Genomic DNA, 40,951 nt, shown 5'->3' on the forward strand with positions numbered 1-40,951 from the left:
TACCGTTGCCTAATTTCTTGGGTTTCATGGGAACGCTCCTTTCTATGGGTGATTTCTTATCCCCCTTTCACAGCATATATCTTCTGTAAAGGATTTTGGTGGACTGGTAAAGTGTACAGATTTCTTAGCCGGAACTTTTTCAAATGTCATTCCTTTTTCTATATCCGGAAGTTGTGATTCATCCTGTCCTTGTTCTGATTTATCAGAATTTTCTATTTTCGCATCAATAGATTTCCAACCCATTTCTACAATTGTTCGTCCTGATGCTGTGAATATATTGCCCTCACATGTAACAATGATTTTTACCGATTCATATTTGTGTGGTTCAGATACAGCACACAACAATCTCAATGAAATCAGGGATAAAATATTTTTTTCTCCTGTTGGTAAATCATCAATTTTTTCTGATTTAATGCGAGAAGTCGGAATAATAGCGTGATGTCCGGTCACTTTTTTGTTATTGATACTTCTGGACAGGTTGGGCATATCAACAACGCCGAACGGCATAACCTCACCAATACATTGAATCACTTCTAATGTACTTTGTTCCATATCTTCCGTTAGATATTGACTGTCTGTACGGGGATAAGTAGCAAGCTTTTTTTCATACAGAGATTGCAGATAAGTAAGCGTTTGCTGTGCTGTGTATCCATACTTTTTGTTGGCTTCTCTTTGTAATGAAGTAAGGTCAAAGAGCTTCGGGGGATTAACAGTCTTTAAGTCTTTCTTTACATCAGAAACAACAGCAGTCATACCGTAGCACTTTGATATGATTGTATCTGCTTGTTTTTCATCATCTATACGTTCTGAAGCAGCTGTAAAGCTTCCGCAATCAAGGTCAACAGTAAAATACTTTTGCTTTACAAAATTTTTGACAGCATCGTCACGTTCCACAATCATGGAGAGAGTAGGCGTTTTCACTCGACCAATATTCAATGATTTTTGATTGGAAAAGCGTACTGTAAACAATCTGGAAAGATTCATTCCTATTAGCCAATCGGCTCTTACACGGCAATAACCAGCAGCATATAACGAATCATAAGCACTCATCGGTTTCATATGCTGTAGACCACTTTGAATCGCAGATTCTTCCAAAGAAGAAACCCACAGTCTTTTTACAGCTTTCTTACAACCGATAATGTTATAAACATATCGGAAAATACATTCGCCTTCACGGTCGGCATCTGTTGCACAAATTATTTCGTTTACACGGTCATCGAGCATTAAGCCTTTTACTATGTCAAATTGTGATTTGTTTTTCTTTTGAACAGCAAACTTCCACTTTTCAGGGAACATAGGGAGCTGCGAAAAGCTCCATGTTCCTGACCAGTCTTCATGCTCTTTATATTCATTTGGAAAACGCAATCCAACCATATGACCGACAAACCACGATACAATATAGCCGTTGCCCTCAATATATCCATCCTTTTTAGACTTTGCTCCAACTACCGGACAAATCGCTTTTGCTACTGAGGACTTTTCGCCAATAATCAATATCACGATTCTTCGTCCTCACTCTCTGTTGTAATATCGTCAAAATCATCTTCAAATCCATCAAAATCATCTGAATTTGATTTCTTTTTAGACTTTCCATTCTTCATCTTATAGAAAATGAATCCAGCAGCTGCAAGTACAGCAACACCTACACCAGTAATCATAAGCGTTTTTGAACCATTTGACTGATTCTTAGAGGATGTCTGCTGTGCAGCAGAATCCGTGGTAGTTGTTGCTTCATTTACAACATTATTGTTATTCTTTCCTTTGTTGGCATTGCTTGCTGCTTCCGCAGCAGCGGAATCCGGATTAGTATTCTGACTGTCTTCATCGTCCTGATAAAGTAATGCATATAAATCATAGTCATCAACCTTATTCAGGAAATAAACATTGTCCTCATTGCCCTCAGCTGAGTAGTTAATCAGCACATAAAACACGCTGCCGTCCTTAGTCGTTACAGCAATAAACTGCATTTCTTCGCTGTCATAAATGATTTTTTCCTGTTTGATAAGGGTTGCATTTCCGTCAGTATCGTAATAATCATCACCGTAGTAGTCAATTTCGCTAACATCTGTTGTGGTAGTTTCGCTGGTCTTGTTTCGGAAAAAGTTAGCAATATCTACAGTATGCTCTGTCGTTTGTTCTGAATTATCATCCTGTACCGCTGGCAATGTTTCCTGTTCAACTGCTGGCTCTACAGCTTCCTGAACATTCTGGTTAGCTGCATTATCTTCAAAACCCAGCCCATCTTCTGCGGATGCCGTAACAGACATTGCACCACCCAGAATCATGCTTCCTGCCATCAAAGTTCCTATGATTTTTTTCCATTTAAATCCATTTAAACATGGTGATTACCCTCCGTCTTCATTGTGCTTTCCTTGGTTTCAGCTGATACAGCGTCTTCTGATAAAGCAAAAAAATCTGCAATGTCTTGTTCTGTTGTTTTGCTTGCCATGATTTTTTTCGCTAAGCTCAGCTGCTTTTTGAAATTTTCATCAAAAGAAATGCCTTCCTTTGTCATGTATTCCGACATGACAGCCGTTTCAAGCTGTTCCAACTTCTTTTTGTCGTTCTTCAGCTTCTCGCTTTCACTTTTAATCAAAGTTTCACGTTTGGCAATCTGTTTTTTGAGTGTTTCCAATCTGGTTTCATTTGATACCATAGTAACCTCCTGATTTTAATAGAATAATAGAATAGGGTCAACATAATTCCACCCATAACCATCTGTGTCAATATATGCAGCTACATGAACATAATCGTAAGGCAAACCACTTTGTATTGTATCTCTTATACCATGTTCCACACCTCGCATACACTTTCTATCACCTGTTGTTGTAGCAAAAGCTTCTCCAGCTTTTAAAACACTACCTTCTGAGTACCCACTCTTCAAAGTGACATTTGTGATATAGATTTTTGTATCTCGATTTTTACCATTTCCTGCTTTTCCATCATACCAATAATTCAGACTTTTTTTCAACAGAATGACGACATGTTCACTTGAATTGTAGGAATCAATTTTACAGCCCTCTATTGGAGAATAAATATCTGCATTTGACGGATAAGACACATCTATTCCTCGATGAATACCTTTATATGTTGGTGGAATACCTCCTTCTGAATGGTCAGTATATTCATATTTAGCAATCTCACAATGCTGAACAAACCATCCTTGCATATCATAGCCATACCAGTTTAGAATGTTACCATCATGCATATAAGACTTGAAAGTTTCACCGTTAAAGATGTTCTTGTAGGTTTGGTGATTTCCGTATAGTGGCTCTGTATCGGTATCCTTGCCAACAAGGAGATTATAGTATTGCAATCGCTGGTCACTATAGCTCAAACTTCCCAATCTATCAAGAAGAATCTGCTCAAATGATTTTTTCTGCTTAATATTGAAATATAATCTGCAATCTGTTACCCATTCGTACTTTTGATAGAATGTATACAAACCTTCTTGGCTCATATTAAATCCCATTTTTGTACCATCTGTCGGTGCAATACTAGCAATTGGTGTGTTTTTTAATTCAACACCTGTTCCGGGCATGTACCAACTAAACCAGCCTTCATCACGATTTTGCCATGTGCCTGTTACATCATAGTAACCCCAGCCTTTATAGTTATTCCATTCGTACATACCGTCATATCTGTTCCCACAAGGAGCAACTACCGTTGCACCCTCATCCATGACATACCAGCCTGTTGCAGAATACTCATCATTTGCATTAAGGATTTCAAGATTAGATAAACTGTAACATATCAAGTAAGTCACTCTTCCTGTCGAGGAATCAACTTTTTTACGAACAAATTTCGACAAATCTCCACTTGCAGAACCGACTTCTATTGTTCCTATTACATTATGCTTATCATCCCATCCAAGGTTGTTTTGGATACATCTGAATCTTGAACCACTTGATGTAGCAAAGGCATAGTCCCAGCGTTCTTCCCAGCGAGAGCCATTATCATAACTGTATACAAATTCGTACTCCTCTTCAAATATCTCATCAAGCAAGTCTTCCATTTTGCCATTGAATTTCCAGAACTTAATGTCATTACTTCCGTTAGAATCAGTGGAAAAATCATAATTATAAGCACAAAGGAAACTCCATAATTGCCACGGGTCAAAATCCCATACTGGGTCATAATCAAATTCGGGACTTTTTCCCCACGTCCACTCTGTAGGGTCATCTTTCAAATTTCTAATGTTAAGGAGGCTTTCACCGCTTAACGAAAGTAGGATATTTCGCCAATTCCACGGAAGCTCTGACTGTGCCAATTTACACGCTTCTCTGTTTAAGTCAGAAGCCAACTTCGTATAGTATTCTTCTGCATCTGATAACGTCTGGTCTTGTGCTGTATAAGTGCCAAGGGTAAAACCACTCTGCGTAAAAATCGAAGTAAAGATAGTGAGAATCAGCGTAATCGTCAGAACAATTACCATAAGGGGGAATAGAAGTGAAGCGAGAAACCATTTGGCTTCTTTTTCATAAACATTCTTTACAAATTGTTTCAGCTTTTTTCCTATGGACTGCTTTGCTTTTTTCCCTTGTTTTTTAGTGGTGCTAGACCTCTGTTTGTTTTTTAACCGACTCTCTTGTTTTTTCAGCTTACTTTTTTTCTTTGTACGCTTTTCCTGCAATTTGCTGTTCTTTTTTTGCTTTTTGTCAATCAACTTAGAGGGTTTTAGCTGCTTAACAGCTTTATCCACAAGTCCCTTTTTTCCAGCATCTACGACTTTAATAAAATCGTTGGCAGAATCAGCGTTAATTGCTTTTTGATACGCAGAAGCACCGATACGTCGCATGGTATATCGTTCTGGTCGAAGTATCAATGCCATTGGTGTAGAAAGTCTTGAAATTGATTTGAGATTTTTCAGCTTTTTCTTTGAAAATTTCAATTCAAGTTTTTCTTGCTTTCTACGATTTTTCAGAACTTTTCCTTCGAGCTTATACTTTTGTTTTTGCTCTTTGTATTGGATTTTTTTCCGCTTTTGGATACGTTGAATTGCTTCATTGCTTTTGCTACCCTTGTATATAACAGCTTGTCCTTTCAATTTTTTCATTTTTTGCTGATAGGACAACTTGTTTATTTTTTGGAGAGCTTTTTCGCCTTTATATCACGCTTGTTTTGCTTCAAAACAGGCTGCTTTTGTAATTTTAATTCAATTGCACTATGCTTTTGTAAACGGTATCTTGCTTTGTGTAGTTTGTGTTGCTTCTTTTCCTTGAAATGATTTCGCAAGCCCAATCCAGCATCAATAGCAATTTTTGAAGCTGCAAAAGCACCTCTATGAACATCATCTCGTGCTTCATTGCGGTATTTATATGCATTTTGCTTAGCTGCAAGCAACGCTTTATTTTTAGCAGCATCACCAAGAGCAAGAATCCCAGATTCTGCGGTCAATCCGGTCTTTACAACTGCACTTCCAGTTTTTTGAACAGTAACCTTTCCAATCTTCACAAGACTTTTAGCTGTCATGCCCTTCATGGTTTTAGGCTGCCACTTATCTAAGGAAGTATTGATTTTTTTATTCCAAGATGGAACATCTCCGGTGAAACGATACCGCTGATTTACTAAGCGATGCAATACACCCTTGTTTTTCAGCTTATACTGCTTTTCACCACGAACAATGTTGACTTTCGTATGAAATTTCCCATCATCACCTTGCTGACGTGTCATTCGGAACTGAAATTGCTCATTTCCACCAGTAAGTTTTGTTTCTGCGGAAAGTCCAACATAAAATGCAGCTTTCGCCAGCTTGTAACCTGTCAACGCAGCTACTTTTGCGGTTTTTCCCTTAATAGATTCCGGCTGATAGTGGCGTAATGATGCACCTACAGAAACATCATTACCCACTTTGCGATGTACAAAATTTATACTTCTGTGTAAAACACCACTATTTTCATACCGATTATCTTTACCCAGAATATGTTCTTGTTTTTCAAGGTCTTTTCTGCGGTAACTTTCCGATAATTTCATACCAGCAGATTCTAGGGATACTGCTGCTGTAAGTGTACCTTTTAGAACAGCCGAACCAGCAATAGCAGCTGCCTTTATTGTTTTACCCTGAAAACTAACAGGGTGTATGTTATGCAGCTTTGGAACATCTCCAGTAAAGCGATACTTTTGACTAGCAATGCGGTGCATAATGCCCTTGTTCTCGTACTTTTCGCTCTTATCGCCCCATGTAATGCTTGCTGTTGTATGTAATCGTCCTTCTGGATTCTCTTGTCTTGTAAAATTCAATTGTAGCTGTTTCTCTTTGCCACTATATCTTTGCAGTTTCAGTTGCTGCTTGTCTAGTTTTCCTGCAATAGAATGTGAATATAGATTACGATAACCGTTATTTTCATCTCTTGTACTTTGATGTGAAACAGCTTTTGAATCATAGCTAGATGAAGTGCTGGCTGAAAAAGAAGATGCAGGCGTAGACCTTGTATTACTGCTTGAACTATGCTGTTGCCCCACGGTTGGACGAGTAGTAAAGCTGGTTTGATTTCTTCTTGGCATCGTATAACGCCCCATGTACCCAGCTCGTGATTGCTCAGTATGTGCAGGAGTAACTTTGGTTTCAGAGAAGTGCTTTGCATTTTGAAAACCAGATTGCTCAGTGACAGGTTTACTCTCAAATCTTGTACTTTCATCATGATTTCTCAGCGATGATGCAAACTGCTCTTGTCGAAAATATTTTGAATCAGTTGTATCTGTACTAGCTGATGTATCATGTTTGGATGTAGAATGATAGGAATGTTCATTTACAGAATTAGTAGAATCTACTGGTTCATCATAGGTGCGATGAAAACTTCTATCTTCTGGCTCAAATTTTTGTGATTCTGAATGCTGCTCAATTGATTGATTTTCCATTTGAGAAGATTCAGACACATCTGATGAAGGGGATTCCGGCATGATTTCGCTTTCTGATTCAGTAGATTCAGTAGGTTTCTTCTTTGGAGGAGTAAATACAGGTTCAAAAGGCTTCTCTTCCTTGATTTGAGAATTAGTTTGCAACTTTTCACTAGGTGCTTGTTCTCTGGAATGTGCTTCTTTTGCCTGAACTTCTTTCTTACTGAATTGTTCCAATCCAGATTGCTGTTCACTAAGAGCTTTTAAACTTTTATCTTGAAATTTGGAACGATTCTCTTTTGAATCCAATTATGCCACCTCCAATTACTGAGAGGAGTGGTTATTTTCCGCTTCCTCTGCCAGAATACAATGATACAAGAGAACATCTACAGCAGTAAACCCATTTATTGTTTTTCCACTGTCTACACTGCTCAGAAACGTTTTTTTCTGTTCATCGGACATACTGCTGTATTTTCTCTGCATAAGCTGATGAACATCTTCATTATTATCCGAATTTGAGAGCTGCTGTTCTTCTGGTTTCGTAGTCATCAAACGATACATGGTTGTATTTGTAGGGAATGTATCTGTAAATGGCAATACGATACCGCCATACTTAATCAATCCTTCGCCTTGTCCGCTATTTGTAACACATTCCATTTGCTGTGCAGAAATGTGCAGCTTTTCAGAAAGTATATCCCTGTCACCAGCAGCTTGATTCAGCATATACACGAAGTCGGAGTTGTCAAAGATATTTTCTACTTCACTAGAAGAAAGCAAATCCTTGACATTTTGCGTGATTCCTGTTGGAACACCGCCCCATTTACGGAATCTTTTCCAGATTTCTGCGGAATACTGTGCTGTCTGCTGTTCTTTTAGCAGCAAGTGAAATTCGTCAATGTAGTATCGGGTAACTTTTCGCTCTGCACGGTTTTGTGTTACTCTATTCCATACCGTATCTTGTACAATCAGCATTCCAACTTTCTTCAACTGATTGCCAAGCTCCTTAATATCAAAACAAACAATTCGATTGTTAAGGTCGATGTTTGTGCGATGGTTAAACAAATTTTGAGAACCGTTTACATACATCATCAATGAGTTAGAAATACGCAATGCAATATCGCCACGGCTCTTTAACTCTTTGTATAAATCACTTAAAATAGGCATAGTTTCTTTGGAAGGATTATTATCAAAGAAATCAGTATAGATTTTACGAACACAATCATCAATGATAGAGCGTTCTTCGGCAGAAATGCCATATCTACCACCTACAATGATTTCACAAAGAGAAATAATAAAGTTTGATTTTGTTGCAATCGGATTATCGTCATCAGCACTGTCTAAATTGATGTCCATTGGATTGATAAAATCTTCACTCTTTGAGGAGATTTTCACTAGCTGTCCGTGCAAATGCTGTACCAAAGGGAAATATTCTCCTTCTGGGTCACAAATGATAATGTCATCTGTCGTTTTCAAAAAGCTATCCAGAATCTCTCGCTTTACAGAGAATGATTTACCAGAACCCGGTGTACCCAGAATCAAACCGTTGGGATTTTTCAAGTGAGAACGATTTGCCATAATCATATTTCCGGATACGGTATTTAATCCGTAATATGTACCATCTGTCTGAAACAGCTCTTGTGTGTTAAATGGTACAAAGACTGCAATACCAGTAGTGTGCATTGCTCTCGACGTTTGAAGCACATTGTATCCCAACGGAAGAGAACAATTTAAGTAATCTTCTTGCAGATAATCGCTGCTGCGAAGCATGCAGTTATTCTTTTGACACAAACGTTTTAGAAGTTCCAACTGTAACTTCAATTCTTTTTTTGTTTTTGCATAATTCCTTATCAAAATTGTGATATGAAACAGTCTTTCGTTCTTACTGTTCAGGTCATCCAGAAGTGTTTCCAACTCCTCGATATACATCTTGATGGACGGAGGAAGAATATTTGGGTCATAACCAGACTGAGAAGCTTTTTTCTGTTCGTCAATCTTCATTTTTTCAACGTCTGAAAGTTTAAGTTTAACGAATTTTAACGCATCAATCTGGTCAAGCGGTGTTACATGGATATTCACACAGAACAAATGCTGCATTTCCAAAAAATCATTCAGAATTGTATCTGGTAATTCTCCGGCAAGAATGTCCATAGTCGAAATCGCACCGTAGGCACTTCCAATCTCAAAATTCATCTTGTTGAACTTGAATGAAGATGGAGCGATAAAATCTTTAGTGTCCATTCCATATCGAAGCATTTCTTTCCAGTCAAAAATAAATGGACTATTTTTAAACGGATTCAAAGAATAATACAAGGTTTCTAGTCTTTCTGTTCCGTTTAGAGCTTTGGCATCCACACCAATATTTTTGAACATTTTAATGACTTCTATCTGGATATTCATAAGCTTACTTTTAGCTACACGATAAGATGGTGCTTCAATCGTAAACGTAAGAAATTTCCTTGTAGATTGACCATTATTTCCGGATTTAAGTTTGCTAACAATCATCTGAGAGTATTCTTCTCGAATGTCATTAAAATCATCGTCCTGCTTTTCAATCTGGATTTCACTGACAAGTTTATCTTGACTGCGATTTTGATTTTCAAATGTCAACTGAAATTTGATTGTGTTATCAAAAAAATTGATAAGGTCGCAGTATTTTGAAAAAATATTGTTCTGTTCTTCAAATTCTGCTAGACGATAGCTTACATCGTAAAACTGGATGGTTTTTGAGAACGTGTTTTCCGTCACCTGACAAACACCATCTTCATACATTCTATTGTATGCAATCGAATTTTGCACAGTAGAACTGTCTTTGTTGAATTTATGAATTTCTGTGATACGCTGCTGCATCACATCTTTATCTTCTTTTGTCAGCTGAGAGATTGGCTTTTGAGATGCGATGGTTGCAGCGGTTTTTGTGCTGTTTTTTACTTTCTTTTTCTTATCAGTTTTCTTTCCAAACAAGCTATTTACCTCCGTTCGCTTTTTTCAAAATCCGTTTCAGCCTAGTTGATTCCAATTGTAGTTCGATACAAGATAAGACATCCGTACTACGATAAATACGTTTGTGCTTTTTTTTGAAGTATCGTATCATGTTCTTAAAAATCGCATCAAAAAACAGTCCGTTCTTCTTGTAGATTCCGCAGACAATTGCAGGGGCTGCAACGCAACCCATAGCAATAATTCCGCCAGTAAGACCAAGCACACCTCGTGTCAGGAAAAACACAGGAAATCCAAGAGCTATTCCTATTCCAAAGCATACACACTGCCTTTTGGTTAAGCCAAACATGAATTTTTGCTTTATATCATTTAAGTCCTTTGGTACTTTGACAAAATGTGAAGACTTTGCTCCCATTGTATACCTCCCATTAGTGTGCGTTAAACGCAGATTTAGAAATTGCTCCTGTACGAAGAACTGTAAATACCAACGCACAAGTATAACCTAATAGAAATACCATCTGCATAGTAACGCTTCCAGAGCCACTATTTATTGTAGAAATCGCATTGTTAAATAACGTTTTAAAAATGCCAATCGCTACAATAATGAAAAAGCCCTGAAATGAAAGAGCTATCAATTGCTTAATCCAGTTCTTGCCGACAGAACCAAATTCACCGCCGTCTACCAATGTTGCAACTGGAATCGGAGAAATACCTAAGTACATAAAAACTTCGATTATTCTAGAAGCCAGTACGATAACAATAGCCACTATCATAATTATGACACCAAGGTACACTATGATGGAGATAAGCCATGTAGAAATCAATTCTCCTATGCTAAGACCGTCCAATGCATTCTTATTCAGTGACACATCTGTCACACTGGTATTAAATAAAGTTGTCATTGCTGCTGAGGTTGCCGAAACGCCGAACCCGAATAGGGCAGAAGCAATGTAATAGACATTCGATATTAAAATCGTGCCACATAGCGTTTTTATAATCCATTTGACGAATATTGAATCATCAAAGTCCTTGAAGTTATTCCCTCGAAGCACCATTTGTATGAGGTCATTTATCATTAAAATGGCAAAAATGATACCTGCTATGGGAACTACTGCATTATTACAGAGCGTTTCAATGGTTTGCCATATTGTCGTACCGCTGCTTCCGCTTGCACCTGTAAAATTTGCAGGATGCGTGGTCAAGAAGTTTGAAACCAAACCGGAAACGCCTGTATCAGAGTTGTTGGGGTCAAAGGATGTCTTTATCAAATCACCAATGCTGGAAAATTGAGATTTGATACCGTCTTTAAACAAGTTTTCAATCCACGTTTGCAGACCATCCACAAAGTCTTGTATAACGCCCATTACTTCACCGTCCTTTCTGTATACTATAGGAATGACCTGCGGACAAACTGTCCACAAGTCATCCGTAGTAAAAAATATAGGAGATTGTTACCGTAACAGACGATTAAACAGCACTCTGCATCATGCTGATAAGTACCGGAACGAGGATAATGCCCAGCAGAATCAAACCAAGCCCAGCCATCAGCTGTTTTATCCCCAATTAGGTGTAAAACTCTGCTCGATGGCGGGCGGCGGCGTACAAAAATCTATATGGTGTTGTTAAGAGAACCGTCCCGGCGGGACAGGTCAGGCAGTGACCTGTTCCACCTCCGGGATGGGTTTGAGATTAAAATGAATTTCGATAGAAATGTGTCTTGTTTTATCTTCGTCAATGCGCTCATGCACGACGATTTCTTTGATTAAGCGGTTGAGGGTGGCTGCGTCCAGCTCTGTGATGTTGGCGTATTCCTGAATGGCTTCCACCCATTGTTTTGCGTCATTGGCAAGCTGGACTTCATCGGACAGCCGCTTTCTGCCCTCGGACACTTTTGCTTTAAGCTCCGTCTGCTCGGTCTGTGTCTTTTCCAGCATGGTGTTGAAATTCTGCTCACTGATACGCCCTGCAATCATATCCTCATAAAGCCGCATGACCATTTTGTCCAGAACCTCAATCCGTTCCTCGTCCCTTGTAAGGGAGCGTTCCATTGCTTCCCTCTGTTCCCGCTGCTCGGCTTCACAGGTATTGGTCAGGCGGTCAGCAACCGCTTCCCCGTCCATCAGGGCAGCTCTGGCACATTCCCGGATTTTCCGCAGCACATGGCTGTAAAGGGTGTCATAGTCAATCCGGTGCTGGGTGCAGTGGTTCTTTCCAAAGGCATTGTAGGTCTTGCAGGAATAAATCTGCTGGGGATGTTTTGCGTTTGTGTAGCGTACCGTCAGCGACTTCCCACACTCGCCGCATTTTAACAGTCCGGCAAACAGGCTGATTTCATTAGTCTGCCCCGGACGCTGGCGGGATTTCAGCTTGTTCTGCACAATGTCAAAGCTCATGCGATCAATCAGCGGTTCATGCTGCCCCTCCACCACAATCCAGTCCTCCGGCTTCTTTTCCCCAATCGTGCCGATTTTGAAACGGTAGTCCTTTTTCTGGGAAGCAATCGCCCCGGTGTAGACGGGATTCATCAAAAGGTCTTTGATAACGGAGAAGTCCCACATATACCGCCCGTTTTCCGGGTCTTTCTTTTCCCATTTGGTGCGGGTATTGCGAAGCCCCCGTTCCCGGTTCCACCATGTGGGGCAGGGGATTTTTTCTTCCTCCAGCCGTCTGCGGATATAGTTCGGACCATGACCGTTCAGGGCATATCCGAAAATCAGCCGCACAATCGGGGCGGTTTCCTCGTCAATGAGCAGATGGTTTTTGTCCTCTGGGTCTTTCCGATATCCAAACGGGGCAAGACACCCGGTAAACTGTCCTTTCTGCGCTTTCAGAAGATAAGAGGAATGGACTTTCTTGGAAATATCCTTGCTGTACATCTCGTTCAGGATATTCTTGAACGGGGCGATGTCGTTGTTATCCCGCAGGGTGTCGATACCGTCATTCATGGCGATATAGCGGACACCGTTTCTTGGGAAAAAGTCCTCAATCAAATGCCCTGTTTGCAAATAGTTACGCCCCAGTCGGCTGAGGTCTTTCGTGATGACAAGGTTGATTTGCCTGCGCTCAATGGCTCTCAACATTCTCTGTAAATCAGGACGCTCCATATTAAGACCTGTGAAGCCATCGTCCTGATAGACTGCCACAACCTCCCATCCCTGCTTTTCGCAGTATTTTTCCAGCATATCACGCTGGTTTGCGATACTGGCACTTTCGCCTTGCAGGTCATCGTCCTTTGACAGCCTGCAATAGACCGCCGCACGATAGCCCCCGGCAAGTGCCTTTCCGATTGTTCTGTATTCCATTTCGTTCATCATAGCCATTTACCCACACAATCCAGACGGTATCTGGCTCTTTTGAACCTCATCTTCATTATAGCCCATATCTTTCTTTTTAGCAAGATATTCTTTTGCATTTGTCTTTCCGTATTTCTGGGAAATCAGGCTGACGAACACATCGGTTGCGTCCAGCTCCCCGTCAAACACAGTAGTCACATGAATCTCTGTTTTGTTTTTTGCCATAGGCAGTTATCCTCCATACATGAAAACAGCCAGACAGAGGGTGTCGGCAACGAAGTCCGGCAACGGGCTTCAAAAGACCTTGCAAACAATCTCAATCTGGCGATGGTTACTATTTATACTTTTCTTTTATTTTTCTGTTGTTTTGGTTGTTATAAAGGAGAAAAGCCCAGAAATAAGGGTTTTTTTCCGGCAACCGGCTCGGCAACGGGATAGCAACAGGGGATGCAACGGGCTGTCATTTTCAGAATGGAAGCTCCATCTGTTCTGTGACCTCCACAAAACCGTCCATCGTTTTTTCAGACGGGTTGCATAAGTCCGTTGCCGGGTTTTCACGCTCCCAGCCCTTTTGTCTGCCATATTCGGGAAACATTCTTGGGTTCGGGAAGTACCGCCAGCCGGTAATGCACTGGTTCATAATCTCGTTGATTTCCCGGATTTCCCATTGCTTCGGCTCGTCAAAGACATGGTTCAAGGCTTCCTTGTAGAGTTGCTTGGAGCAGACCATGCTCCCGGTGTACTTATCAAGATACGCCTGTATCATCCCGGCTTTGGTGTCCTCCGGCATAAAATCCCGCTGGTGTTCTTTGAGATACCGCTGCATGGCAGGGCTGAAAGCCAGCTTGAACCTGCCGCTTCGGTAAATCTCCATCGCTTCCGCCCACATCTGCTCGATATAGGCTCTGGAAGCAGCTTCGTCCTCCAAAATGTGAACCTCGGCTTGCTCCGGGTACACCATGACCGGGATAAAGCGGCGGTTGCCGGAACGGTCAAGGGGCAGGAAGTCAAGGGCATTGGAAGTGCCGCCAAACACGCATTGTCTGGAGCGGTCTGCCGGATGGGTTTCATAGGGTATCTTGTAAACCTCTTTCTGCCGACTTAAAAATGACTTGATTTCCTCAATGCTCTTGGCGTTGGCGGTTGCCATCATTTCCGACATTTCGATAATCCAGTGACCTTGCAGCTTGCGGTACACATTGTCATCGTCCAGCTTCCGCAAATCATCGGAGAACCACTCGTCCCGGACTGCCAGCAGCCGGAAGAAGGTGGACTTGCCAGCCCCCTGACCGCCTACCAGACAGAGCATGATTTCAAACTTGCACCCCGGCTGAAAGGCTCGTGAGATTGCACCCAGCAGGAACAGCTTCAACGCTTCATAGGTGTAATCGTCTGCGTCAGCCCCCAGAAAGTGCCGCAGGCAGAAGCGGATTCGCTCTGTCCCGTCCCACACAAGGGTATTGAGATAGTCCCGGATGGGATGGTACTTGTTTTCATTCGCCACAATCCCGATGGCGTTATCAATCTTTTTCTCATTGGTAAGCCCGTAGGTTTCTTCCAGATAAAGAAGCAGATACTTCATGTCCGTATCGTTTAAGGCGGTGCTTTCCCTGTGGAAGCCGATGGGCTTTATGATGTCCTTGCGGTCGGTCAGGATGTTGTAGGCGATAGCCCCGGAAAGCAGCGGGTCACGCTGGAATACGGTCAGGCAGTTCCGTATGCTCTGACGGACACCGCCTTTCTCGGTGGTTTCCAGCCCAGCCTTGATTTTCTCAATGCTCTGGGGCGGCTGCATGGCGTTCATGGTGTTTTTTAGTTCTTGCTGCGTCTGCGGCTGCAAGCTCTGCCATTCGCTGTTCAAGCTGTATCACATCCTTTCCGTAGTCCGTAATCAAAGCCGCTTTTTCCTCTGTCTCCCCGAACAGCAGCACATCCAGCAGATATTCCACTTGGGCTTGCTTCTGTAAGGCTTCCACAAACCGGGGATGAAAGGCTTCCTCCGGGGAGTGTGGGGCGTAGTCCGTTCTCCATGCCATAAGCAAGTGGAGATAATCGGCAAGAATACGGAAGCAGCGGTTCTTTGCTTCCTGAAACTGTTCCTCCGGGGATTTCTGCCGGGGCTTGGGCTTTTTTGCCTTTCCCGGCGGTTTCCAGTCCTCATAGGAAAGCCCGAAGTCCTGTGCCAGTTGTACGGCGGCTTCTTTCTTTCCCAGCCCATACAGGGCGGCGGCAAAATCAATCACATCCCCATCCGCACCGCAGCCGAAGCAGTGGTAACGCCGATCCAGCTTCATGCTTGGGGTTTTATCGTGATGAAACGGGCAGCAAGCCATCCCGTTCCGACCTACATGGATTCCATAATGCTCCGCAGCCTGTCTTGTTGTGACGGACTGCTTCACAGCTTCAAATACATTCAAATCTATCCCTCCTAAAAAAGAAAAAAGCACCTGACATTCTCTGATTGAAAATGGCAAGTGCCTGTTAAAGTTCCATATCCTGTTGTCTGTGTTTCGTCTGTGCCGGGGTGGTTCTTTGTGCTTTTTTCTCGTCAGCCTTATCCTGCAAGACTTCTTTGATGGGCTGTTTCTTGGGCGGCTCTTTGCTTTCCTCTGTGCCGGGTGTGGCTTTCCGTACCCAGTAGCGGATGTCCCGCAGCTTCTTCAAATCCTCCTGTACCTCGGTCAGCGGTACTTTCAGGTCTGCGATTTCGCCCACAAGCTTCGCCTGTTCCTGCAAAAGCTCCTTTTTCGTGCTGTCCTTATCATCCGGGTGCTTGGCAAGGTAGGCACTGGCTTTCTCAAACCGGGCAACCTCCGGGTGTTCCAGCTTGAATTTTTCCTTAGTTTTCTTGAAAAATATCTTCTGGTATTTCTCATAAACGGGCTTACATTCCTTACAGTCCGTCCGGGCGGCAAGGATAGCGTCAATCACGTTGCTGCGGGTTTCCTTTGGCTTCATCTGCTTTCGGTAGTCGGCGGCAGATTTCCCGGACGTTTCTATAAAGTTTTCCAAATCCTCCACGGTGGAAAGTCCCTTTCTCTGGAGATAGGACAGGGCTTCGCTGACTGCCTTTAAGTCCTGTGAAGTCCCCCGGTTCTGTCCAGCCCTTGTCCAGTCCTTCCGTTCTTCCTTTCGTATCTCCATATACTTCATCAGCAGATTGGGAAGAAGTGTCGCTTCCTCCGCCGCCTTTTGTGCAAGCAGTTCTTTTCGTTTTTCTCCCAGCTCGGTAATCCAGCCTTTGAGGTTTTGAATGAGCTGCCGGATAGACTTCATCAGGCGGTTGGCGGCTCTGATGTCCCGGTTCAGGTTGCCGATGTTCGTCTGGATACCCCGCTTTTCCATCTGCCGGACAGCAGCTCCCTCATGGACAGTAGGGATAATATCAAGCCCCTGTCTGGCATAAGAACGCAAGTCCACACGCTCTGGGCGGTCATTGGCTTCCAGATAGCGGTTCTGGATGACCTCCCATTCATGCCGCCAGATTTCGCAATACTTCTGGTCGTTCCAATCCACCGTATCCTCCTTGTGGCTTTTCCATCTGCCGGACGGAAGTTTTATCCGTTCCCCGTTTTCGTCAAGGTCATAAACCTTGCGGCTCTTGGGAAGCCATTTTCCATGTTCGTCCATTGCCCTCATAGTGAGCAAGACATGGGCGTGGGGATTGTGTCCCGGCGGATAGGGGTCATGGATGGCAAAGTCAGCAATCATGCCTTTGGAAACAAACTGCTGTTCACAAAACTCCCGGACAAGGACAGCGTACTGGTCAAGTGGTATTTCTCTTGGGATGGTAAGCACCCACCGCCTTGCAAGCTGGGAGTTCCATTGCTTCTCAACCGCTTCGGCTGCGTTCCATAAAGTATTGCGGTCGGCATATTCCTGTGGGGCATTTGCCGGGAGCAGGATTTCATTGTGGACGATACCACGCTTTTCCGGGTAGTGCTTCACTTGCTGGTCGTATTCACAGAACAGCTTTTCGCCGCTCTGGTAAGCAGCGGCGGCAACAGCAGACTGCCGCTGGCTGCGCTGCACAATCGTGATTTCGTTGTGTGGACAGGGCATTTCGTGTTCCTCCTTTCGCTAATTGGTGGATGGGGTGGCGTTTTACCACCTCATTTTGGGCAGAAAAAAAGCAGGAGACCTTTTTTCAGATTTCCTGCTCGATGTGCCGCTGTGTGGGCGGCGGGTATTTAGTTGTAAAAGTTCGGGACAAGTTGACCCGATGAGTGAATGATAAATAGAAAATTTGCAAAGACTATTGACATTTTTCCAAAATATCTTTCAGTTGAGCAGTCAACACATCTTCTTGACCGAGAAGCACATCTTTTTCATATACAATGGTATTCCACAGATTGCTGAGTTCTGCGGAAATTTCAGGGCTATCACAAAATTCGTGTGCCACCCAAATATTGCTGGCTATCGCTTCTGGGGCGCCATCAATGGACAGACCTTTATCTTTGATTGTATCAATCGCACGAGAAATATATTTATCAAATTGTGCTGCTCGACTTTCTGTATGTGACTTGTCGCTCACATAGTGTCCAATAAAAAAGGAAATTGCAAATCCAGCGATGATGAACACGATAGTCAATGCTGTACCTATTCTTTTCATACTTCCAACTCCTTTGTCAAATTCAAGAACTATTTTTATTGCTTCCTATCCAGTAACATCCTGCTCCGATTACCGCTGATAAAAATTCAATTCCTTTCAAATACATATCGTAGTTTGTATATCCGATAATTGGACCAGATAAAACATAAATTATAACAAACACAATAACTGTAACTATTGCTCTCTTAGCAGTGTCCTTCACTTTTATTCCCTCCATAACTTCGACATTGTTGCTATGAAATTTTCTTTTCATCATCTCTCGGTGGTCGGACATAACATAACATTTCTTTTTCACAAGCACCAAATTTTGAGAAATTGGATTTCGCTTCTTTTAGTGTTATTCCATGATTAGAGTCGCTTGGTTCGTTATCAGAAGCAATGAACGGGTCATTCTCCCAAAAACAAACGGGACAGATATACCCACAATCTTCATTTGCCGGAACATTATAGGTAAAATATCCGCAGCAAGGACATTGGTATTTTTTCATATAAACCTCCCGTTTAAGCCTTGACCTCAAATTCCTGATTTATTTCTGACTTTATTATACTTCATCGATTATCGAAAAGATAGCATATTTTATGAAATTTGTGATAGCATATTTTATGAAATTTGTCGGCTGGGAACAGCTTGCAACGCAAGGTGTCCCCAGATGGCAAGTCCACAAAAGGGTAGCTGGCGGCAGCCAGCGCAGGGGAAGCGTAGCGTCCCCTGTATGATTTGGAGCAGACCTTGACTGCGGAAAATCACAGCCCTCCGGCAAGGAGCCTTCGGAGAACGCAATGCACCAACCTCTGGGTGGTGTATAATTGCGCCCTTAGTAAACTAAGGGGTTTCCGGCTTCTCCCGTTCCAGCAGTTTTTTCAATAGTTCCTGCGTGTCCTGCCTGTGAAAAATGAGTTTCAACAACAGCATGACATCATCATCTGTCAGGCGTTCCGGCTCTTGCAGAAAACTTTCCAGCATACCGCCACGGGTACAGAGCCGGTGCGTTCGTTCCTTTCGGGTAAGCTGCTTTAACTGGTACTGCAATGCCTTTTCATCATTGATGGCTTTCCGCAGTTTCTTTTCGCTTTTCTCCAGCTCCCAGTTGAGTTTTTCCAGCTTTGAGGTCTCAGGCAAGGGCAGCGTCCTCCTTTCCCGGTATCAGCACATAAATCCGGTTTGGTTCTCCCACGCCCTGACGCACCCGCATGATAAGCCCAGCGGTTTCCAGTTCATTCAGAGAACGCTTGACCGTCATGGAGTTGCGGGACAGGACTGTAGCAATGGCTGTGACAGGGAAGCAGACAAACAGGATTCCGTTTTCGTCCTCCTGCCCTTTGGATAGCATAGCGTCCAGCATCCGGCAGTACATGACCTTTGCGGTGCTGCTGACTGGAAATCCTGTCAACGCTATGGGAAATGGCATACACGGCGGCAATGGTGTGTCTATCGTCATAAATTCAAAATTCATTCGGTGTGTTCCTCCTTTTTCTTTGCTCGTTTGGATAAATAACAGGGGCAGTCAATCACAACCGCCCGGAAGCTCTGCTTGCACCCATGCTGGCATTTCCGGCATAATTCGTTGTAAGTGACACGCCCCCGGTCATTGAGGTAAAAGGAAAGCTCATGCTTCCTCTTTTTGCTCATTCTCGGCATATTGTGTTTCCTCCCGTTTTAGTGTATGGTCTCGGGGCGATTTTCGGCAAAATTACAGCCATAGAGCCGCTTAAAATCTCCCGAAGTATCAGCGATAGGGTAGACTATCCCCCTATCAGATTGTCGTGTTTCGGTATCATTTCGGTGTCAGTTCGCCAGTTCTCCCCGGTGTCGTTCCTCCCCTGAATCTCACAGCGGCGTATCGCTCCCTTTGGTACGCTCGTTTCGGTCAGGGTTCCTCCATATCCCTGCCAAAATTCATGGCGCTACATCGCCGGGGAAGCATATCCCACACAGGCTGGTCATTCGATTGGAATAATCCATCGATGAACTACCTGTATCATAGAACATTTTTGTGCCCTGTGCCGTATGTCCACAAAGTAGGAATTAAGGGTAAAAATCAGAAATTTCCACGATTACGGAAAGTGTGATATAATCCAGTTAAACGGCAGAAATAAAACCACCGGAAAGGAGCGTGCGCCCATGAAAGTTGCAACAAGCATACAGGAACGCCTTTGGGAACTCCGCAAAGACAAAGGCTTAAATCTGGAAGAACTATCAAAGCTGACGGGCATTTCTAAATCAGCCCTTGGCAGTTATGAAAAAGAGGATTATAAGGAAATCAATCATGGCAACCTTATCACGCTGGCAGACTTCTATGGGGTTTCCGTCGATTATCTGCTGTGCCGGACAGAGAACAGGGAGCAGATCAACACGCCACTGACGGAGCTGCATTTGAACGATGAGATGGTGGCACTGCTGAAAAGCGGTCGGATTAACAACCGTCTGCTCTGCGAACTTGCCACCCATAAGGACTTTATCAAGTTTCTTGCGGACATTGAGATTTATGTGGACGGGATTGCCACCATGCAAATCCAAAATCTCAACTCCCTTGTTGATACCGTCCGGCATGAAATTATTGAACGGTATCGCCCCGGCGAAGATGACCCGCATTTGAAGGTGCTGCAAGCCGCACATATCAGTGATGATGAGTATTTCAGTCACATGGTTCTGGATGACCTCAACCTGATTATCCGGGATATTCGGGAATTCCACAAAAAGGACAGCGAGAGTGCGCCCCAAACTACCGTTGCCGATGAACTGAAAGAAAATCTGGAAGCGGTCGAAAATTTCAAGGGCAGTCGAGATGAAAAACTGGTTATCCTTTACTGCAAGCAGCTTGGTATCAACTATAAAAACCTGTCAGAAGAAGAATTTCGCTGGTTCATTCGTATTCTCAAAAAATCAAAGAAAATGGGAACGCCTATCAGCCAGAGGAAAAAACGGTAAAGGAAAACCGCTGTTGCATGGTTTGTTGGATTCCATGTAGCAGCGGTTTGTGCTGTGGTTATTATTTCATTCGTTTTCTTAATATTCGGCGATAATTTGTTTCTCCCTTTGGTGCGTCCTGTATAATTTCCAACACACCATCTTCAAGCATTTTATCAATGCGATTGGAAATCCATACATCACTAATTCCAAGTTGATATTTTCCTAAAACATTACCTATGACAATAGCCATTTTGAATTGCTCTGGCTGTTCCGCAATTTCACGAAGAATGAAACTATCATATATATCTTCTGAAACGCTTTGCAATTTACCATTTAACATTGCACGCAAAGGTGCATTTTCATTTTGAAGTTGATTCCATTTCATAGTACAAGCTGAAAGAAATACAGGATTAGCTTTCTCTTGTAGAGTTATATAGTTTCCCCATTCGCCAGGAGACACCTCGCCCCATGCTATTTTGGATGTCATAGTATTTTCTTTTCCATATTCCCATGTAGGTAACTTAACCAAATAAATTGTTGTCTGGCAGTTTAATGGTTGAAGTTGTTTCATAAGCCAATACATACCACAAAGCTCATCTGGATTATAGCTATACCAAATGCGAATTTCTTCCCCAGCTACATATCGTTCAATCACTGAGGTCAATGTAGTTTTAATTTTCTGTATTTTTTCTTCAACCTGATAATCTAAATCCTCTACAAAGCAGACAGACAGCATTTTCTTGAAAATATTTTTCCGCTGTTCGCCAATTCCATTATCAGAAATATCTCCCACACTAAGAACCATATCAAAACAATAAACATCACTGCTCTTGCCTCCCAATGGAATAGCATTCTCCCAAGCAATGCGTTCTTGTTCCTGTGCTTGAAGCTGTGCCTTTTTCATTTCATCTGAAGATGGAACACTCCCTTCTTCGTGCCTCATAAATATTGAAACAGCACTTCCTCTATACTTTCCCTTGCCGTAAGTTTGGGCAATTTTCAAACTTCCACAGGCACTTTCACCAAATACAATTTCAATCATCTTATATACCTCCGATTTAATTGCTCCCGTTATGAATAAATCATCTCATACAAAACAATTTCTTCTGCCCTGTTGTGAATGTTATTGCAACGCTGCACCCATTCCATTTGTCGGGTACACTTCAATTCCTCTGTCACGCCCTCGGTAGCTTTCATCTGCTCCATGATAGTGTCTAACCGTTTTTGTGCCTGTTCATTCAGGTCTGCAAGATATGTCAACAATTCTCCGGTCAGTATCAATGTATTCAATCTGGCTGGGTGGACTTCTCTTAAATATTCCCGGTGCATTCGTCCGTACTTTCCGATAGGGCGGTGTTCCTCCGGCAGTTTCAAGCCTGGAATGTAGTAATCTCCGACAAGGATATAATCAATTCCGTTTTCCGTTATTCTTGGTTTCAATTCGCTCATGTTCCTTACCTCCTGTGGAAGCAGGCTCGTCTGGTACTAACTCAATCACATCAGTAATCTCACAATTCAGAGTTTCACAGATACGGGCTAATGTATCCATGCTGATGTGCTTTCCCTCTTTGCTCATGTTGGCAATCATATTTGTTGTCATACCAGCAGCAAGCCTTAAATCCTCTTTTCTCATATCACGCTCTAACAGTGTGTGCCAGAGTGGTTTATAGCTGATGTGCATATTGTTTTCCTGCCTTTCTATCCATACCACCGGGGCGGTTGCCCCGGCAGGAACTTTTCTCTTATTATAACACCAATCTTGTGAAATCACAATTTATTCTTGTAGCCTGCCGCTGATACCGTCTGGATTGTGCATTCCCTTTCTTTTTGTTCCCTTTAATTAGCCATGAACTGTTTCATACCCTGGCTTTTTACTGATGTGCGATAAAGAAGTAATAGAAGTGTAAAAAATTTTGCCGTTCCTATCCGGCACTTGCGCATTGTGTCGGATAGGTCGGGCGGTTATTCGGGCAAGTCCACCTTGCCAACAAAAGAATAATAAATCTCAATGTCCTGTCTGCGGGTCTTGTTCTCGTCATAGCTGCACTCATGCACAACGATTTTCTCTACAAACTCCCGCAGCAGAGTAGGGGTAAGTTCTTCAAAGCTGGTATGCCGCCGGACAACATTCATAAACTTTTCTGCGTTCACGGTGGCTTCCTGTGCTTTGGAAAGCTCCGCTTGAATAGCAGCGGCTCTTTCTTTCAGCTCCCGTTGCTCTGCTTCATAGTCTGCCGACAGCTCTGTGAAACGCTCGTCAGAAATGCGCCCGGTCACGCTGTCCTCATACAGCCGCTTGAAGATAGCGGATAACTCGGCTATGCGTTTCTCGGAGGCTTCCAGTTCCTTTTTCTTGGCGGCGTTCCTGCGTTTGCCCCCGTCCTCGTTCTGCTCAATCAAGAGTTTCATAAACCGGGCTTCATGCTTTGCCGCATAGCTGGTCACTTTCCGCAGATTGGAGAGTACACCAGCGGTCAAGAGGTCGGTGCGGATAAAGTGCGCCGTACAGTCATGGGTGCGTTTCTTGTAGTTGCCGCAGATATAACAGTCCTGCTTGCGCTTGTCCGTCTGGTATCGCTGCTGATACATCACGCTGCCGCAGTCCGCACAGAACAGTATGCCGGAGAACAAACCCACTTCATCATAGCGGTTTGGGCGTTTGCGCTGTTTGCGAAGCTCCTGCACCCGTTCCCATGTTTGGGTGTCTATGATAGGCTCGTGGTGGTTCTCGAAAATCACTTGCTTTTCCGGGGGATTTTCTACACTGTGCTTGACTTTGTAAGAAAGTTTTTCTGTCTTGAAATTTACCAGACAGCCTGTGTATTCCCGGTTTTCAAGGATATGCACTACGGTATTGGTCGCCCACTTGCACTCATAGCCGGGATGGTAGCGGCGGGTGCTGCCCGTCCTGCGGTATTCAAGCGTTCCCGGCGTGGGGATTTGCTGCTCTGTGAGCATACGGGCTATCTTGGTCGGACCATTCCCGGCAAGACAGAGGTTGTATATCTGCTTGACTACGGGTGCAGCTTCCTCGTCAATAATGAAATTTTCATCCTCGTCCATGAGGTAGCCATACACAGGCTTGCTTGTGATGGGCTTGCCATTCATGCCTTTTGAGCGTTTTACTGCTTTGATTTTCTTGCTCGTATCTCTCACCAGCCATTCGTTAAAGATATTCCGCAGCGGGGCAAAGTCATTGTCGCCCTGTGCGCTGTCCACTCCATCATTGATAGCGATGAAGCGGACACCTTTCTGTGGGAAAATCATTTCCGTGTACATTCCCACTTGCAGGTAGTTTCGCCCTAACCTCGACATATCCTTTACGATAACTGTCCCGACTTTTCCGGCTTCAATGTCCGCAAGCATGGCTTGAAAACCGGGTCTTTGAAAGTTCGCACCAGAATAACCGTCGTCCGTGTACCAGCGCAGATTGGAAAAGCCGTTCTGCTTTGCATAGGTTTCAAGGATACGCTTCTGATTGGAAATGGAATTGCTTTCGCCTTGCAGCTCGTCCTCATGGGATAGTCTTGGGTAAAGGGCGGTAATTGGTTGTTGGTTGGTCTGTCTTAACATAAAATCCTCCGTTTCCGACAGCCAGCCCCACTATTCCGTACCTTGATTGTACCACATGGGGCGGCTGTCTGTATAGCGGCAAAAGCGTCAAATCTGCTTCTTTATGGTCGGTCAAATCGCCGTTTTTTGTGTAGCAGCTTCCGCTTCCAGCACTTTCATCATCTTGTCGGCTGCGGTGTCGGTTGCGCCCTGCTTGAAGAAGCCGGAAACGGTAAGGACGGAGTTGCCCATGCGGATTTCCGTCACACAGTCCGGGCGGCGGTCTGTTTTGGTGGTGCTTGTCTGTTTCGTTTCTGTCATAGGCTCTCCTTTCGCTGATTCATCAGTTGCTTTAAGCGTTCCAGCTTTTCCTGTGCGGTTTCCTTTCGGAAGTTGCTGCCCGTGAAGCGGACGGGGGCGCACATGGAAGTCAGCCTGTCATAGATACGGGCGTGGGGCGTGTCCTGCGGGTACTGCAATTCCTCCAGCGTGAGGTTGGTCGTGGCGATCAGCGGCTTGCCGCTTCGGTAACGGCTGTCAATCACGCTGTAAACCTGTTCCAGCCCGTATTCTGTCCCTCGCTCCATACCAAAATCATCAAGTATCAGCAGAGGGTAGCTGCAAAGGCGGGAAATATATTCATTCCTGCCCTCAAAGCTGGCGGCAAGGTCACCCAGTATCGTTGCAAAGTTTGTCATGCGAACGGCAACCTCTTTTTCCATAAGGGCGTTGGCGATACAGGCGGCAAGGTAGCTTTTTCCCGTCCCCACGCCTCCCCAAAACAGGTAGCCGATATTTTCAGCCTGCATGGTTTCCCAGCTCTCCACATAAAAGCGGGCGGTTTCGGTCTGTGGGTTTCTGCCGTTGTCATGCTCAAATGTCCAGTTCCGCATAGCAGGGTCAGTAAAGCCCCGGCGTTTCAAGTCCTCCACTTTTTCAAGGTGCTTCTGTCGGCTTTCGGCGGCTTGCTGCTTTTCACGGGCTGCCCGCTGGCAGTCGCAGTCTGTTGGGTGGCGGTCACGCCCGAAACAAGTCTTTCCCTCTGCAAAATAGGCTTCTTTGGGCGTATGGCACTTACCGCAGTATAAAAGCCCGTCCTCGCCTGTGTAATCCTCCGCTTCGGTGGTAGTGGTTGTAATGTCCGTAATCATAGCTTCAATCTCGTTTTTCATAAGCTCTCGCCCTCCTTGCATGAATAATCGGGTATGCCCTGTTTCGGGGCAGCCTTGCCTTTGGCAGCGTCCTCCTGCGCCCACTTGTAAATGGTGGCTGCATGGCTGTGGTACTGCTTCCCGGTGGAAGCGATATGGCAGGAAAGCCGGTCAAGGTAATACTCCCACTTGTCGGGCAGCTCTGTTTTCAGCCCGGAAAGCTCTGTATCGGTCAGTATCACATTGTTGTATCTGCCATAAGCAGCGGGGGCGGGGTGTCCCGTTTCTCCCTCTCTCTCTTTTTCTATCTCTATCTCTTTCTCTAACTCTATCTCTATCTCTGGTGGACGAATGTCGGACAAATGTCCGCCTTTTGTCCGGGGCGGTAAAAGTGCCTTGTTTTCCAGCCTTGCAGCCCGTTTCCTCTCGGCTTCGGTAGAGGACTGTCCTATCATCAGCTCAATATCGGTCATATAAAAAGCCCCGCTGTCAAGCTGCTCCACAAGCCCCAACTGCCGGAAAATCTCTAAAGCCCTCTCAACCGTCCCTATCTGGTGGCGGGTCAGTGTCGCTATCATCTGCGCTGTGTAGGGGATATGCTCGTCAAGCTGCAATTTCCCGCCGTTTTTCAGCGATTTTAAGTACAGCTTCAAGAGGATATTGGAGTATAAAATCCCGTCTTTCATATCTTCCAGCAGCACAATGGAGTCGCTGTCAAAAAAGTTCTCTTTCAGCTTGAGGTAGTAATACTTGCGGTTATCTGCCATTGTCCCTGTCCTCCTTTTTCCGGCGTTTGGAGTAGTAGTGGGGGCAGAGTATGATAACCGCCCGGAAGCTCTGCTTGCAGCTATGGGTACAGCCCCGGCAGAGGTCGTTGTATGTGATACGGTCGCAGGTGGTATTCCCGACTTTTACTTGCCGCAGGAAAAAAGACCATTCCAGCCGCCGTTTCTTGCTCATTCTTGGCATGGGTGCGCTCCTTTCTGCCGTTTCCGCTGGTGTGGCGGTATCGGCGGTAATTCTGTATCATCTCGGTATCATTTTCGGGGTTTTTCTGCCCTGTAAGCCCGTTAAAAAATCCTTTGGTATTGCGGATAGGGTGCGGGGCAGCCCCCTTGTTCTGTATGGGTTCGGGTACATTTTGGGGCGGTTTTTATCGCTCCTGTTCCTGCCTTTTCACAGGCTTGCGTTCCCGGCGTAAAATCTGGTCGATATTGCCCTTGACAGTCTGTAAGCGGCGGTATTCCTCCCGTTTTGCCCGGTAATCGTTGTAGCCGCTGTTTTTCTCTTTGATAAGGCTTTCAATCTCTGCTTGCAGGGCTTTATAGCTCGGCAGCTTGGAAATGCCGTTCTCCCTGAAATAGCGGGCGGCTGCGTCTGCTATGATAAAGTCGCTTTCATGCTTCTGTCGGTAGGCTGCTTTTGCCTTGGCGTTTTTCTGCTGTTTCAGCCCGTCCCGGACAGGGCGGGTCTTGGAATAGGCAAGCACCTGCCGTTGCAGCTCCTTTTTCCCGTTCAGTGTCTTTTCCACCTGCTTCAGCTCTGTAAGGCTTTCCTGCATGGCGGCATAGGCGGCAGAACAGGCTTCGTCCAGTTCCTCCGGGGAAGAAAAGCCGTACTGCTGGTAGGCGGTAACGGTAGCTGCCATTTGCTTTAGATTGTGCTTTGACGCCCAGCGGTCATAGCCCACGCCCTTGCCCTCGGCTCGCTTGGCTTCCCGGTCAACCATGCGCTGCAAGGTGTTGTCTGCCGGGGTGGTTTTTGTGGTTTTTTCCCCTTGTAACGGCTTTTTAACTGCGGCAGGATATTCGGGTATGGCTTTGGTCTGTTCGGCGGCTCTGTGGGCGTTCTGCGTGAGCAGGGCAAGGACAGCAGCCTTGTCAAAATCGTCCCCCAGCTTCCGGGCTGTGATAGGCTTTGTCCTGTCCGGTGTGAGGTAGGAAAGCCGCCCCCGGCTCTCCTTGACGGTCACACCCTCCCGCAGCAAAAGGGAAGAAAACTCGTCAAAGCTGGCAGCTTGGGAAAGTGCCTGCCGTATCGTCCGGCGCAGCTTCGCCTTGTCCGTTTCAAACTTGGTGGGCTTGGTCGGCTGTCCTGCGGCTTCTCTGGCGGCGTTCTCTTTATCAAGGGCAAGCTGCCCTTTCTTTGCCGCCCAGTATTCCCGTTCGGTTATCCGTTCCTTGCTGCCGTTCAAGAGGTCGATTTGGTAAAGCCCCTCCCGGTGGCACATCTCCATGACTTCGGACTTGAAGTAGCGCAAGGCCGCGTCGGTACAGCGGTGCTTGCAGCCGGCTTTCGTGTCGGCTGGCCTGTCCATGTAGGGCAGGAACGGCACTTCCTCAATCCGCAGGCTGTTAATGACGATATGCACATGGATATTGCCGCTGTGGTTATGGCCGTCCGGGTGGGTGCATATAAGGGCTTGGTGGCCGGGGAAATGCTCGGCGCAAAACTTCTCGCCCAACTCCTGCGCCCGGTCTACGGTCAAACCGTTGTCCGGGCCGTCCCGTGGGTCAAAGCTGATGATATAGTGGTGGCTTTTCACATCTTCCCGCCGCTGGTTCTTCTCATAGCGGAGATTGGCTCGCATACAGGCAACAGCGAAATCCTCGCCCTCGCAGTTGAGGGAAGAAATGCGGTAATCCTCCCTCGGTATCAGCCGCCCATTTTCATCAAGGGTGGGCTTCATGGTAAACTCGTCATGCTCAAATGTGAGGTAGGCTTCCGCTGCGCCATAGTCAGCATTTTTAGAGCTGATATGTTTGAATGTTGCCAACAGCGTCACCCACTTTCTGCAAGACTTCAAACTTTAGGGCAGCAAGGTCGGAAACCGCCGCCCGTACCTCCCCGGCAAGCTGCGGGTAGGGGCTGTGCCACTCGTTCAGCGTCCGGGCTATCTGGTTTAAGTTGCCGCCGATCCTGCCGTATTCGGCGGTTAGCTTCCCGACGGCGGCAAGCAGCTCGTCGTTGACGGGGGAAACGGTTATGGTGGGGCGTATGGCTGCCCCGGTTATGGCTTGCCGGATAAACTCGGCTTGGCTCATGTTGCAGGCAGAAAGCCTTTCCGCAAACTCGGCGTATTCTTCCTCGGTCATGCGTGTCTTGACTACCCGGCTGCGGTGCGGCGTGTTGTATCGTTTTCGCATGGTAAAACCTCCTTTCTGTGCGTGGTGTCCTCTCACTAATAGGAGAAAAACGGGGTGTGAAGCGGAACTGTTTTTGAAAAATCCGAAAAAATATTTTGAGGGATTTTTAAGCGGCGCAAGCCGCATAAGCAGGGTTTGGGGAAGGCACTCCCCAACAAGATTCCCGCAGGGGCAAAATGAGCGAAAAGCGAATTTTGGTACTGCGGTAGAATCTTGCTCTGAAAAACTGCCACTTTCCTCTGCGGCTGACTTTGCGGCAATCTACAAGGGTCGGTGTGGCTGCTTTCGTCAATATAGCGATTGCGGAGGCGTGTCCTGCCCACCTTTGTTCCCCTCTACGGACAGAAACGGAAAATGCCAAACGCTCATTTGGATTTTTCATCACTACTACGGCAGGCAAGCCCATTTCGGGCAAACTTCCCCGTCACTCACTACTACAAGGGAACGGGGCGTTTTGCCAAAAATGGGAGCAAAAAACGCCACGGATTTTCAAAAATCTGTGGCGTTGCTGTTTGGAGCAGTATTCAATTTTAGTCTCCCGTTCCCTCTTTTGGGTAAAAGAAAAGGACAACCGATTTTGGCTGTCCTGTGAAAATGTGTATTATGTTGTATTATGTATGATTGACAAGATTAAATTTGAAGATCATTCTTCTACAAAGTATCTGTATGCGGCGGCTTCAAGCTCTCCACATTCGTTAAGCAAGTTGCCATTTTCATCATAAAGCTTATAGGTAATTTGAGTATTACCTAACGACGCTTCTCCGTCCAATCCAAGCAACAAAGTATAGTAATTTTCTTTTAGCACCAAATTCAATAGATCATACAAATCATCTTTTGATATACCTTGTTCAGTTATTGCACTGATTTTTTTGCCGACAACTGATGAAGAATTAGGATTGAAGTATTCGGCTAAAATGGTTTTCTTTTCTTCGTAGCATAACTTAACAAATTGTTCTCCTGTCATTTTTATACTCCCCATACCGTAGTGTAAAATATATATTTATATTTCATTCTGTCGGAACTATTATAGCACATAGATGTGAAATTTTCTACTGTCTTTCCCCCATAATGGGCGGGAGCGACAGCACTTTAGTCTGTCGCTCCCTTGATTGCCACAAAAGCAGGACGGGCGGCGGCTGTCAACGGTGGCACATTTGCGCCGTTCATCTTGACCGTTGACTGGCTCGGCTGGATTTGCTATTTATTTCCTCACCATTCCTGTGTCTTGGCTTCCTTCCGGATTTTCATTATCTGTATTTGATATATACTGCCAGGAATTACAGAAACCAACGCAAAAATACCAAAGATTATAGATTGCTTTGTAACTGCGAATAGTGCAAACATGAGCAGTAGAAATAGCCACGGATTGCGTAAGTTGCGATAATATTTTTCTTTATCGTCATAAGAGGTATGGAGTTCAAAAGGCTTTCCATCATTTGCTTTTTCCACAATCAAGATTTCTCGATTAAAAGTTGTTGTGTTTGTCGCAATACGACCGCCCCTTTCTGCCCATGGGCGCCAACGAACTTTTCCAACAGAATAGTTTAGATTGATATTTTTAAAAAACACCTTATATCCCATATCCTCCAAAAAATTAGCATAATCTATTGAACTCTCTTTTGATTTTTCTCCGATAAACTCTACACAATAGGTCACTTCATCGGGCTTGCATTTTTCAAATTCGTATAACAGTTTTCCTGTCCGAACAAGTCGATAACCCTTTTCAGACATTTTGTTTAGCCATTTTTCCTGCGTATTTAGCAATCCGCCAAAAAAGCGATAACATTTTTTACTCATACTGCACCTCCAATAATTTCACTTGCAATGCTTACAAGTTCATTTAGTCTTGCAAGCTCTTTTTCTGCAATTTCTTTTCCCTGTGCTGTAATGTGGTATTCTTTTTTTCTTCCCTCACTATCTCCATAAGGTTCAATCCACTTCTTGTCCTGCAAAGAGTTTAATGCTCCATATAAAGTGCCTGCGCCTAACGAAAGCCGCCCGCCCGTTTTTTCTTCAACAAACTGCATAACGGCGTATCCGTGTTTTGGTGTATAAAGAGAGAGTAAAATATAAAAGGTCACTTCTGTAAGTGCGCCACTTTTTGCATTGTCTCTCATAGTCCAGCCTCCTTATTACGATTACTGTAATAAATATATCACTAACCGTAATATAAGTCAAGCAGATTCAAGGAAATTATTTAAGGGGCATGAAAATGGAGCAGCAACATTTTCGTGTTACTGCTCCACTTTGATACAGAATAGTAGGGTACGCTGTTCTCAATTTGTGTTGTTGCTTCTTTACCGTATATGAGCATTTGCACCAGCATTATCGTTACCGTAGCCTTCCAGCAAGTTAACTACGCCCCAGACACCAACACCGCCACCAATCAGGATAACAACAGAACGCAGAACTGTTCCGGCAGTCGAAATAAATGAGGAACTGTCAACTGCACCGGATGCAAAAGCAGTCATGCTGCACATACAGCACATGATTGCCATGGTAAAGATGGTCAATACCGTCTTCTTTGTCATCTTGCAAGTCTTAGTAAGCTTTTCGTTTGCAGCCGAAACTGCCATTGTAGATGTTTTCTTCATTTTCTTTTTCCTTTTCTTTCAGTTTATAATTTTTTAATTTACACCTAATTGCAACATAAAGACTGGTATGGGGATGTACAGTCTATGATACCGAAAACTCGAAAAAACGAACCATATGTACGAAATCTCTATATTGCAATTACCAGACAACCCATTATTCAGCAAGCATATTCTATAGCAACCTTGTCTGGTGGGGTTTCCATTCTATGTTTACTTCTTTTTGCCACGTAATCGGCGATGTCAAATTTCATATTGGGGTTATCGTCCAATAGATATTTGTAGTTGGGGTGCTTTGTAATATCATACTTATCTGAAAAGAATGGGCGTACTCCTCGAAGTTGTAAGATACATTTACCGCCGTCCATGACTGCTAATTCGTCTTGTGACTTCAACTCCTTTCCTAGTTTTTGATAGTTAGTTCCGTAACTCTCGCTCTGTCCTCGATTTTGAGAAGTGTTATACGAATCAATCGTTTCTTTTCCCAAACTCTCAGAAATTTCTTTCAACGTTGACTTCTCTTTGCCACCAAGAAATAGCGTAGTGTCACAGTTACCCTCAATCGTGTCAGCATTATCCTTGTAAATCGCCTTTAGCTGTGATTTAGCCTGAAGAATGATACTTGCAGATATTTCACGACTTCGGATAGTAGCTATCAACTTTTCAAACTGTGGTATTTCTCCAATGTTCGCAAACTCATCAAGCAAGCAGCGAACATGGTATTTCAATTTGCCACCGTCATTCGTATCTGCACGAGTACAGAGCAAGTTGAAAAGCTGTGAATACATAATTGCTACTAAGAAGTTAAATGTAGCATCGGTATCAGAGATAATGACAAATAAAGCAGACAGCTCATCACCAAGTTTGTCTAAGCCTAATTCGTCATATCTGGTTATCTCTAATACCTCATCTATTGCAAACGGTGCTAACCGTGTTGAACAAGAAATCAAAATAGACTTTGCTGTTTTACCAGAGACGAAAAGTCAAGGACTTTTTCATCAAATTCAAAAAGAAGTCACATTTTGCGGACTTCCTCACGGAGCAGACGCTTGATTTTGTCCTCCATTGTCTCCTTGGCGGTCTCGCTGAAATGCACACGGACGATATAGGTTGTCTTGCCGATCTGCTTTCTCACAGTCGGGCAAGGGGTACTGTTGGTTGCGGTATTGTTCATTCAAAATCCTCCTGTAAATAAAAAATGCCCGGTGACTTTTCATCATCGGGCGGTGTCAGTATGAGGGAACAAGGCAAGGCGGCAACATTAAGGTATCTATAAAACCCTTGCCGTCTTTGCCACGCTTGCCGTGTTCCTGTTGTCAGTCTCGGAGATAGCAGACCCATGCTGTGCCGTCTTTCTCGGTCACAAGTCTGTCCCCGATACGGCTCTTTGCCGTTCTCATGGTGCGTGAGGAAATCCCACGCTCATTGACTGCCTTTTCCAGCTCTGCGCTCGGCATACGCTTTCCGTCCGCAAGCAGTTCCAGAATGAGCATTTGCGCTTGTGCGGTCTTGCTCTCGGTCTTGGTGTTGTCTGCCCCGGCAAGAAGCTCGTCAGCGGTAATGTCATAAGCTCCTATCCATTCAAAGCCTTTCTCGTCTCCCAGAGAAAAGGCAAGGGACTGTCCGGGCGGCGCAAGGGAGCTTTTCTCATGGATAAGCACCCTCGTTGTGGGGCTGTCCTTCAGCTTGCCGATAAAGAGCAGACTGCGGACTGCCGCCGTAATGTCGATAGACCCTAAGCCCCTGTAAGTGCTTTGTGTTCCTGCGGCTTTGTTCAGGTGTCCTATCAGCACGATAGCGCACCCAGTAGCCTGTGCAATATCTCCCAGACTGCGGAAAATGGGACGGACTTCATTTGCCCGGTTCATGTCCACATCTGCGCCCAGAAACGCCTGCACCGGGTCAATGATAACCAGCCTTGCGTTGTTTTCCCGGATTGCCCTTGCTATGCGCTCATCGGCAAGGGTCAGCGGTGTGTCCCTATCGTCAATGACAAGCACTCTTTCAAGGTCTGCTTCCGCTTCCATCAGTCGGGGCTTGACGGTATCGCCCAGACCGTCCTCTGCGGTCTGGTAGATGATGTTGAAAGGCTCAAGGGTCTCCATACCGGGTAAAGGCTTTCGGTTGGTACAAGCCGCCGCAAGACGCATGGCAAAGTAGGTCTTGCCCTCGCCGGGGTTGCCCTGTATAATCGTCAGCTTTCCAAAGGGGATATAGGGAAACCATAGCCAATCCACGCTCGTCAGCTCCACATCTGCCATGCGGAGCATGGGAACAGGCTGGGCGGTGGGCAGCTCTCGCAGCGTGATTGTCTCGGCTATGAATTTGCGGCTGGGAATGTCCCCTTGCTGACGGAGAACATCGTTCCAGTCTTTCCTTGCCGGGACAAGGCGAATGACGGCGATCTCGCCGGGAATGGACTGTGCCAGTCGGGTACAGGCTTCGCTTCCTGCGGTGTCGCTGTCAAGGCAGAGGAACACTTTTCGGGTGTCCTTGCGTTCAGAAAGAAAACGGTCAAGGGCTTTGCCTGAAACGCCGCCCAGGGCAAGGTAGCTCCTTGTCTGCCAGTCCTGCGGATAAAGGCAGATAAAGGACAAAAGGTCAATCGGTGCTTCAAAGACAAAGAGCTGGTTGCCGTTTCCCTCATAGTGGAACGGATAGGATTTGTCAGACCCGGCAATGTCCTGTCTGAATGGGTCTGCCGTTCCTCGCACATGGGCGTATCTCGGCGTACCGCTTCGGTCTCTGCCGACAAACACAACATTGTGCCGCTTTGCGTCCTCGTAAATATCCCCGGAAAGAAGAAAAGCCTCAACAAGCGTTTTGTTGAGACCTCGGCTTTCGCAAAGATATTGAATTGCTCTGTCGGCTGTTCTGTTGTGCAAGGGCAAGTGAAACGCTGTGGGCGGTGCTGTGCTGGCTTCGCTCTGTCCCTCGGCGCTTTCGCCGGTTAAGAGCTGGACTGCTTCGGGAAAGGACTTGCCGTAAAACTCCATGACAAAATCAATGGGATAGCCGCCCTTGCTCTGGCTGTGGCGAAACCATTTGTTTCCCCGGACGGTCAGGCTGTCATGTTCTTTCCAGCGGTATTCCCGTCCGCTTTTGATAAGCGTCTCTCCCTGTGTACGGAGAAAATCTTCCAGACTGACGGCGTTTGCTCGGTCAATCTGTGCTTGGGTGTAATTCATCGGGATAGTTCCTCCTTTTTGTGTCGTGTTTGGGGTCGATTTTGGAGCTTTTGTTCCTCTGTGCGCTCGTTAAATCGGGCGGCAGTATCTACACATGACTTGACCTTCCAAAGGCGGTGTAAATCGTCTCTGACAGCCTTAAACTCGCCATAGGTGGTTTCGTGCGCCTGTTCCAGCTCGTCATACTCGTCGGACAGCTTTTTCATATCCACCTTGCCGTCCGGGAACTCCCCGGTCAGCTTTCGTCTGGCGGCGTAGAACTGTATCAGTTCCGCTTCATGCTCTGCCTTGTACTTGGCTCTGGGCTTCTCAAACTTGATTTTCTGCAAGCCGTCATAGACAGGCTTCAAGTTCTGGAAAGCAGCGGAGCTGTCATAGAGCTGCTTGATTTCTTTCATTCGTGCGGTCTGCCCGTCCAGCGTTTTCTTCAAGCTCTCTGTGGTGGAGCTGTGTTCATTGACACGGCTTTCCAAATCTTCAAGGTTGTAAATGCCGTTTGCCCGGAGATAATTGAAAGTCTCGTTCATCTCCTTTAGGTTGCTGATTTTGCCTTTCTGGGAATACGCCCCGGCTCTGCGCTGGGTGTAGTAGGCGTTCAGCAGAGAAACAAGGTTGGGTGCCTGCGGCTTGGCAAGCTCCGCTTTTGCTTCGGCAATCCAATCAAACAGGAGAGCGATTTTCTTCTTGATGTCCCGGATCACGGCGTTGGTGGCTTTGATCCAGCGGTTGAACTCGCCTTTCTCGGTGCGGATACCTTTCTTCTCCATTGCCCGGACGGTTGCGCCTTCATGGATAGTGGGAAGTAAATCCACGCCTTGCCGTTCATAGCTGCGGTGGTCGATACGAACATCCAGACCTTTCTCCGCAAACTTGGCGTTGCACATCTCCGCCCATGCTTCACGCCAATGTTCCAGCGTTTCGGGACTGCCCCAGTCGGTAGTGGGAACGGCGTTGAACACAAACTTTCCGTTTGCGTCTCGAATACGGTTGCCGTCCTCGTCCAGCTCATACACCCGGCGTTGCTTTAGCCCCCATTTGCCGTTCTGCTCGATGGGGCGGATGGGGCAAAGCACATGAAAATGCGGGTTTGGTATGCCGCCGTCCTCCCGGTCTGGCTGGTGTACGGCGAAGTCAACCACCATGCCCCGGCTCACAAAGTTCTCCAACAAAAATTGCCTTGCAAGAGCGATGTTTTCCTCAAGGGAAAATTCATTCTGCAAGGCAATGTCAAAGCTGTATGCAAGCTGGGCGTTCTTTCCACGCTCGGCTTTTTCCACGGCGTTCCATAGGGTCTGGCGGTCTGCGTATTCTGGCGGTGCATGGGACGGCAGGAGAATATCGGAGCAGATCACGCCGCCCTTGCGGGTGTAGTCGCTGTATTCGCCGTAATACTCGCTATACAATCGCTCCCCGGCACGGTAGGCGGCAGAAGCAATAGCGGACTGTCCTGCGCTTCGCTTAGTCTGCGTGACGCTCAGATGAAATAGTGCCATCGGCTTTCAACTCCTTTTCTCTGTTTGCTTGGCTGATATGGGTAATCGCCATGTGACGAACGGCTCGCTGGACTTCGGACAGGGAAAAGATGTGTTCCATCAGCTCTGTCATTTCGGTGCGTGTGAGATCTTTGACCTCCGGGGCAAGGCTCTCAATCGTGCCGCCCAGATTGCAAAGGCGGTGGGTGCGCTTGGTGCGTTCACCTTTCTTCAGATACTTCTTTCTATTCTCCAGACGCTCCAACTTGTGCTGTTCCTGTGCAAGCTGCGTCTCGGCTCGTTCCTTTTCGGTTCGGAGCTGTTCAAGGGTTTTCGGTTTTGTCATTGTGATTGACCTCCTTTTTTGATTTTTGGGATAAAAAAAGACCGTCAACTTTTCGCACATTGCGACCAGTCAACGGTCTGATTTTCAGTATTCGGTTTTTGTGTTCAGTTAGACAAATTGGAATTGATTTACTTTGTTTGTAAATCTTCCAGAAAGAAAATTCCCTCTGTTAGGTTGATAAACATTTCCTTGTCCTTGATTACATGAATTTTATTGTTCCACCAGACAGTAGTGTTATTAGCGGAGATGGTTTTGCTTGTTCCATCTTTAAGAAAATAAGTAATTGTAATAGCAGGTTCTTCTTCGCTATTCACTTCCCCAAATAAATCATATTTCAGAAATCCCGTTAGCTTTAAGGCTAACTCAATATTCTCACGGCTCGAAATTTCTTTAACATCATCCGTGACACTCGGATACGTGATATTTACAGACTGAATATCATTTATGCGGGGCAATCCCCAAAGATACATACCATTCATAAATATGTTGATTCCAACAATCAAAACTGTCATAACTATCACTTCTATCAAAAATCGAATAAGAAATTTGAAAATCTTGTTCACCAATTTATCCTCCAATCTCGATTTCTCCTGCTCCCAAAATCCCGATTTGTTTGTTCCATAAAATTCATTTTAGTCGCTTTCAAACTTGCTGGCGGCGAACAGCATTTTATGCTGTTTGCGGACGGCAAGTCCACAGGGGATAGCCGCATTAGCGGCGCAAGGGGGGTGTAGCCACCTTGACGGAACGAAGTGACGAAACATTCACGGTCGAGCAGTTTTCTTCTGCTGACTGGGAATGAAGCTCCGCAGGACGCACTACTCTCGACAGAGAGTATAGAAGTGCGCCCTTTAGTTCCTAAAGGGATTTTCTTCTGACCCAAATTATATAAAATGTAGATCAAGACATTTCTAAGAGGTACTCTCAGATTTTCACAACATAAGGTTCATCTTCAATAATACCCTGATCGTGGGTAACAATGATAACCGTTTTACCTTCTTCATTGAGTTCGTGCAATAACCTCATAACAATATCTCTATTTTTCTTGTCAAGTGAGCCAGTAGGTTCATCTGCCAAAACAACAGAACATTTTTTCATCATAAGACGAGCTAAAGCAACTCTCTGTTGTTCACCACCGGAAAGCTGATAAACTTTTTTGTTAACTTCCTTTGATAACCCCACACGATTAAGAGCTTCTTTAAGTGATACTTTAGTTCGGCTTGATTTTTTAATCAAACTTAAATTTTCTTTAACTGTCTTATTTTCAAGCAGTGCAAAATTCTGAAAAAGAAACCCCACTGTATCCGCAAAAAAACTGTTTTTATTTTTAAGCCGGGTAATATTCAGCCCTTCGATTATGATACTGCCGCTATCCGGTTTTTCGATACCACCAATCATATTGAGTAAAGTGCTTTTTCCACTGCCGCTATCGCCGCTGATTACTACAAAACTTCCATCCGGAATTTCTAAATTAAAGTTAGAGAAAATTATTTTCTCTCCAAATGCTTTATTTAAGCCACGAATTATAATCATAAACATCCTCCCTTCAATGACTTTGAGATATTTGTTTTTTCAACCCACATAATATTTGTGAAAATGATTGCCATTTCAATAATGGTGAGCAACGCTCCAATCAGTAAAGCAATCCCGACACTTGCGTTAGATATAAAAATTGAAACAATGCAAATCAATATCACAACGGCTATATTTTCTAAGAGATTAACGGAAATAAATCTTTTGTGCCTTTCATAAAAGCGATAGCCCAAAACCTTTTTGAGGGAGATTTCCATCGCATTAAGTCTAAATTCCATTTTCACTTCAGATATGATGATAGCGATATCTAACAGCAATACTAATACGCAAAGAGAGCTTATAAAGCCAATCAGTTTCACGAGGAAACTATGACTATAAATGTAATCCTCTCCGACATTCGTCAGCATAAAATAGTGTGAACCAAGCTGTTCTGAATATTTTTTCGCAACACTGCGAATTGTGCTTTCATCGCATCCGTAGATTACCTCACCATTATATGTTCCTGTTTCGATATAACTTCCATTTAAAGCAACAGCCTCATTTGCCTGATAAATCACAATCGGATTTGTTACTCTTGACAATCCGTCAATAGCCTCTTCTCTGTTCGAATTGAGATAATAAAATTGTTCTCTGCCAGAATATTCTTTATAAACAACACGCAGTTCTTCTGCATTTTGGGTAAGAGAGCCAATTTCCTCTTTTGCGATATCTTTGTATGATTCCGCATTTCTTCCCTTTGGCACGAAGACCACGATATCCTCTTTTTCATCATCTTCAGTAAGCATATCAGAAAACCCTTGTAGCATATCTCTGGCATTATGATTTACAAAAATATAATTATCCGTATCGCTTATCCGGCTGCCTATGCAGACCACCGGATTTATCGTGTTGTATTCATTTTCGTAAAGGTCATTCCAAAATTTGCTCTCTTTGGATTCCTCCTCATTTTCTTCAAAAGGAGGTTCAATCTGCATAACTCCAAAATAATAATCATTATAATGATTTTCTAAAAGAGTAGTGTTTGTAAGTAAATTACCTTGAATGCTACTGAGATTTGTAGTTATTGTAAAAATTGTCATAGCAGTAGCAAATACTTTAAGACCGTTCAGAAGATAAAACATACCTTTTTTATCTGAAGCATTGGCAAAGGCTTTTTTTACATCAAAGCGGACAAAAGCAGCATAAGGAATTACGGAAAGAACTGCTCCGGCACAATACACTGCCAAAATGAGATGATCTTCATACGCTCCCGATATAAATTGAGAAACAAGCAACTTTGCTAAGACGAATAATGCAGCATATGAAATCATATCAGCCACTACAGCTTTTAGAGCAATCACAGCAGCATTTTCGCCCAGAGAAGCTCGTACAACTACTTCCTTTTGCCTGCGTATCACCTCAATCATATTAAGTACAATCATCAATATGGCAACCAGGCCCCAAACAATGAACATCATATCAGTTTCGGTTGATTGCCAAAACTCTGGCTGCGATATAGAATATTCTTTTGCCAAATCTTGATATGTGGCAATAATGTCATCATCATCACCGATATAGCTGACCATTATTTCCTGTCCATTGCCTGTGTTTTTTGCTTCTCTAAAATCTTCAAATTCTATTACGGTGATTCCACCTATCAAAGCCGTATATGTTTTTTCCTCAATATCCATTGTGCTTTTAAGACTATCCCGAACAACGGTATCATCACCATAAATATAAAGTCTTGTCTGATAATTAGAAACTCTCTGATTAAAAGTCGAAAAAATATGAACACCATGCTTCTCAGCTGTATCTTCTGCATTGGCTAAAAATGAATCCATATCGTCATTAGTAGTTGTGTATCTGGACGATAAATAATAAGCACCATTAAAGTTCCAGAGCATATTTTGATATACTTCAGCTTGCATAACAAAAGCAAAAATAATCGTAATCAACAGCAATATATTTCTTATATGTTTCATTTGAAATTCTTAAACCTCCTTTGAATAGGTAACAGACACACGATTGCCCAAAATACTAATATGGATTTTTTCATACAACCACATTCTCTTGTTAGATTCTAATTTTCCGTTTTCTTTATTCGCATAAATTGTACCATAAAACTCGTGAACAATTCTACCGCAACTTTGGACTACATGAGAAAAGTCCGAACAGTTTTCTGCCCGGACTTCCTCGCTCAATCATAAATCAATTCCGCTTTCACAATCTCCTCTGCCTGTGCCTTGCAAGCGTTCATCTGCCGCACCCATTCCATTTGGTTTTTGGCTTTTAGTTGCTCGGTCACGCCGTTTTGCTCTGCCAGTGACCGCACGATCAGCTCCATGCGGTTTCGTGCCGCTTCGTCAATCTCGGCGCAATGCTCAAAGAGCTTGTCGGATAGCACCAGCTCATTGAACAGTATCGGACGGTGCATTTCCAGATACGCCTTGCGAAGTCTGCCGTAGTGTCCGAGGGGCTTGGTCTTGCGGATAACGATGTTCGGGATAAGATAATCGCCGTTCTGTGTATAAGTGATATTCATGCTGTTTGTACTCCTTTCATCGGCTCTCTCTGCGGTAAACTGCTGACAGGGACGAACACTCCCTTTGCAATATCCTCCGCACGAATAGCGGCTTTCTTGGCTTCGATTTCTGCCTTTTTTCTCCCCTTGATTTTGTCCTCGTATCGCTTCTGCGCTCCGCTGGCTTTCCGCTTCAAGTAGTTCTGATGAAGCCTGTCCTTGCGTTCCTCACGCTTGCGGATTTCCTCTAATTCCTCCGGGGTAAGCTCCGCTTCTCCAAACGCCGGTGGAACGAATCGCCCAACAAAATTGAAGTAAATCTCGACCTCCTGTGTGGTCTGTATACTGCCTTTGCGGTCACGCTCATGCACAAGGATTTTCTCGATAAACTCGTTGAGCATGGCAATGGTCAGCTTGTCGAAGTTCTCGTATTTGTCAATCAGAGCGATAAAACGGTCAGCGTCCTTTTCGTGCTTTTCATAACTCCTGATAGCCTTTTCCAGAGCAGAGATTTCATCGGTAAGCTCGGCTTGCTCCTTTGCGTATTGAGCGTCCAGAGTGGCGTATCTGCTGTCGGACAGCTTTCCTAAAATGTTGTCCTCATAGATTTTGCAGAGCAGGACTTCCAGCTCGGAAACTCTCTGCTTTGCGGTGGCAAGGCGTGTCCGCTGTTTCTTGACCTCTGCCGTCTGCTGGCTGGACTGCGCTTCCTGCACCACTCGGACAAACTCGGCTCGGTCATGCTTGGCATACTCGGCAATAGCTTTGAGCATTTCGGAAACAAGGGACAGTACCACCTCTTCATTGATACGGTGCTGGGTCTTGCAGAGCTTTCCAACTGGGACTTTGCTGTATTGGGAACAGGTATATTGAGAAATACGC

At 44.7% G+C, this 40,951-nt stretch carries 44 protein-coding genes and 1 pseudogene; 2 read left to right on the forward strand and 43 right to left on the reverse strand.

The features are described from left to right. Positions 1-42: 42 nt before the first annotated feature. From OCV68_RS13570 to OCV68_RS13660, 19 genes are all read right to left on the reverse strand, one after another. A complete protein-coding gene (locus tag OCV68_RS13570; protein WP_262573434.1) occupies positions 43-1,500 on the reverse strand; it encodes a DNA topoisomerase in 1,458 nt (485 codons plus the stop codon). Continuing rightward, positions 1,497-2,297 carry a DUF4366 domain-containing protein gene (locus OCV68_RS13575; protein ID WP_262573437.1) on the reverse strand — a complete coding sequence of 267 codons (801 nt, stop codon included), beginning with the start codon at positions 2,295-2,297 and terminating at the stop codon, positions 1,497-1,499. The genes OCV68_RS13570 and OCV68_RS13575 overlap by 4 nt, the downstream gene beginning before the upstream one ends. A 35-nt stretch (positions 2,298-2,332) precedes the next feature. Continuing rightward, a complete protein-coding gene (locus OCV68_RS13580; RefSeq protein WP_022411926.1) occupies positions 2,333-2,656 on the reverse strand; it encodes a hypothetical protein in 324 nt (107 codons plus the stop codon). 15 nt (positions 2,657-2,671) lie between these two features. Beyond that, positions 2,672-5,047 (reverse strand): hypothetical protein, encoded by a 2,376-nt coding sequence (locus tag OCV68_RS13585; protein ID WP_262573438.1) that lies wholly within the window; start codon positions 5,045-5,047, stop codon positions 2,672-2,674. 32 nt (positions 5,048-5,079) lie between these two features. Then, on the reverse strand, positions 5,080-7,146 hold the full coding sequence (locus OCV68_RS13590) for a hypothetical protein (RefSeq protein ID WP_262573440.1): 2,067 nt from the start codon (positions 7,144-7,146) through the stop codon (positions 5,080-5,082). 15 nt (positions 7,147-7,161) lie between these two features. Beyond that, positions 7,162-9,684, reverse strand: coding sequence for a VirB4-like conjugal transfer ATPase, CD1110 family (locus tag OCV68_RS13595; protein WP_262573488.1), 2,523 nt, complete (start codon positions 9,682-9,684; stop codon positions 7,162-7,164). Positions 9,685-9,799: 115 nt separating this feature from the next. Then, the gene (locus tag OCV68_RS13600; RefSeq protein WP_022411929.1) at positions 9,800-10,189 is read right to left on the reverse strand and encodes a PrgI family protein; all 390 of its coding nucleotides are present in this window, start codon (positions 10,187-10,189) and stop codon (positions 9,800-9,802) included. A 13-nt stretch (positions 10,190-10,202) separates the two neighbouring features. Next, the gene (locus tag OCV68_RS13605; RefSeq protein ID WP_022411930.1) at positions 10,203-11,138 is read right to left on the reverse strand and encodes a VirB6/TrbL-like conjugal transfer protein, CD1112 family; all 936 of its coding nucleotides are present in this window, start codon (positions 11,136-11,138) and stop codon (positions 10,203-10,205) included. Positions 11,139-11,423: 285 nt separating this feature from the next. Continuing rightward, positions 11,424-13,094 (reverse strand): recombinase family protein, encoded by a 1,671-nt coding sequence (locus OCV68_RS13610; protein WP_015565206.1) that lies wholly within the window; start codon positions 13,092-13,094, stop codon positions 11,424-11,426. Next, positions 13,095-13,292 carry a hypothetical protein gene (locus OCV68_RS13615; protein ID WP_262573445.1) on the reverse strand — a complete coding sequence of 66 codons (198 nt, stop codon included), beginning with the start codon at positions 13,290-13,292 and terminating at the stop codon, positions 13,095-13,097. It lies immediately after the preceding gene. Between the two features lie 241 nt (positions 13,293-13,533). After that, on the reverse strand, positions 13,534-14,871 hold the full coding sequence (locus OCV68_RS13620) for a virulence-associated E family protein (RefSeq protein WP_262573490.1): 1,338 nt from the start codon (positions 14,869-14,871) through the stop codon (positions 13,534-13,536). Further along, entirely contained in the window at positions 14,840-15,484 is a 645-nt protein-coding gene (locus tag OCV68_RS13625; RefSeq protein ID WP_262573448.1) for a CHC2 zinc finger domain-containing protein, read from the reverse strand. Before OCV68_RS13625 ends, OCV68_RS13620 begins: the two co-directional genes overlap by 32 nt. A 64-nt stretch (positions 15,485-15,548) precedes the next feature. Next, on the reverse strand, positions 15,549-17,129 hold the full coding sequence (gene mobQ, locus OCV68_RS13630) for a MobQ family relaxase (protein ID WP_262573449.1): 1,581 nt from the start codon (positions 17,127-17,129) through the stop codon (positions 15,549-15,551). A gap of 193 nt (positions 17,130-17,322) precedes the next feature. After that, complete coding sequence (locus OCV68_RS13635; protein ID WP_117541235.1) at positions 17,323-17,679, reverse strand: hypothetical protein; 357 nt, start codon at positions 17,677-17,679, stop codon at positions 17,323-17,325. 22 nt (positions 17,680-17,701) lie between these two features. After that, the gene (locus OCV68_RS13640) at positions 17,702-17,881 is read right to left on the reverse strand and encodes a hypothetical protein (protein WP_233430140.1); all 180 of its coding nucleotides are present in this window, start codon (positions 17,879-17,881) and stop codon (positions 17,702-17,704) included. A 31-nt stretch (positions 17,882-17,912) separates the two neighbouring features. Continuing rightward, entirely contained in the window at positions 17,913-18,167 is a 255-nt protein-coding gene (locus tag OCV68_RS13645; protein ID WP_117541237.1) for a CPCC family cysteine-rich protein, read from the reverse strand. A gap of 335 nt (positions 18,168-18,502) precedes the next feature. Beyond that, positions 18,503-18,799, reverse strand: a complete 297-nt coding sequence (locus OCV68_RS13650) for a DUF3847 domain-containing protein (protein ID WP_002592121.1) — start codon at positions 18,797-18,799, stop codon at positions 18,503-18,505. Continuing rightward, complete coding sequence (locus OCV68_RS13655; RefSeq protein WP_002595108.1) at positions 18,792-19,133, reverse strand: helix-turn-helix domain-containing protein; 342 nt, start codon at positions 19,131-19,133, stop codon at positions 18,792-18,794. The genes OCV68_RS13650 and OCV68_RS13655 overlap by 8 nt, the downstream gene beginning before the upstream one ends. Beyond that, positions 19,130-19,318 (reverse strand): hypothetical protein, encoded by a 189-nt coding sequence (locus OCV68_RS13660; protein ID WP_117536679.1) that lies wholly within the window; start codon positions 19,316-19,318, stop codon positions 19,130-19,132. Before OCV68_RS13660 ends, OCV68_RS13655 begins: the two co-directional genes overlap by 4 nt. Positions 19,319-19,801: 483 nt before the next feature. On the opposite strand from OCV68_RS13660, the gene OCV68_RS13665 reads away from it, so the two are divergent. Beyond that, entirely contained in the window at positions 19,802-20,608 is an 807-nt protein-coding gene (locus tag OCV68_RS13665) for a helix-turn-helix domain-containing protein (protein WP_008372835.1), read from the forward strand. A gap of 61 nt (positions 20,609-20,669) precedes the next feature. Here OCV68_RS13665 and OCV68_RS13670 read toward each other — a convergent pair whose 3' ends face one another. The 10 genes from OCV68_RS13670 to OCV68_RS13715 all read right to left on the reverse strand — a co-directional run bounded on the left by OCV68_RS13670 (position 20,670) and on the right by OCV68_RS13715 (position 28,439). Then, positions 20,670-21,632: a DUF3658 domain-containing protein gene (locus tag OCV68_RS13670; RefSeq protein ID WP_227620985.1), complete on the reverse strand. Its 963-nt coding sequence runs from the start codon at positions 21,630-21,632 to the stop codon at positions 20,670-20,672. Between the two features lie 29 nt (positions 21,633-21,661). Continuing rightward, positions 21,662-22,039 (reverse strand): TnpV protein, encoded by a 378-nt coding sequence (locus OCV68_RS13675; protein ID WP_005335912.1) that lies wholly within the window; start codon positions 22,037-22,039, stop codon positions 21,662-21,664. Next, positions 21,999-22,361: a helix-turn-helix domain-containing protein gene (locus OCV68_RS13680; RefSeq protein WP_005335920.1), complete on the reverse strand. Its 363-nt coding sequence runs from the start codon at positions 22,359-22,361 to the stop codon at positions 21,999-22,001. The genes OCV68_RS13675 and OCV68_RS13680 overlap by 41 nt, the downstream gene beginning before the upstream one ends. Positions 22,362-22,552: 191 nt before the next feature. Next, positions 22,553-24,163, reverse strand: a complete 1,611-nt coding sequence (locus OCV68_RS13685) for a recombinase family protein (RefSeq protein ID WP_002569232.1) — start codon at positions 24,161-24,163, stop codon at positions 22,553-22,555. Positions 24,164-24,274: 111 nt separating this feature from the next. Beyond that, positions 24,275-24,463: a transposon-encoded TnpW family protein gene (locus OCV68_RS13690; RefSeq protein ID WP_002569233.1), complete on the reverse strand. Its 189-nt coding sequence runs from the start codon at positions 24,461-24,463 to the stop codon at positions 24,275-24,277. Further along, complete coding sequence (locus OCV68_RS13695) at positions 24,460-25,314, reverse strand: ATP-binding protein (RefSeq protein WP_262573462.1); 855 nt, start codon at positions 25,312-25,314, stop codon at positions 24,460-24,462. The genes OCV68_RS13690 and OCV68_RS13695 overlap by 4 nt, the downstream gene beginning before the upstream one ends. Further along, positions 25,311-26,060, reverse strand: coding sequence for a phage replisome organizer N-terminal domain-containing protein (locus OCV68_RS13700; RefSeq protein WP_006555734.1), 750 nt, complete (start codon positions 26,058-26,060; stop codon positions 25,311-25,313). Before OCV68_RS13700 ends, OCV68_RS13695 begins: the two co-directional genes overlap by 4 nt. Next, on the reverse strand, positions 26,050-26,262 hold the full coding sequence (locus tag OCV68_RS13705; RefSeq protein WP_058966390.1) for a hypothetical protein: 213 nt from the start codon (positions 26,260-26,262) through the stop codon (positions 26,050-26,052). The genes OCV68_RS13700 and OCV68_RS13705 overlap by 11 nt, the downstream gene beginning before the upstream one ends. A 184-nt stretch (positions 26,263-26,446) precedes the next feature. After that, complete coding sequence (locus OCV68_RS13710; protein ID WP_262573465.1) at positions 26,447-28,069, reverse strand: relaxase/mobilization nuclease domain-containing protein; 1,623 nt, start codon at positions 28,067-28,069, stop codon at positions 26,447-26,449. Next, a complete protein-coding gene (locus OCV68_RS13715) occupies positions 28,041-28,439 on the reverse strand; it encodes a plasmid mobilization protein (protein ID WP_015527902.1) in 399 nt (132 codons plus the stop codon). The genes OCV68_RS13710 and OCV68_RS13715 overlap by 29 nt, the downstream gene beginning before the upstream one ends. A 73-nt stretch (positions 28,440-28,512) precedes the next feature. Between OCV68_RS13715 and OCV68_RS13720 the strand changes: the two genes are divergently transcribed. Next, entirely contained in the window at positions 28,513-29,031 is a 519-nt protein-coding gene (locus OCV68_RS13720) for a hypothetical protein (RefSeq protein ID WP_055168421.1), read from the forward strand. Positions 29,032-29,082: 51 nt separating this feature from the next. Here the strand turns inward: OCV68_RS13720 and OCV68_RS13725 are convergent, their stop codons facing one another. From OCV68_RS13725 to OCV68_RS13790, 14 genes and pseudogenes are all read right to left on the reverse strand, one after another. After that, positions 29,083-29,403, reverse strand: coding sequence for a hypothetical protein (locus tag OCV68_RS13725; RefSeq protein WP_044960761.1), 321 nt, complete (start codon positions 29,401-29,403; stop codon positions 29,083-29,085). A 245-nt stretch (positions 29,404-29,648) separates the two neighbouring features. Further along, positions 29,649-30,236 carry a DUF2812 domain-containing protein gene (locus tag OCV68_RS13730; RefSeq protein WP_005927795.1) on the reverse strand — a complete coding sequence of 196 codons (588 nt, stop codon included), beginning with the start codon at positions 30,234-30,236 and terminating at the stop codon, positions 29,649-29,651. Continuing rightward, the gene (locus OCV68_RS13735) at positions 30,233-30,556 is read right to left on the reverse strand and encodes a PadR family transcriptional regulator (protein ID WP_005927798.1); all 324 of its coding nucleotides are present in this window, start codon (positions 30,554-30,556) and stop codon (positions 30,233-30,235) included. Before OCV68_RS13735 ends, OCV68_RS13730 begins: the two co-directional genes overlap by 4 nt. Positions 30,557-30,736: 180 nt before the next feature. Then, the gene (locus tag OCV68_RS13740; RefSeq protein WP_262573473.1) at positions 30,737-31,033 is read right to left on the reverse strand and encodes a Maff2 family protein; all 297 of its coding nucleotides are present in this window, start codon (positions 31,031-31,033) and stop codon (positions 30,737-30,739) included. Positions 31,034-31,191: 158 nt separating this feature from the next. Beyond that, positions 31,192-32,004: pseudogene (locus OCV68_RS13745) on the reverse strand (VirD4-like conjugal transfer protein, CD1115 family); the annotation flags it as partial. Between the two features lie 41 nt (positions 32,005-32,045). Next, positions 32,046-32,204, reverse strand: a complete 159-nt coding sequence (locus OCV68_RS13750) for a transposon-encoded TnpW family protein (protein WP_002593332.1) — start codon at positions 32,202-32,204, stop codon at positions 32,046-32,048. A gap of 142 nt (positions 32,205-32,346) precedes the next feature. Further along, positions 32,347-34,218: an AAA family ATPase gene (locus tag OCV68_RS13755; RefSeq protein WP_154277162.1), complete on the reverse strand. Its 1,872-nt coding sequence runs from the start codon at positions 34,216-34,218 to the stop codon at positions 32,347-32,349. Continuing rightward, complete coding sequence (mobQ, locus tag OCV68_RS13760; protein ID WP_262573477.1) at positions 34,215-35,711, reverse strand: MobQ family relaxase; 1,497 nt, start codon at positions 35,709-35,711, stop codon at positions 34,215-34,217. Before mobQ (OCV68_RS13760) ends, OCV68_RS13755 begins: the two co-directional genes overlap by 4 nt. After that, positions 35,677-36,036, reverse strand: coding sequence for a DUF3847 domain-containing protein (locus OCV68_RS13765; RefSeq protein ID WP_262573478.1), 360 nt, complete (start codon positions 36,034-36,036; stop codon positions 35,677-35,679). The genes mobQ (OCV68_RS13760) and OCV68_RS13765 overlap by 35 nt, the downstream gene beginning before the upstream one ends. Positions 36,037-36,164: 128 nt before the next feature. Then, the gene (locus OCV68_RS13770) at positions 36,165-36,599 is read right to left on the reverse strand and encodes a hypothetical protein (protein WP_262573480.1); all 435 of its coding nucleotides are present in this window, start codon (positions 36,597-36,599) and stop codon (positions 36,165-36,167) included. A gap of 361 nt (positions 36,600-36,960) precedes the next feature. Next, the gene (locus tag OCV68_RS13775; protein ID WP_002593328.1) at positions 36,961-37,569 is read right to left on the reverse strand and encodes an ATP-binding cassette domain-containing protein; all 609 of its coding nucleotides are present in this window, start codon (positions 37,567-37,569) and stop codon (positions 36,961-36,963) included. After that, a complete protein-coding gene (locus OCV68_RS13780; protein WP_004845300.1) occupies positions 37,566-39,530 on the reverse strand; it encodes a bacteriocin-associated integral membrane family protein in 1,965 nt (654 codons plus the stop codon). Before OCV68_RS13780 ends, OCV68_RS13775 begins: the two co-directional genes overlap by 4 nt. A gap of 215 nt (positions 39,531-39,745) precedes the next feature. After that, the gene (locus tag OCV68_RS13785) at positions 39,746-40,090 is read right to left on the reverse strand and encodes a TnpV protein (protein ID WP_004845299.1); all 345 of its coding nucleotides are present in this window, start codon (positions 40,088-40,090) and stop codon (positions 39,746-39,748) included. Further along, positions 40,087-40,951, reverse strand: an 865-nt coding sequence (locus tag OCV68_RS13790; protein ID WP_262573485.1) for a DUF4368 domain-containing protein, incomplete at its 5' end; no start/stop codon positions are given. The genes OCV68_RS13790 and OCV68_RS13785, both read right to left, overlap by 4 nt.

The sequence above is a fragment of the Huintestinicola butyrica genome (assembly GCF_025567215.1).
Taxonomy (GTDB): domain Bacteria; phylum Bacillota; class Clostridia; order Oscillospirales; family Ruminococcaceae; genus Huintestinicola; species Huintestinicola butyrica.

Excerpts from the sequence above, each read along its gene's own strand:
- OCV68_RS13575 (WP_262573437.1), bottom strand. The coding sequence starts at position 2,297 with ATGGCAGGAAGCATGATTCTGGGTGGTGCAATGTCTGTTACGGCATCC.
- OCV68_RS13580 (WP_022411926.1), bottom strand. The coding sequence starts at position 2,656 with ATGGTATCAAATGAAACCAGATTGGAAACACTCAAAAAACAGATTGCC.
- OCV68_RS13595 (WP_262573488.1), bottom strand. The coding sequence starts at position 9,684 with ATGCAGCAGCGTATCACAGAAATTCATAAATTCAACAAAGACAGTTCT.
- OCV68_RS13600 (WP_022411929.1), bottom strand. The coding sequence starts at position 10,189 with ATGGGAGCAAAGTCTTCACATTTTGTCAAAGTACCAAAGGACTTAAAT.
- OCV68_RS13605 (WP_022411930.1), bottom strand. The coding sequence starts at position 11,138 with ATGGGCGTTATACAAGACTTTGTGGATGGTCTGCAAACGTGGATTGAA.
- OCV68_RS13610 (WP_015565206.1), bottom strand. The coding sequence starts at position 13,094 with ATGGCTATGATGAACGAAATGGAATACAGAACAATCGGAAAGGCACTT.
- OCV68_RS13615 (WP_262573445.1), bottom strand. The coding sequence starts at position 13,292 with ATGGCAAAAAACAAAACAGAGATTCATGTGACTACTGTGTTTGACGGG.
- OCV68_RS13620 (WP_262573490.1), bottom strand. The coding sequence starts at position 14,871 with ATGAACGCCATGCAGCCGCCCCAGAGCATTGAGAAAATCAAGGCTGGG.
- mobQ (WP_262573449.1), bottom strand. The coding sequence starts at position 17,129 with ATGCCCTGTCCACACAACGAAATCACGATTGTGCAGCGCAGCCAGCGG.
- OCV68_RS13635 (WP_117541235.1), bottom strand. The coding sequence starts at position 17,679 with ATGAAAAGAATAGGTACAGCATTGACTATCGTGTTCATCATCGCTGGA.
- OCV68_RS13645 (WP_117541237.1), bottom strand. The coding sequence starts at position 18,167 with ATGAAAAAATACCAATGTCCTTGCTGCGGATATTTTACCTATAATGTT.
- OCV68_RS13655 (WP_002595108.1), bottom strand. The coding sequence starts at position 19,133 with ATGAATTTTGAATTTATGACGATAGACACACCATTGCCGCCGTGTATG.
- OCV68_RS13660 (WP_117536679.1), bottom strand. The coding sequence starts at position 19,318 with ATGCCGAGAATGAGCAAAAAGAGGAAGCATGAGCTTTCCTTTTACCTC.
- OCV68_RS13665 (WP_008372835.1), top strand. The coding sequence starts at position 19,802 with ATGAAAGTTGCAACAAGCATACAGGAACGCCTTTGGGAACTCCGCAAA.
- OCV68_RS13670 (WP_227620985.1), bottom strand. The coding sequence starts at position 21,632 with ATGATTGAAATTGTATTTGGTGAAAGTGCCTGTGGAAGTTTGAAAATT.
- OCV68_RS13675 (WP_005335912.1), bottom strand. The coding sequence starts at position 22,039 with ATGAGCGAATTGAAACCAAGAATAACGGAAAACGGAATTGATTATATC.
- OCV68_RS13685 (WP_002569232.1), bottom strand. The coding sequence starts at position 24,163 with ATGTTAAGACAGACCAACCAACAACCAATTACCGCCCTTTACCCAAGA.
- OCV68_RS13690 (WP_002569233.1), bottom strand. The coding sequence starts at position 24,463 with ATGACAGAAACGAAACAGACAAGCACCACCAAAACAGACCGCCGCCCG.
- OCV68_RS13695 (WP_262573462.1), bottom strand. The coding sequence starts at position 25,314 with ATGAAAAACGAGATTGAAGCTATGATTACGGACATTACAACCACTACC.
- OCV68_RS13700 (WP_006555734.1), bottom strand. The coding sequence starts at position 26,060 with ATGGCAGATAACCGCAAGTATTACTACCTCAAGCTGAAAGAGAACTTT.
- OCV68_RS13705 (WP_058966390.1), bottom strand. The coding sequence starts at position 26,262 with ATGCCAAGAATGAGCAAGAAACGGCGGCTGGAATGGTCTTTTTTCCTG.
- OCV68_RS13715 (WP_015527902.1), bottom strand. The coding sequence starts at position 28,439 with ATGCGAAAACGATACAACACGCCGCACCGCAGCCGGGTAGTCAAGACA.
- OCV68_RS13725 (WP_044960761.1), bottom strand. The coding sequence starts at position 29,403 with ATGACAGGAGAACAATTTGTTAAGTTATGCTACGAAGAAAAGAAAACC.
- OCV68_RS13730 (WP_005927795.1), bottom strand. The coding sequence starts at position 30,236 with ATGAGTAAAAAATGTTATCGCTTTTTTGGCGGATTGCTAAATACGCAG.
- OCV68_RS13735 (WP_005927798.1), bottom strand. The coding sequence starts at position 30,556 with ATGAGAGACAATGCAAAAAGTGGCGCACTTACAGAAGTGACCTTTTAT.
- OCV68_RS13740 (WP_262573473.1), bottom strand. The coding sequence starts at position 31,033 with ATGAAGAAAACATCTACAATGGCAGTTTCGGCTGCAAACGAAAAGCTT.
- OCV68_RS13750 (WP_002593332.1), bottom strand. The coding sequence starts at position 32,204 with ATGAACAATACCGCAACCAACAGTACCCCTTGCCCGACTGTGAGAAAG.
- OCV68_RS13755 (WP_154277162.1), bottom strand. The coding sequence starts at position 34,218 with ATGAATTACACCCAAGCACAGATTGACCGAGCAAACGCCGTCAGTCTG.
- mobQ (WP_262573477.1), bottom strand. The coding sequence starts at position 35,711 with ATGGCACTATTTCATCTGAGCGTCACGCAGACTAAGCGAAGCGCAGGA.
- OCV68_RS13765 (WP_262573478.1), bottom strand. The coding sequence starts at position 36,036 with ATGACAAAACCGAAAACCCTTGAACAGCTCCGAACCGAAAAGGAACGA.
- OCV68_RS13775 (WP_002593328.1), bottom strand. The coding sequence starts at position 37,569 with ATGATTATAATTCGTGGCTTAAATAAAGCATTTGGAGAGAAAATAATT.
- OCV68_RS13780 (WP_004845300.1), bottom strand. The coding sequence starts at position 39,530 with ATGAAACATATAAGAAATATATTGCTGTTGATTACGATTATTTTTGCT.
- OCV68_RS13785 (WP_004845299.1), bottom strand. The coding sequence starts at position 40,090 with ATGAATATCACTTATACACAGAACGGCGATTATCTTATCCCGAACATC.